This is a genomic window from Mesorhizobium sp. B2-4-15 (genome assembly GCF_006658505.1).
Taxonomy (GTDB): domain Bacteria; phylum Pseudomonadota; class Alphaproteobacteria; order Rhizobiales; family Rhizobiaceae; genus Mesorhizobium.
In genome coordinates this window covers 56705-110788 of the sequence record NZ_VFUZ01000008.1, presented here as the reverse complement: position 1 = coordinate 110788, position 54084 = coordinate 56705, and the positions used below count along the sequence as shown (strand labels likewise).

Sequence of the window (54084 nt, the reverse complement as noted above, 5' to 3'; positions counted from 1 at the left end):
ACATTCGCGATCTTCGATCCGCGATTTTCGACGCGCTGGGATTGCGCTATGATCTGATTCTGGCGCGGCCCGCGCCTCCTCCCTCCGCCGGGAAAGCATCAGTTCATGCAGGGCTATCCGAGCACCGGACCGACTGTTCGAGCACAAGGCATAAGGAGGGGTTGCGAAAACTGCTCGCACCAGGAGGTTTTGCGATGGAGCTATCCCAGCCCGTCTATCATCTGAAGCGTCAGGCCAAGCTGTTGTCCCGGGAAGCAAAAATCCCGCTCCACCAGGCGCTTGACCATATTGCGGCACAGGAAGGTTTTGCGAGCTGGAGCCTGCTTGCGGCCAAAGCCTCTGAAGCCACACCGGCCGGCAGGCTGTTCTCGCGGTTGGCGCCGGGCGACCTGGTTCTGGTCGGCGCGCGGCCAGGCCATGGCAAGACCCTGATGAGCCTTGAACTCGCGGTCGAAGCGATGAAGTCAGGCCATCGCAGCTTCTTCTTCACGCTGGAATATACGCGGCGCGATGTGCTGGAGCAGTTTCGCGCCATCGGCGCCGATCCGGCCCGGTTCGACCACCTGTTCGAGTTCGACAATTCCGATGCCATCAGCGCCGACCATATCGTCAGGGCGCTGGAATCGGCGCCGCGCGGCACGCTGGCGGTCATCGACTATCTGCAACTGCTCGACCAGAAGCGGGAAAACCCGGCCCTGATGGATCAGGTCCGTGCGCTGAAGGCTTTCGCACGCGACAGGGGCGTTATCCTGGTCTTCATCCCGCAGATCGACCGGTCCTACGATCCGTCGACAAAGCCGTTTCCCGATATCAGCGACATCAGGTTGCCGAACCCGCTGGACCTGTCGCTGTTCAGCAAGGCGTGTTTCCTGAACAAGGGCGGGGTCCGCTTCCAGCAGGCTTGAGCGTTCCTCCGGCCAAAGCTATGCCCTGGACCATGATCGAGATCGTCAAACCCGCGCCGGAGCATCTGCCGTCCTACAAGGCGGCGCTCGAGCGCGGCTGGTCGCCGGACAATGTGCGGCTGGAGGTTGCGAGGCGCGAGCAGCTTGCGGCTATAGACGAGGATCCCGTGGCCTTCCTGGCCAGCCTCGACGATCCCGAGGCCAAGGGCCCACCCATCACCTTGCCCGACGGCGGACACGTGCCGCGCCTGCCGAGTTTCAGGCGCTGGATCTGGGACGGCGAGGCATCGGGCTCGATCGGCCTGCGCTGGCAGAAGGGCACGGCGGAACTGCCGTCGCATGTGCTTGGCCATATCGGCTATGCGGTGGTGCCGTGGAAGCGGCGGCGCGGCTATGCCACCGAGGCCTTGCGGCTGATGCTCGAGGAGGCGAGGGCGGTCGGCCTTCCCTATGTCGAGATCACCGCCAAGCCCGCCAATCCAGCCTCACACAGGGTGATCCTGGCCAATGGCGGCCAACTGGTCGACCGCTTCTTCGAGGATGCCGCCTATGGCGGGATGGAGAGCCTGCGGTTCCGGATCGATCTGTAGAGCGCCCTATCGCCCTTCGGCCTGATCGCGCAGCCAGTCGGCCAGCGATGCGCGATGCTTGCCGGCCCTGCCGGTAAGGGCCTCGGCGGACAGCATGGAGTTCAGCACCGCCTCCTGCGTGGCGTCCGCCGCCGCCCGGAAAAGCATGTCGATGCGCGCTTCGTTGAGCGTCAGTTGCGGCACCAGATCGCGGCTTTCGTCGTGGTCAACCAGGTTGCCGGTGCTGAAGGCGATGGCGATGTCACCACTGCCATGGCCCCAGAAGGAACCGAGCCTGGCGATGCCGGCTCCGGCGCGGCGCGCCACCCTCTCGAGCTGGCGGTGTTCCAGCGGCACATCGGTCGCCAGAACGACCATGATCGAGCCGCGTTCGGCCTCGGCCGGCCGCCTCGGGTCGGGCCGGCGCCCGTCAGGCAGCACGAGGTCGCCGGCCCTGCCGAAGTTCGACAGGACGAGGACGCCCAGGTGATGGCCGCCGCCAAGCGCGATCTTCCTCGACGCCGAGCCGATGCCGCCCTTGAAGCCGAAGCAGCTCATTCCCGTTCCGGCGCCGACATTGCCCTGTTCAACCGCCCCCTCCCGCGCGTCCGCAAGCGCGGCAAGCGCGTGCTCCTCCGATATCGCCAGCGCCTGGATGTCGTTCAGCGGGCCGTCATTGCACTCGCCGACCACCGGGTTGACGGTTCCGGTTGTGCGGCCGATGTCCGGGTTCTGGCGGATGGCGTCGCGGATCAGCGCCGTGGCGCAGGTTCCGACCGAGAGCGTGTTGGTCAAGAGAACAGGCGTTTCGATGGTGCCGAGTTCCTGCACCTGCATCAGGCCGACGGTCTTGCCGAAGCCGTTGATGACATGGGCTGCCGCAACCACCTTCTTGCGGAACAGGTTTCCGCCATGCGGCAGGATGGCCGTCACGCCGGTGTTGATGTCGCCGTTGCGCAGCGTGCGGTGGCCGACGCGCACACCGGGCACATCGGTGATCGCATTGTGCGGACCCGCCGGCAAGCTGCCGCAGGTCAGGCCGAAATCGCTCGCTATGCCCATCTCTGCTCCGGTTTCACAAACGGTCCGTGCGGGCCTGTCGTGGTCATGCGGTCCGGCACGGCATGGATGACACGCGGCCAGGGTCGTCGGTTCTGATCTACTCGGCAGCGGCCGGCAGTGGCGGCCTGATATCGCTGCGGCGTTCCCAGACATGCGAGGCAACAGCGACGATGACGGCGATCAGCATGGCAAAGGCGCCGAGCAACGGCAGGCTGCGATAGCCGTAGCCGCCATTGAGCATGGCGGCGCCCAGTGATGCGGCCAATGCGATGCCGATATTGAAGCCGGATGGGATGAGCGAGGCAGCGAGACCGGATGCGTCGGCCGTCCAGGCCAGGATGCGGGTCTGGATCGGCGTGCCGATGGCGAAATTGAGTCCGCCCCAGATGACGATCGCGACGATCATCGGCAAGGGGTAGGGACTGACGGCGTGGATCACCGCCAGCGTCACCGCCTGCAGGACGAGCATGGTGATCAGCGAGGGCATCAGCTTCCAGTCGGAAAGCTTGCCGCCAAGGAAGACGCCCAGCGTGGCGCCGACGCCGTTGAGCAGCAGCACCCAGGGCACCAGCCTCTCGTCGAGGCCGGTGACCTCCAGCAGGGTCGGCGTGATGTAGGTGAACAGGCCGAATTGGCCGATCATCAGCATCAGCATCAGGATCAGCGAAGTCCAGACCTGTTGGCGTGCCAGCACGCGGACCTCGGTGGCGAGACCGGCGGGCTTGGCCTGATATCCGGCGGAGCGCGGCAAAAGGGCGGCCATGGCAAGGGTTGCCGCCACGCCCAGCGCGCCCATCACCCAGAAGGTCGCGCGCCAGCCCCAGATATTGCCGATCGCGGTGCCGGCCGGCACGCCGATGACGTTGGAGACGGTGAGGCCCGACAGGATGACGGCAACGGCCATGCCGCGCTGGTCCTCGCGCACCAGGCCGACCGCGACCACCATGGCGACGCCGAAATAGGCGCCATGCGCGACCGCAACGGCAATGCGCAACAGAAGCATCGAAGTGAAGTCGGGCGCCAGCGCGCAGGCCGCCTGGCCGATGGTGAAGGCAATGGCGAGGCCGAGCAGCAAGGTCTTGCGCGACAGCGACTTGGTGGCGAGCGCCAGCAGCGGGCCGCCAATGGCGATGCCGCAGGCATAGCCGGAGACGAGATAGCCTGCGGAGGGGATCGAAACGCCGAGGCCCTGCGCCACCTGCGGCAGTACGCCGGCGATGACGAACTCGGTGGTGCCGAAGGCGAAGGCGGCGATGAACAGGGCGATCAGCGGAAGCGACATGGCGGGAAATGGGATCCTCGAATGCAGGTCTCAAACCACGGATGGGCGTTGCCAGCAATCCAGAAATTTTTGTCCCCGCTTTAGCTTTTCTTGACCGATTCCCCAGGTCGCCCGCGAGCCAACCGGGCGGCGACGGTGCCGGCCGGCAGCGGGCAGGCGGCTATGCCGTGTTCTTGCGCCCGTAGGGAACCTTCAGCCATGCCCGTTCGTGGAAATAATAGAGCAGCGACTTGGTGAAGACCTCCGTTACGCCGATGGCGGCCGCGAGCTTGACGCTTCCGGTCACCACCAGCGAAATGATTATCGTGTCGATGGTGCCGGTTACCCGCCAGGAAAGCGCCTTGGCGAAACTGCGCGAATGGGTATCCATCGATCTCCTCCCGGTGGCATCAGATGCTTAGCCGACGGATGGCAGGATGAGCAAAGACTAATTTTGCCGTTGGAGCCACGATGACGAAACCTTGTTCCCAAGTTGATGCCTTTGCGGCAAAAACCCTTGCACCTAGCTCGCCTTCAGCCGTGAGCCGAAGAGCAGGCCGCGCTCTTCGAGAACCGGATAGGCCATCGATGCCAGCAGCGAGTTGATCTGCTTGAGGTCGCGGATGGTGTCGAGGTGGATCGAGCTGGTTTCGACGCTTTTGGCGGTGCCTTCGCGCAGCCGCAGGAAATGGCTGGCGCTGGTTTCTTTCTCGCGGTCGCGCAGCTGGTCCTTCTCCAGCACCAGCTGACGGGCCGTTTCGGGATCGCGCGAGACCAGCACGTTGAAGGCGAGCCGCGCATTGGCCAGCACCGAGCTGTGGAAGGCGCACAATTCGCTCCAGCCTTCGTCGGTGAATTCCAGCCTGCGATCGAACTTCTTCTTCACATGCACCAGCATGTTGCGCACGATGATGTCGCCGACCTGCTCGAGCTTGACGCAGGCGCCAATCAGCTCCTGGCAGCGCAGCGACTCGTCCTCGGTCAGCGGGTTCTTGGTGACCTTGGCGAGGTAGAGTTTTATGGCCGCGTGCTTGCGGTCGACGCGGTCGTCGAGGGCGGCAAGCGCCTTGATCTTGTCGGTATCGGCGTCTTCGTAGAGCTCGATGATGCGTTTCAGCATGATCTCGACTGTCTCGCACACCCGCACCACCTCGCGCGTGGCGTTGGCCAGCGCCTGGCTCGGCACGTCGAGCGCGCTCTCGTTGAGCGCCGAGAGCTCGATGACGTCGAGCGAGGCTGACGGCGCCGGCTTGGTGCCGAGCGCCACGATCTTCTCGGAAGCGCGATAGACGAAGCTGGCCAGCGGCAGGCCGGCGACCAGGATGATGACGTTGAACAGGATATGGGCGTTGACGATCTGGCCGGCCGCCGTGGCGCCGAGAAAGCCGACATGCGGCCTGAAGATCATGAACAGCACCAGCATGACCAGCGACCCAAGCCCGCGCATCAGGAGATTGCCGATCGGCACGACGCGCACGGCGGGGCTGGCCGAGCGGGTCAGCATCGGCGCGATGATCGAGGAACCGAGATTGACGCCGAGGATGAGGACGATGCCGAGTTCGGGCGTGATCAGGCCGCGGCCAGCCAGCGTCGCCATCAACAGGACTGCCGCGATGCTCGACTGGAACAGCCAGGTGATCAGCGCCGCCAGCAGATAGGCGGTGACGGAATCGGTGGAGAAGTAGTTGATGATGACAGGCATGAGCTGGCTGTTGCGCAACGGCTCCGAGGCCTGGCCGATCATTTCCAGCGACAGGATCAAAAGGCCGATGCCGACCAGGATGCGGCCGGTCTGGCGCCAGTCGCGCCGCTCGGTGGCCATGAACATCACCGTGCCGGTGATCAGGCAGAGCGGCACCAGCAAGGTGAGATCGAAGGTCAGCAGCTTCACCACCAGCGCCGAGCCGATCTCGGCGCCGCGCACCGCCAATTGGCCGGCGGCGCCCGAGACGATGCCTGAACCGGCGAAGGAGCCGACCAGCAGAGTGACCGCGGTGGAACTTTGCAGCGCGATCGCCAAGCCCGTTCCGGCCAGCACGGCCATGATCGGGTTGCGCATGGTGGCGCGCAGGCGATGGCGCAGCACATCACCATAGGCGCGTTCGACGCCGGTCTTGACCATGCGGGTGGCAAACAGCATCAGCGCCACGGCGCCGGCCAGATGCAGCAGGACGACGGAGCCGCTCATTGCGCTGCCCGCATGCGGACAGCGCGCGCGGTGCGGACGACGCGGCGATCAGGGGAAAAAGCGAGAGTAGGATTCATGGTCATGGCAGCCGTAATGATAGCCGAGATATCTTAGCCGGATAATAAAATTTTGTCGATTTCAAGGGGCTGTCGCGGCGCGACAAGCCACGTCGGGAAATGGACGGGGCGCGCAAGGCCGGCATGCCGTCCACGGTATCAGCCGGATCTGCCGGGCGGCCGGCTGATGCCTTTGCGATAATGTTCAGCTCACCGTCGTAAATGAAGGAATTCATTAAACAATTGTAATGGGGACGTTCAGTTTCAGTTCATCCGCTGGCGGCTACTCCTCGGGCATCGACAACCAAGGAGACTCGTATGAAACGCATTATCCTTTCCGGCCTCGCCTTCTCGATGCTAGCCGCCACGTCGCTCACCGGCCAGGCGGCGCCGATGAACGCGCCGGTCGCGCCGCAATCGACCTACTCAAAGGTCGATTGGCAGAAGCCCGGCAGGCATGTCGAAAAGCGCGTCGTGAAGAAGAAGGTCGTGGTGAAGCGCAACCACTGGCGTAATGGCCAGAAATATTCCAACTGGAAACGTCACCAGCCGATCCGCGACTACGGCCGCTACGGCCTGCACCGTCCCGGCCGCGGCCAGGAATGGATCCGCGTCGGCAATGACTACGTGCTCGTCGGCGTCCTCTCCGGCGTGATCTTCGGCGCCATCGCCGCTCATTGATCTGCGGCATTAGCCAGCATGAAGGAAGGCGGCCCGAAATGGCCGCCTTTTCTCTGTGGAAAGCGGGTATGGCCTCTATTGGGGCTCGTCGGATTTCGCTGGCGTGATTATATGGCGGGGAAACGAGTTTCCCAATGCGCTTTCCGCCCGCCTTCCTCGACGAGATACGCGACCGTGTGCCGATTTCACAGGTTATCGGCCAGCGCGTCGCGTGGGACCGCAAGAAGACCAATGCGTCGCGCGGCGACTACTGGGCCTGTTGTCCGTTCCACGGCGAGAAGAGCCCATCATTCCACTGCGAGGACAAGAAGGGGCGCTATCACTGTTTCGGCTGCTCGGTCTCGGGCGATCATTTCAAGTTCCTGACCGAACTCGAAGGATTGAGCTTTCCCGAGGCGGTCGAGAAGATCGCCGATATGGCCGGCGTGCCGATGCCGGTCCGCGACGCGCAGGAGGAGCGGCGCGAGAAGGAACGTGCCAGTCTGACCGACGTCATGGAAATGGCGACGGCTTTCTTCCAGGAGCGGCTGCAAGGACCGGAAGGCGCGAAGGCGCGCGCGTATCTGCGCGACCGCGGGTTGACGCCGGCGACCCAGCATTCGTTCCGGCTCGGCTTCGCGCCCGACAGCCGCAATGCGCTGAAGGAGCATCTGGCGGCAAAGGGCGTGCCGAAGGCCGATATCGAGGCCTGCGGGCTGGTGCGGCACGGCGACGACATCCCGGTGTCCTATGACTGGTTCCGCGACCGCATCATGTTCCCGATCCCGGATTCGCGCGGCAAGATCATCGCCTTTGGCGGCCGCGCGCTGGCGCCCGATGCGCCGGCCAAATACATGAACTCGCCCGACACCGAGCTCTTCCACAAGGGCAATGTGCTCTACAATTTCGCCCGCGCCCGCAAGGCGCTGGCCAAGGGCGGCACGGTCATCGCGGTCGAAGGCTACATGGACGTGATCGCGCTGGCGCAGGCCGGTTTCGAGAATGTGGTCGCGCCGCTCGGCACCGCGCTCACCGAGAACCAGCTCGAGTTGTTGTGGCGCATGGCCAGCGAACCGGTTCTGTGCTTCGACGGCGACAAGGCCGGGCTGAAGGCGGCGTGGCGGGCCGCCGATCTCGCGCTGCCATCGGTCCAGGCGGGGCGCTCGGCGCGCTTTGCGCTGCTGCCGGAAGGCAAGGACCCCGACGACCTGGTCAAGGCCGAGGGGCCGGACGCATTTCGCGCCGTGCTCTCGGACGCACGGCCGCTGGTCGACCTGTTGTGGATGCGCGAGACGGCGGGCGGCGTCTTCGACACGCCGGAGCGGCGAGCGGAACTTGAAAAGACGCTGCGCGAGCTGACCAGCCGCATCCGCGACGAGAGTCTGCGCTACCACTACCAACAGGAGATGCGCGAGCGGGTGCTGAGCTTCTTCGGCTCCCAGCGCGGCTCCCGCCAGGGCCGCGACAATAGCGGCCGGCCAGGAGCGCGCGGCCAGGGCAAGGCTGCCGCGCCCGGCGGACAGTTCGCCAAGGGCGGCGGCCGCATCGCCATCACCGAAAGTCTCGGCCAGTCGGCGCTGGTCAAGCGCGGCGAGGGGATGTCGGTGCGCGAGGCGACGATCATCGTGGCGCTGGTCAACCATCCGGCGCTGATCGACGAGAATTTCGCGCATGTCGAGTTTCTCGATCTCGCCAATTCCGACCTGAACCGGCTGCACGCGGCCATCCTCGATGCGATGGCGCATGACATGGCCAATGACCGCCATGCCGTTGTGGCGACGATCGAGCGCGCCGGCTGCGCCGAGATCTGGGAACGCGCCGTGGGCCTGATCCGGCGGGCGCGGCAATGGCCGGCACTGGAGACGGCGGCGCTCGAGGATGCTCGCGACGCTCTGAACCAGGCACTGCACTTGCAGCGCAGCGCGCGCACCTTACATAAGGAGCTGAAACAGGCGGAAGCGGCTCTCGAAGCGGATCCATCGGACGAAAACTTTCGCCATCTGATCGAAATTCAGGCGCAATTTCAGGATGTACAAGCGACGGAAGCGCTGATCGAAGGGTTCGGCGTCTCTTCGGGCAGGGCCGGGCGAGCCTAAGTGCAAGCGGGTACGGAATGAGAGCGTGGCCGGGCTTCCCAGAGAGCCGGGCGCGCTAAGTCGGGTAATTGATTCGCTTTTTTCATGCGAATCATGCCAGAGGCGCTTGACCTTCCGGCAGAATGGCGGAATCAGGACGATTCGAAACGTTCACCCGCACCCGTGTCGACGGGAAGTGCAGCGATAAGAGGTCCTGGTCACTGGACAGGCAGACAGCCTGCCACAGATATCAGGGTTAATCTGGACTTAATGCATGTCGCCCAAAAGTGGAAACCGGTTTTGGGGCGACGACATGCACCAAACAAAGAGTGGATGCAGTTCGTGGCCCGGGTGAAGCGCGTTTAGAAAAACGAGCATATCCAATTTGACTGGTCCGACAGCTTATGCGGCCCGATGCCCGGCCGCTAGGAGAAGATAAAGACTATGGCGACAAAGGAAAAGGAAGAGGTCGAGACCGAACGCGAAGGCGCCACCGATGGGCCTCTGCTCGACCTTTCCGATGATGCTGTCAAGAAGATGATCAAGGCCGCCAAGAAGCGCGGCTATGTCACGATGGACGAGCTGAATTCGGTGCTGCCTTCCGAGGAAGTGACCTCCGAGCAGATCGAGGACACGATGGCGATGCTGTCCGACATGGGCATCAATGTCGTCGAGGACGACGAGCAGGGCGAAGAGGCCGAGGCCAGCGACACCGCGGCGGACGCCGAGGAAGACGCCAATGAACTGGCCGAGCAGACCGGCACCGCCGTTGCCGCCACCACCACCAAGAAAGAGCCGACCGACCGCACCGACGACCCGGTGCGCATGTACCTGCGCGAGATGGGCTCGGTCGAGCTTCTGTCGCGCGAGGGCGAAATCGCCATTGCCAAGCGCATCGAGGCCGGCCGCGAGACGATGATCGCGGGCCTGTGCGAAAGCCCGCTGACCTTCCAGGCCATCATCATCTGGCGCGACGAACTCAACGAATCCAAGATCCTGCTGCGCGAGATCATCGATCTCGAAGCCACCTATGCCGGCCCCGAGGCCAAGCAGGCGCCGGTCGTCGAGCGCATCGAGGAAGCGCCCAAGGCTGACGAGAAGTCGCGCCGCGGGCGCGACGAGGAAGACGACATCACCAATGTCGGCGCCGACACACGCGGCATCGGGGACGACGACGAGGAAGACGAGGACGAGGCGAGCCTGTCGCTGGCGGCGATGGAAGCGGAACTCCGTCCGCAGGTGATGGAGACGCTCGACGTCATCGCCGACACCTACAAGAAGCTGCGCAAGCTGCAGGACCAGCAGGTCGAGAACCGTCTGGCCGCCGCCGGCACGCTGTCGCCCAGCCAGGACCGCCGGCTGAAGGAACTGAAGGACCAGCTGATCAAGGCGGTGAAGTCGCTGTCGCTCAACACGGCGCGTATCGAGGCGCTGGTCGAGCAGCTCTACGACATCAACAAGCGCCTGGTGCAGAACGAGGGCAAGCTGCTGCGCCTCGCCGAAAGCTATGGCGTGCGCCGCGAGGAGTTCCTGAAGGAATATCAGGGCTCGGAGCTCGATCCCAACTGGACGCGCTCGATCGCCAATCTGACCTCGCGCGGCTGGAAGGAATTCACCAAGAACGAGAAGGATGCGATCAAGGACCTGCGCGCCGAGATCCAGCATCTGGCCACCGAAACGGCGATCTCGATCCTGGAATTCCGCAAGATCGTCAACCAGGTGCAAAAGGGCGAACGCGAAGCCGCGATCGCCAAGAAGGAAATGGTCGAGGCCAACCTGCGCCTCGTCATCTCCATCGCCAAGAAATACACCAACCGTGGCCTGCAGTTCCTCGACCTGATCCAGGAAGGCAATATCGGCCTGATGAAGGCGGTCGACAAATTCGAATACCGCCGCGGCTACAAGTTCTCGACCTACGCGACATGGTGGATCCGGCAGGCGATCACGCGTTCGATCGCCGACCAGGCGCGCACCATCCGCATCCCGGTGCACATGATCGAGACGATCAACAAGATCGTGCGCACCTCGCGCCAGATGCTGCATGAGATCGGCCGCGAGCCGACGCCGGAGGAACTGGCCGAGAAGCTCGCCATGCCGCTGGAAAAAGTGCGCAAGGTGCTGAAGATCGCCAAGGAGCCGATCTCGCTCGAAACGCCGGTCGGCGACGAGGAGGATTCGCATCTGGGCGATTTCATCGAGGACAAGATGGCGATCCTGCCGATCGACGCGGCGATCCAGGCCAATCTGCGCGAGACCACCACGCGCGTGCTGGCCTCGCTGACGCCGCGCGAGGAACGTGTTCTGCGCATGCGCTTCGGTATCGGCATGAACACCGACCACACGCTGGAAGAAGTCGGCCAGCAGTTCTCGGTCACCCGCGAGCGTATCCGCCAGATCGAAGCCAAGGCGCTGCGCAAGCTCAAGCACCCGAGCCGGAGCCGCAAGCTGAGAAGCTTCCTCGACAGCTAAGGCGGGTTCTATCTGTCACGAGAATCAAGGGCGCCAACTGGTGCCCTTTTCGTTTCAGGCGGGTTGGCTTCTACAAGGGCACGTTCAGCCGCGTGCCCTTGAGGATGATGCCGCCCCGGTCGCCGATGTCGATCGAGCCATAACGCTGCCTGAAACAATCGGGCAGCGGACGGTCGCCGGGCACTGACAGCCACAGGCGCAGCATATGGCGCCGCTTGTCCGGATCCGGCCAATCCCGAAAACCCATGCGGTCGTGAAGCAGCGAATGATTGTAGACAAACTGCATGTCGCCGGGCCGTAACCGCATCGACAGGTTCAGCTTCGGGTCATTGGCAAGGCTGTCGAAGAGATCCAATGCTTCGACATGCGCAGCACTCAGCCGCATGGCATCCGGGAAGCGCTGCGCGCTGTCGATGTACTGGCGCTGATAGATCCCGGTCAGCAGCCCCGCATGCCAGTTGAGGACCGGGATTTCGAAGTAGGGCTTTTGTCCTTCCGGTATCTCGCCGCGCCGGTCGGTGGCAATCGGATCAAACAGCAGGCGGACCAGATCAGGTCGCCTTTTGCGCATCTCGTTGTGGATCGTCACCGTACTTACCAGCAGGGACTCGCCGCCTTGCATGGCATCTTGCAGGCAGAGCAGGCCGACAACATCGGCGGAGTCGGTGTGGAACGTCTGGCGCTCCGAGGTCTGGTAGATGCGTGTCGTGGCGTCCTTCGCGTCGGCGCCTATGTCGCGGACATGGCCAAGTATATGGCCCTGGGCGTTCTGGGACCGAGCGCTTCCCAGATGGGCGCCAATCCCACAGAAGATCGTTGCCGCCATTCGCGCGGAGTATCCTTCGACCGGGAGACCGCGAAGCACCTCGAACCCTATGCCGGCGATTAGTTTTTCGCGAAGGGCGGCAAGATGGCCAGCAAGCCGGGGCAAGGGGAAATCAGCCTTGGTCAGACCGCCGATATCGTGCGAACCGGCAAGAAAGCCGGTTGCGGCGGCTTCCAGCTCTGCGACGTCCTTCGGGTCCAGTTCGACCAGCCATCGTTCAGGATGCTTCGCCATGTCCTCGCCGGTCCACGCGCCGGGAATTTCGATCCGTTCCGGCGGCAGGTCTGTTGTTTCGCGCATGAAGCTCTCCTGCGGCTGGACTGGGCCTCGGACGTTGGCCGGTATCTGCCGTGTCGGACGGCCACGACGGAGACTGCCGCAATCAGGCGGGTTTTTAAACCGGCTTTGCCTGATCGCCGCCGATTGATTTGCGGCCGTCGCCATGCCAGCGCCTTGTGTCGGCTGGCACGAGGATCGCGCCCGCTCGGCAATACGGCGCCGGCGCGGTAGTGCTTGCGGGACGCTGGCAGCGGGAGGATAATCTGACGACGGATGCATTTTCTGGGCGACAACCCCGGAAGCCCGCCCCGGTCGAGGCCGTCGTTTTAGCGGTCTCAATGCCGTGTTCCGTGGCCCGGAGAGAGGTGTGCCATGACGACTTACATCGTGCTGATGAACTGGACCGAGCAGGGCGCGAAAAATGTGCGCGACTCGCCCAAGCGGCTGGACGCGGCCAAGAAGCAGCTCGGCGAGATGGGTGGATCGTTCAAGTCGTTCTACCTGACCATGGGCGAATTCGACATGGTGTCGGTGGTCGAAGCGCCTGATGATGCGGTGCTCGCCCGTTTCGCGCTGATGCTGGGCTCGGGCGGCAGCGTCAAGACGCACACGCTCAAGGCCTTCCCGGAATTTGCTTACCGCGAGATCATCTCCTCGCTCGGATGAATCCATCGGCAGGTTTCTCGAAGTCGATGGTCGTTGGCGACGCCTTGCCGCAAGGCAAGGCGCTTCGCCGTGGCAGGGGGCGGCCAGGGGGGATCGCGATGAAGATGTTGGCTGCCGGCCTGGCCGCACTGTCCTTAATGCCGATCGACGCCGGCGCTGCCGTGCAAAAACCGGTCGGCATGGCCAATCCGGTATCCGTCCATTGCGGCGAGGTCGGCGGGCGCCTGGCGATGAGGAAGGACAAGGCCGGCAATGAATATGGATTTTGCCGCCTGCCCAACGCACGCCTGTGTGAAGAGTGGGCGCTGTTTCGCGACAACAAATGCGTCGGGCCGAAGACGGCGATGCGCGGCAAGTGAGCCTTGACAGGATCACGCCTTTGCTGACTGTCTGGTACAACACACATTGTCCGGTCTGCGATGCCGGCATCGGCAGGCAGAAGCGGCGGCTGATCGAAGTGGTCAAGGCCGGACGGGTCGAGTTTCGCGACATCAACCTGGAGCCGGCGGCCCTTGCCGGACATGGCGCCTCGCTGGAGGATATCCGCCGCCGGCTGCATGCCACCGATGCGGACGGCCGGCTGCTGGTCGGCGCCGACGTTGCGATTGCAGTGTGGGCGATGACACCTGGCGAGGGCTGGCTGGCGGGATTGCTCGGCAATCCGATCGCCTTGCCGCTGACCCGCTTTGCCTATGATCGCTTCGCAGACCTGCTCTATGCCTGGAACCGCCGCAAGGGGCGGTGGTAGCGCCTGTGAAATCGGGTGAAATCAATGATGGCGGTGCGGACGCATCTGGTTCGGGATGACGCGTTCAAACAGTCCGCCCGCCTCTATCCATGCCCGGGTCGATTTTTCGGCGTCATCGATCAGCGCGCCCGTGCGGGTGAAGTCGTAGGGCGAGCCCACCAGCGGGCAGAGCGAGGGGACAATCGCGTAGTCGATCTCGGCCGGCATGGTGTCGAGTTCGCGCACCAATTGCCGGGCGATCAACAGTGTCAAGGCATGCAGGCCGTTGGCAACCGCGCCTTGCGGCGGCGCGCGCAGATTGCAGGCGAAGCCGGTCGGCAGCACGATCAGCCGGCGCGCGCCGAGGCTGATCGCGACACCGACCGGTGTATTCGAGGTCACGGCGCCGTCGATCAAGAACCGCTCGCCGACCCGCACCGGCGCGAACGCAACCGGAATGGCGCTTGAGGCGGCGATCGCCTCGGCCGCGTTGCCTTTCGAGATCACCACCGCGTCACCGGAGAAGAGATCCGTCGCGATGATGTGGATCGGGATCGGCGCCTCCTCGAGGTCGCGATAGGGCAGGTTGCGCTCGATCAGATTGCGGATGCCGTGCGAGGCGGATAGAAAATCGCGCCGGGCCGCAAAGCCAAGCATCGACCGCCAACTGACGGGAAACACGTCGTTGCGGGTGATGCCCCGCCACAGGGCATCCAGCCGCGCGACGGTCTCCATTGTGCCGGCGGCGGCGTAGTAGGCGCCGTTGATGGCGCCGACGCTGGATCCGACGACGAAATCGGCTGTCACGCCCGCGGCGACCAGCGCCTTCAGCATGCCGACCTGTACCGCGCCGAAACTGCCGCCGCCCGCGAGCACCAGCGCGACCTTGTCTGTTCCTGATGGCATGGCACGACCTCGTTGCATGGCCCGCTCAAGGGTTCGCCGGCGTCGGATTGTTTGTTTCGTGGAATTCTCCCCATGCCAGCACGTCTTCGTGAAGCGCCGCTCGCGCCGGAAGCCAATTGGCGGCCAGCGCCAGACGAGTGAACCGGCCGCCACGAGGCCCGCAGCAAAACTTCTCTGGCACGACATTCAGATACATCGTAAGATATATCTTGACTCCGGGGAAGAGCGCGCCTAATTAAGATATATCGTAAGATAGAACTCAAGGAGCAATCAATGCACAAAGATTTCGGGCGCGGCCATTTCGGCGAGCGCATGTTCATGCACATGGCCGGCAAATTCGGCGGACGCGGCGGCGGTTTCGGTCCGTTCGGGGGCAGGGGCGGCGGCGGTCGCGGCGGCGCGGGCGACATGTTCCGCGCCGGGCGCATGCTGGCCGACGGCGATCTCAAGCTGATCACGCTGTCGCTGCTGGCCGAAGCGCCTCGCCACGGCTACGACATCATCAAGGCGCTGGAAGAGCGCACCAGCGGCATCTACAGCCCGAGCCCGGGCGTGGTCTACCCGACACTGACCTTCCTGGAAGAGGCCGGCTATGCCGTCTCGTCAAGCGAGGGCAACAAGAAGGTGTTTTCCATCACCGAGGCCGGGCAGGCGCATCTTGCCGACAATCGCGAGATGATCGACAGCGTGCTCGAACACCTCGAACGCTTCGGCCGCAAGATGGCCAAGGCGCGTGAATGGTTCGGCTGGAATGATGACAGCGAGGACCGTCGCGGGGGCCGAGGCGGGCGTGGCGACCGTTCGGAGGCGCGCGACGAGTTCCGCGCTATCCGTCACCGGCTGCGCGCCGCGCTGAGCGACATCGTCGATGCCCCGGCCGAAAAACAGGCCGAGGCCATGAGCATCCTCGAAGCCGCGGCCGAGGCGCTGGAAGCCTTGTCGCGCAAATAAGGCGAGGGCGCCTGGCATGGGAACGCTTGGTTTCCTCGCCCCGAGGAAACGAGGGCGAGGAACCTACGTTCTGCTAAGCCGGCGCCAGTACCCCCACCCGGACCTGCGGTCCGACCTCCCCACAAGGGGGAGGTTGAAGCGGCGGATACCAAAAGCCGGGGAGGCCCGGGCTTTTCTGCGTCGGGGCATGCCGGCCTCACTCCTTGCCGACATATTCGCTGATCAGCTTTTCGTTGCGCGCCTTCTCGATCTTGGCGGTGGTCTCGGCCGAGATGCGCTCGTCGGTGCGGTACTTCACAAGGTTCACAAGGCTGCCGGTGAGCAGCAGGATGCCCATGGCCCAGTAGCCCTTGGTCGACAGGTCGACGGGCGCCAGCCACAGCGACAGGCCGAGCATGAAATAGGCGGCACCGACCGAGATGGTGTTGAACATGATGTAGGTCTGATTGGCGTTCATTGGAGTTCTCCGTGCTTTGACGAGAGTTGGATTGGAAGTCAGGTCCGGGAAAGCGGTTTCAGTTGATGGTCTTCAGCCGTTCGAGCACATCCTTGGCGCGCACCTTCACCGCCGGACCGTGTCCTGCCTCGGCAAGGCGGTCGCGGATTGCCTCGTGACGCAATTCGCCGTCGATCTCGTCGAGGATGCCGGCCTCCTCGAACGGGTCGCTGGCTCCCTTGATGCGAGCCAGAAGTTCCTCCGCTTCGTTGAGGTTTGCCGAATGGCCGATCGACCTGACGAGGCGTGACTGCGCCTTGCGTTCGGCATCGATGGCGCGGGCCGAGATCATGCCCTGGTTGAGGTCGATGATACGGCGATGCGCCCGCTCCACCGAAACGCGCATCCGCAAGGTCTTTTCGCCAAGGCTCTGCACGGTGGCGCGGCGGACTTCGCGTTCGTTCTCCAACTCGGCGATGGCCGCGGCACCGCTTTCGGCGAGCCCGTTGTTGCCGGCGGCCAGCGCGCTCAGCGTGCGGGTTTCCAGATCGGCGTGGCGGCGGTCGAGCTGGTCGAGGCCGGCCTGCTCGGCGCGCTGGCGCACGATCAGGGTGGCAAGCGTCTGCTTGGCGGCGGCAAGTCCCGCCTCGGCGTCGCGGATGCGCTGCGCCAGAAGGTCGATGGCAAAGCGATCCTTCAGGCCGTCCTCGGCACGCGCGCTGGCGCCGTCGAGCAATGTTCTGATCAGGCTAAGCATGTTCTTCTCCCTTCGAATTTTCCCGGGAACAATGTTCACAAAGCCAAATATAACAGGAAATGAACATTGTTCAAGCTATTTTTGAACGCTGTTCACGACGCTCGGGGTATGGTAAACGAGCAGTCTGGGTGGTTCCTGACAGCGTTCCGTCCGGCAAGGATGCGCATTCACAGGGAAAAGCATGGCACTGGACAAGGAAGAGACCGGCGAGCGCGTGCTGGCCATTGCCGAGACGCTCATCAACGAGGGCGGCATGGACAATCTGAAGGCGAGGACCATTGCCGAGCAGGCGGGCATCTCCGTCGGTTCGGTCTACAATCTTTTTTCCGATCTCGACGGCGTGCATCGTGCCGTCAACATGCGGCTGCTGGACCGGCTGGGGGCCGCGGGGGCGGCGGCGATGGCCGACCTCACCAAGCGCGGCATCACCGACGTGCGGCAGCGCCTGCTGGCATTGGCCGGCGCCTATATGCGCTTTGTCGAGGCGCATCCCGGCAGCTGGCCGGCACTGCTCGCCTTCAACAGGCGCCGTCCGACGCTGGCCGAGCCGGATGCCTATGAAGCGCGGCTCGACCAGCTGTTCGACATTATCGCCGCGGTGCTCGCCGGCGGCGACTTCGATCTCGACGACGAAACGCGCCGGGTGGCGGCGCGCACATTGTGGTCAAGCGTGCACGGCATCGTCACCAGCGGCTATGCGGCGAGATCCGTACGCCGGCAGGCGGACGAGATCGAGCGGCAGGTGGAACTCCTTGTGACCGTCTTCATCAGGGGGCTGGAACGCGGCGGCACATTCGCGCATGCTGGGCCAACAGCGTCGTGAATCGCCGACAAGAAGCGGTTTGCAGGGGCGAACAAGGAGATTTGAGCCATGTCTTTTCTGAAGCGTCTTTTCGGCGGCGGCGGTGAAGCGGCCGAGCCCAAGGGTGCGGCACCCGCCAAGCAGGTCGAGCACAAGGGTTTCCTGATCAGCGCCACGCCCTACAAGGCCGAGGGCCAGTACCAGACCTGCGGCGTGGTCTCCAAGGAGATCGACGGCGTGATGAAGGAACACAGATTCATCCGCGCCGACCGTTTCGCCGGCCTCGACGACGCCATCGACATCTCCATCAAGAAGGGTATCCAGCTGGTGGATGAACAGGGCGATCGGATGTTCGGGTAGGCGGGGCGGGCTGAGGCGGCGATCATCGGTATTGCGCCGCAAGGGCAATGCCTGACGGCAGTTCTTGCTGGAAGGCGCGCAAAGGCATCTCGGGCAATGGCTGGATTTCCGAGCCACCGAATCCGCCATCCAGGTCGTCGGCATCTTCCGCGACAGATGCGGCGGCCGATGCCCAGACAACCGAAAAGACGATGCAGAAATTTCGCGCAGTGCTGAAAGCCCAGTTCACGCCAAGCACATGATCCCGGGCGGGGCCCCGGGATTTGCTGTCTTGAAGTCGGTGCGGGGCGCCTAGTGCCCGGCAAGCCTTATCCGCGCTTTTTTATGACGCCGTACAGCACGTTGCGGTTCTCGCCAAAGTAGACCTGCGCATCGACCGTGTTGCGGTCGACGCTGGCGTTGATGATGTTCCACATATCGGTTTCCGTGCGCAGCAGCAGAACCCAGTCCATGAATGTCTCCCAATACCCCGCGCCGGAATTACTTTCGGCGTAGTTCGCGAACAGGAATATCCCATTCGGCTTCAGCATCTGCAGGCAAGTCTTGGTGAGCTTCACCGCGACGTTGTGCTGGAGATAGTCGTAAAGGCCGGAGGCGTAGATGAAGTCGAACTTGCCCAGTCTGTGGCCCCTGGTGAGCAGGGTTCGCACCGAACCGTCGATGGCCTCGACGGCGGTGCCCTGGAAGTCGCGCGCTATCAGTCCGACGCTCTGGGGGTCCTGATCGAGCGCGACCCAGCGCTTGAGGCGGCCTTCGGCCAGGGCGGTGGAACGATTGGCTTCCCGCAAATGGCCGGCCGCGATCGCGAGAACCTCGGTTTGCGGCCCATTTTTGTCCGCAATCTCATCGACATAGCGCGTCAAGAGATCGCGCCGTTCCCGCGCTGCGATGGACGAGGGCACGTCCTTGGTATAGTTATAGAGTGCCTTGCCGACCTCCGAGGCGTTCGCCACGCTCTCGGCCACATGCGGGTCGCAATAGATGTAGTCGAGCAACTGCGCGTCGCCGGAATAACCTCTGGGCTTGGTGAAGGACCAGCGCGTAAGCGGATCCTCGAGAAAATATTTCACGACCGGGTGGTTCTGCACCACCGGTATCAAGGCTTGCCAAACGTCGCGATGAACCTTGGAGCGTGTCGCGCTGAGGTACGACGTCAGACGACGAATGATCTCGGCGGGGTCCTTATGTTGCTCGATCTGCTGCTGTGTCGCGTGGAGTATGAGTGCAAGCTCGGCGCGAGCGGTTTCGAAAGCTTCGCCGTAATGCTCGATCTTTCCTCGAGGTAGCCCGTCGGCAATCAGCTCGGCAGTAATCAGGCTTTTGCCGTCAAAGAGAGTTTGCACACGGATGCTCCATAGTTAACAGTTAGTTAACTTATTGCGTAGAATGCTCCATTTGCCAATGTCGGCTCATGAGCATTCTATCGATATGATTAATTTCCCGCTAACCATATCAATTCTTTGGGGTTTTTAAGGAGCGATTCCGGGTTCGAGTTAACGAAAACTTGTCCTGCATCATTGCATTTGGCTGCGCGGGCAAGACATGTCGCACCCAAGGAGTCGGTCTGCGTTGGGGGCAGAAGCTGCAAAAGAATTCGGATCGCGAAATCCCCTTCAGCCGGGATTTGTGAACGAGCGCGTGTCATCCCGAGTGGCCGATGCGGTGGATTCGGAACCGCACGATCCGCGCCAGGAGTTGGAGGCGACCGAACTTCGTATCCTTTACCGCAAGGAAGCTGAAGCAACGCGAAGAGTGGAAGCCAGGCCAGGGCTTTGGATCGCCGTTGCCATCTATCTGCTGTTTTCGGCAATGGATCTGCTGCTCATTCCAGACGTGGCGGCCTACACGATCGAGGCGCGCTTTGCGGTCGGATTGGCAGCGCTTTTGACCTTGGAGGCGCAGCTTCGCCGGGGAGTCGGAGCAGAATGGCTTGATGTCACCTGCGCTGCGGCCATTATATTTGGCTACCTTGGTTGGTTATGTCCAACGATCTTGTCTGCGGAGAAAGAGAGCGTTTCTTATTATATGGTCTTCGGCACCATTTTTATGATGGGTGCAAATCTCTTCTTTACATTTCGATTTAAGCTGTCTATTGTAACATCCGCTATAATATTATTTTTACTGTTCATTGTTAATTATTTCGTTCCTTCTACTCCGACGTACAAGCTAGTATTAGCTATTTTCTATATTTCATGCTTCACGTTCACCTCATATGTGAACTGGAAGCTGAACGAAGAGCGTTACAACGTCTTCCTGAATGCCCTGGAAGCCAAAATTCAGCACAGGGAGGCCACCGAGCGCGGCAAGGCGCTGCTCAGGCTGTCGCGGACGGATCCGCTTACAGGTCTGGAGAACCGGCGGGCGATCGACGAGAAGCTGCGGGACTACTGGAGCGACTGGCAGAAGCTTGGCGCAGGTTTTGCCGCGATCCTGATCGACGTGGACTTCTTCAAAAAGTTCAACGACTGCTACGGCCATCAGGAGGGCGACCGTTGCCTGATCCATGTCGCCAACGCCCTCAGCGATCTGATCAAGGGCTATGATGGTTCGATCGGGCGCTACGGCGGTGAAGAATTCATCGTCCTGGCGCGCATGGACAAGAAGGACCAGGTCGCGGATCTCGCGGAAGCCATTTGCCGCACGGTGGAGAACCTGGCGCTTACCCACGAACTGCGACGGGACGGTATTTCGATCGTGACGGCGAGTGTTGGCGCTGCCTTCACCAGGAAGCAGTCCGGCGCCAAGCTGGAGAAGATCATCCACGAGGCGGATCGCGCGCTCTATCTGGCAAAGGCCAGCGGCCGAAACTGTGCCCGGCTGTTCGATCCGACCGATCCCCAGAGCAGCGACGAGAGCGAGAATCTTGCGGCCTTGCTGAAGATCGCGATCGGCCAGGATCTGGTTTCGCTCGTCTATCAACCCATCCAGGATGTCAAATCGGGCAGGCTAGAGGCCGTGGAGGCGCTGATGCGCCTCAAAATGCTGGACGGCACCTTGGTTCCGCCGAGCCTGTTCATTCCCGTTGCCGAACGCACTGGCGCGATCCTGGAACTCGGGCGCTGGGCAATAAGGACCGTGTGCACCGAGCTTCTGGCTGGCGATCACGTCCGCGTTGTCAGCGTCAACGTCTCGCCGATCCAGCTCAAGACGCCCGGCTTCGCTGCATCCGTCGCGACCATCCTGGGCGAGACCGGCGTGACCGGCAACAGGCTGGCCTTCGAAATCACCGAAGGGCTGGAAATGGAGATGCACTCGGACATCCTGCGGTGCATCAGCGACCTGAAGCTGTTGGGCATCAAGATATGGCTTGATGATTTCGGGACCGGCTTCGCCGGCCTTTCGTGGCTTCGTCTGATCGATTTCGATACGGTGAAGATCGATCGCTCGTTCCTTCATGACTGCGCCACGCCCAAGGGCATGGCCATGCTGCAGGACATCATCGCCCTGGTCCGCAATCGCGGCCACAAGATCCTCGTCGAAGGGGTGGAAACCGAGCAGCAGATGGGCCTCATGCGCGAATACCGTATAGACAAGGTCCAGGGCTTTCATGTCGGTCGCCCGCTTCCGGCAGCGAATTTCCAGGCAAAGCGGGCCATCCAGAAACGCTCATTTCCGGTTCTCAAATCCGCGTAGCGACAGGCCAGGCGGTAGCGTCATGCCACCGCCTCGCTCAAGCTGGCACTCGAGCCGATCCTACAATCCGGTTGCATTTTTATCCAGTCTGAAACGACGCTGTTCTTGGCCGCTCGGGCCGCTCTTGCAAGCGCTTGTCAGATCGGCAGTTCCAGCGTGTATTTGATCGTCTGGCTGGGGACGTCGGTCTTGACGTTCTGGACGCCCCTGATGCGGCTCAGATGCTCCGACTGGAAGCGGCGGTAGTCGTCGATGCTGGCGGCCACCACGCGCACCATGGCGTCGCAGTCGCCCAGCATCAGATAGCATTCCATGACCTGGGGCAGCCTGGCCACCTCAGTGGCGAAATGCTCGATCGTGTCCTCGTCCTGCGCCTTCAGCCAGATGCGGGTGAAGAAGGTGAGGCCCTTGCCGATGCTCGCCGGGTTGAGCACGGCGACATAGCGATCGATGATGCCGGCTTCCTCCAGGAGTTTTACGCGGCGCAGGCAAGGCGAGGGCGACAGGCCGACCTCATTGGCCAGGTCGTTGTTGGCCATGCGGCCGTCGCGCTGCAACGCGCGCAGGATGCGTTTGTCGATGTCATCGAGTTTCATGGCGTTGAATTCCATTTTCTTTTTAGTTTGCGGCATTCAATGCCAAAATCAGGTGAGACACAACAATCTTCGCGACCAAATTGCGCAGAAATGTGGGTATGTTTGCCGCCGGTATCACGAGAATTCAAACCCAGGGAAGCGGCGGCCGCGAGGCCGGCCGGTGGCAAGGCATGAGCATTTCACAGACAGCCCAAACAGCGGGCGATGGCTCGGGATCGGAACTCCGCCGAGGCGTGGCGTCCTGTGCGCCGGTGCTGTTGGGCACCATCCCCTATGCGCTGGTGCTTGGCGCCCAGGCCTCCCAGAAAGGATTGAGCACGGTCGAGTTGTCTATGATGACGGGGCTGAATTTCGCCGGGGGATCGGAATTCGCGGCAATCCAGTTGTGGACGTCGCCGCCGCATGTCCTGCTCATCGTCGCCATTACCTTCCTGGTCAACAGCCGTCATCTGCTGATGGGAGCGGCGCTGGCGCCGTTCCTGCGCGACCTGCCGCGGCGCGAGGTGTTCCCGGCGTTGTTCTTCATGTGCGACGAAAGCTGGGCGCTGGGCCTGGCCGACGCCAAGCAGCGTGCCGCCGACGGGATCAGGCCGGCCTTCAGCCCGCGCTACTATATGGGCGCGGCGCTGGCGATGTATGTGACCTGGGTGGCCTTCACCACGCTCGGCGCCTTGCTCGGTCCGATGCTTGGCCATGTCGAGACCTACGGCTTCGACATGGCTTTCCCGGCCGTCTTCCTGGTGCTGATGCGCGGCATGTGGAAGGATATGAAAGCGGCGCTGCCCTGGCTGGTGAGCCTCATAGTGGCCGCACTTGTCTATCTCTTCGTTCCCGGCGCCTGGTATGTCGCGGCGGGCGCGGTGTCCGGGCTGCTTGCCGCCTGGCTGATGGCGGGTGAGGCATGATCGACATGGCGACCTTTTTCACCATCGTGCTGATGGCCGGCGTCACCTATCTGACGCGGATCGGCGGCTATGTCGTGCTGCGCAACCGCGTGCTCGGCGCCCGTGCCACGGCGGTGATGGAAGCCGCACCCGGCTGCGTGCTGATCTCGGTCATCGCACCAGCCTTCGTGTCGCGCAATCCGGCCGACCTCCTGGCGCTGGCCATCACCTTGGTCGCCGCGACGCGGCTCTCCATGCTGCCGACCGTGTTGATCGGAGTGGTGGCGGCGGGGCTGCTGAGGCATTTCATTGGATAGAAAGGCAGCTGCCGGTTGGAGCAGAATCTGATCACTCAGGCTCGTAACCTGCGGCGCTGAAGTAGTTTGTGCATTCCTCGGCGGTGAAGCGGGGCAGCGCGTCGCGGATAGTGTCGCAGAGCTCGGGGATGTTGCGGGCGGCGGCTTGACGACCCCGCACCTCTCGCGGTCGAGGTTAGTGGTGGCCCTTTCTCAATGGCTGGCCGATCAAGGTGAGCGGTGAAACGGATCCGACGCGCCCGCATCTCTCTCGGCCTATCCACCAAGTTCGCGAGAAACGGGAACAATTAATGAAAAACGCACGGAATTTTAGCCGGAACGCACACGGTTCTTCCTCGTTTTGGCTCTGAGGGAACCATGAAACGGAGAGAGAACGATGAAAAGGCTTTTGTTACCCGTTATAACAGGCGCGCTTGTTGCCCTGTCTGGCGCAGCTTTTGCCGACACTCCCGTATCCGCCGCTACCAACCTTAACGTTCGAGCCGGGCCGGGCTCGCAGTATCCGGTCATCGGCGTGCTGCGGGCGGGCCAGACGGCCACACTGAACGGCTGCCTGCAAAACTCGAAATGGTGCACCATCGCCGAGGCCGGTGGTCAAGGCTGGGTCTATTCCGACTACGTCACCGCAGAATTCGGCGGCAATCGGGTGGTCTTAACCGAGCGGCCGGCCGATTCCGGCATCGCGGTTGTGAAACCTCCTCGCGATCAAGGCGGTAATGCCGGAGCCATCGCCGGCGGCGCTACCGGAGCAATCGCCGGCGCTATCATTGGAGGACCAGTTGGCGCTGCTGTGGGCGGCGCGGCTGGGGTCGTCGGCGGCGGTGCAGCCGGCACCGTGATCAATCCGCCGGAACAGGTGCGCACTTACATCAGCGCGCATCGGGTCAAGCCTGTTTACCTTCAAGGCAAGGTTGTGACCGGCGCGACCCTGCCTGACACGGTGGCCCTACAGAAGATCCCGAACTACCGGTACCGATATGTCTATGTGAACAACCGCCCGGTGCTGGTTGAGCCATCGACGCGCCGCATCGTCTATGTGGTACACTGAAGCGCCGATCGGTAATGGATACCGACCGTCGGGCGAGCTGCCCGGCGGTCAAGCCGAGGCGGGCTGTTGACCACAACACAATTGGCGCGGCTGTAGATAGCAATCGTCCGTTCACCGTAATAAACCAATCTGATTGACGGCACTGGAGGCAGCGCTCAGCGAGGAGCCGCGCTCCGGGGGGCGCGCAGCTTTCCGGCGAGGAGGAGGCCTTGCTGGTGGCCACCGCCTGCTCCAGCCCGCCGCCGGGCCGCGGTCGCTGGACGGTGGACGACGACAGTTCGCCGAAGTGATGACGGCCTCGCGCGACTCACGCGAGGCCGTCATCGCCCAGATTTCAGGTCCCTCGGCCAGCATTAGCTAGTTCACAGGGTCTGCGGCCCCTGTTGAGCGGCATGTAGGACGGTCAGTATCTCGACGGTATCTCTGCCTACGCGACAAGGGACGATACAGGGAGTCGATTTGATACGCCCAACGCGCCCCATGACCGGCTGCTCGGTGAAGCCGAGGTACGGACCGCTTGGTCCAGCGGATTGTCCTGCGGCTCATTGTCAGCCGGTTGATTTGACGTATTTCCCGATCACGGCGGCCAACTCTAGCTCACTGGCAAATTCACCGCGCTCGGCCTCGGCCAATCCCGCCTGTATCTCCGCGAGCTGCCATTCCTGGCGGGCTACAAAGTCCTCAATGGCTTGGGCTGCCATATAAGAGCGCGAGCGGTCGAGCTTTTCGGCAAGCTGGTCGAGCCTGTTTGTCAAGGTTGCCCTGTTCCAGGGGCGCGGTCGCATACCGGTTCGCGTTGCCCGCACTTCGGGAAGCGCGCGAGAAGGGCTGTTATTGAACGGCAAAAGGCAGGCGCGAATGCCTGCCTTTCGAGTTCAGATTCGAGGTGCCTTAGGCAGCCGCGGCCACCTGCTGGCTGGCAGCCACCACCGCGTCGACCTTGGCGGTCGCCTTGGCGAGAGCAGCGGTCACCGCGTCAGGGCCCATGCCGACACCTTCGATGCGGATGACGTCGACATCGGTCATGCCGATGAAGCCGAGCACGGAGCGCAGGTAAGGGATCGCGTGGTCCATCTGCACGGCCGCACCTTCGGAATAGATGCCGCCGGAAGCCAGCACGATATAGACCTTCTTGCCGGTGACGAGGCCCTTGGGGCCATTCTCGCCATAGGCAAAGCTCTTGCCGGAACGGGCGACGTGGTCGACCCAGGACTTCAGCGTCGAGGAGATGTTGAAGTTGATGAAGCCGGTGGCCAGGATCACCGTGTCGGCGGCGAACAGTTCGTCCAGCACCGCGTCGGAAACACCGACCACTTCAGCCTGGCGCGGTGTGCGGTCTTCGGCCGGCGTGTAGATGCCGGTCGAATAGTCGGCATCGATGTGCGGCAGCGGGTTGGCGACGAGGTCGCGCACGACGAGCGTGTTCGACGGATCCGCGGCAAGCAGCTTTTCCGCGAATTCGGTGGCGATGCGGGTTGAGTGCGAGGCGGCGCCGCGCGGGCTCGAGGTAACAAGAAGAATGGACATAGCGGGTTTCTCCAGCGGGATGAATTGTCCCGCCAGATATGGGGCTATCAACCAATCAAATAAACTGGTATATTTCCTATACGATCCATCCATAAAATAGATACGATGATGCAGCCCAACCCGACCCTCGACCAGCTTCAGATCCTTGTCGCCGTTGCCGAGACCGGGAGTTTCTCGGCTGCCGGCCGCAAGCTCAACCGGGCGCAATCCGTCATCAGCTACGGTATCGCCAATCTCGAAGCGCAGCTTGGGCTGAAGCTGTTCGAACGCGAGGGCACGCGCGAGCCGCAACTGACCGAGATCGGCCGGGCGACGCTGGAGGATGCAAGGCGCATGATCGGCATGCTGCAGCGCATTCGCTCCCGGGTAGACGGGCACCATCACGGGCTGGAGGCCGAGGTGGCGTTGTCGGTCGACGTGGCGTTGCCGTCTCCGGTGCTGGTCAGGGTGCTCAAGGCATTCGAGGCGCAGTTTCCCGCGGTGATGCTGCGTCTGCATATCGGCTCGCTCGGCCTTATTCCCGACTACGTCGTCAGTGGACAGGCCGATCTCGGCATAGGCGGTCTTCTGGGCGACGTCGACGTGCATCTCGTGCGCATCGGCTTCATGTCCATGGTGCCGGCCGCGGCGCCCAACCACCCGCTGGCGCTGCTGCCGAAGCCGGTCGCGCTCGAGGATGTGCGCGAACACACGCAACTCGTCGTCATCGACCAGTCCGAGCGCACCAAGGGACGCGACTACGGTGTCTTCGCCTACCGCACCTGGCGGCTGACGGACATGCGCACCAAGCACACACTGATGCGCGCGGGGCTGGGCTGGGGCGGTCTGCCGCGATGGCTCATCGCCGAGGATCTGGCCAATGGCCGGCTGGTTGAGCTCGATCTCGAACCCTACAAGGAGGTGAGTTCGCCGCTTTATGCCATGCATCGCGTCGACCGCAGCCCGAAGCCGGCGGCGGCCTGGCTGATCGACCAGTTCAAGCGTCAGCTTGGCTGCTTCAACGAATTCGAGCCGGGCGAGGTGCCGGAGGATGAGCCCGAGATCGGCAATGCGCAGAGTTGAGGTTCGTCTTCCTTGACGGAAGCGCGACATCTCGCCGTGTCGGCGCCAGCACCCACCCGGACCCGCGACTTCCCACGGGAAAGTTGTTTCCCGTCAGGCCCGGGACAGACCGTCGATCAGCGCCAAAAGGACGACCCGGTAGTCTTTGTCGGATCCTCCCGCCTCGATGGCGAGAGCCGCCCGGTCAAAGGCCGAGGCGAGCAGGGCGGTAAGCGCCTCCACCGGCAGCGTCTTCATGGATCGCTCGCGCATTGCCGCGACCAGGCCTTCGCGCAGCGAACGGCTGCCGTGTCGGTTGTCGATCGCATCCATGTCGGCACGGCCGAGCACGGCCGGCCCGTCAAGCAGCAAGAGCCGTGTGCGGCCGGACACGCGCATGGCGGCGAGATAGGCATCCGAACCTGCGATCAACGCATCGCGGGCGCTGAGCGAGGACGGTGACGCCCGGTCGATCTCCTCGGCCACCGCCTGCGCCTCCTGCTCGACCACGGCGGCAAACAGCGCCTGTTTGTCGGCGAAGTGATGATAGAGCGCGCCGCGCGTCACGCCGGCGGCGGCGACGATCTCCGGCGTGCCGGTCTCGGCATAGGATTTTTCCGTAAACAGCTTTCGCGCCGCCGCGATGAGATCGCCGCGTGTCGCTTCGGTGCGGTCGCGGTTGGAGCGGCGTCCGGATTCCTGTTGCATACATACAGCCTGTATGTTATTTGCGTTTACCTGCAGACTGTATGTTAATCGACAGGAGAGCGAAAGATGAAGATATCAAGCTATTACCCTGTGCTGATGACCGGCGATGTCGCCGGTACAGCCGCCTTCTATGTCGAGCACTTTGATTTCCAGCCGCTGTTTACGAGCGACTGGTACGTGCATCTGCAATCGGTCGACAGCAAGCGCGTCAACCTCGGCATCGTCCAGGGCGACCATGAAACGATCCCGCAGGAGGGACGGGGCCGCACCTCGGGCCTGCTGATCAATTTCGAGGTCGCGGATCCCGACGCCGTCTATGCGCGCGCCACCGCCGCCGGACTGCCGATCCTGCGTTCCCTGCGCGACGAGCCCTTCGGCCAACGCCATTTCATCACCAGGGACCCCAATGGGGTGCTGATCGATGTCATCAGGCCCATCCCGCCCAGCGAGGAATTTCTGGCGCGGTATGCGCAGGGAGCGGCCGGGGGTTGAGCGACAGCCTCAGCTTGCCCGCGCCACCGGCGTCACCATCACCTGACTGACGCCGGTGCGGCGCACCACCGTGCACAGCGTCTCGCGGCCGATGCGCTCGGCGTCGAGCATGCGCACGAGATCGTCGACGCCGGTGACCGGGCGCCCGTCAATGGCGGCGATGATGTCGCCTTCCTTGAGACCCGCTTCGGCCGCCGGGCCGTTCTTCTCGACGGTGCGAAGCCGCACCGCCGTGCTGGTCGAGACTTGCGACAGAAGGGCCGCCCGGCGCGGCAAATTGGTGGTGTCGGCCGAGATTCCGATGAAGGCGCGCCGCACCCGGCCGAAGCGGATGATCTCCGAGATGACGAAGTTGGCTGTGTTGGAGGCGACCGCGAAGGCGATGCCTTGCGCGCCATGGATCATGGCGGTGTTGACGCCGATGACCTCGCCGGCCGACGATACCAGCGGCCCGCCGGAATTGCCGGGGTTGAGCGCGGCGTCGGTCTGGATCACGTCGTCGATCAGCCGGCCGGTCGAGGCGCGCATCGAGCGGCCGAGCGCCGAGACGACGCCCGAGGTGACGGTCCATTCGAAACCCAGCGGATTGCCGATGGCAATGGCGATCTGGCCGCGCCGCAGCCGCTTGGAATCGCCGAGCGGCGCCACATCGGCGAAGCTGCCGTCGGCACGCACCAGCGCGATGTCTGTGTCAGGATCGCGGCCGAGCACGCGGCCTTCCCTGGAGGCGCCGTCGGGCATCGAGACGCGCACCGTTTTGGCATCGCCGACGACATGGAAATTGGTGACGACCAGCCCGTCCGGCGCAATGACGAAGCCCGATCCATGGCCGCCCTGGCCGCCGATGCGCTCGATGCGGCAGACGGCCGGGCCGATGCGGTCGACTGCGTCGGCCACCGTCATCGAATAGGCATCGAGCAGTGTTTCATCGGTTTCGAATATCCGGGCGGCGAGGGCCATAAAGCGGGCTCCATGTTTTCAGGTTTTTTCGTAACTATATGTGCGGAGCAGCCCGACCGGCCGCGACCTGACCAGATGGCCAGTCGAACCGGCAACTAGCCGTCAGGCGAGTATCTCCGGACGCAGCGCCGAGCGATATCTGGGGCATGAGAGAACCCAGGAGATCATTATGAGCGACTTCAATCTGAATGCATTTTCCGAGGCCATCGCCGATCTCGCCGCCAAGGCGGCGCCCGCTACGGCAAGCTTCGCCACGCATCATCACCGCACGGCAAGCGCCTTCCACTGGGGCGACGGTTATTTCGTCACCGCCGAGGAGGCCGTCGAGGCCGGCGAGGAGATCGAACTGACATTGGCCTCGGGCGAAGCGGTGAAGGCCGAACTCGTCGGCCGCGATCCCTCCACAGGGGTTGCCCTGCTGAAGCCCGCGGATGCGGTCAGCGCGCCTGTCCTTGCCAAGGCGGATCTCGTCCGGCCGGGCAACGTCGCCCTTGCCATCGGCAGCAGCCGGGGCTCGGCGCTGGCCGTTTCCGGCTCGGTCGGCGAAGTCGGCCCTGCCTGGCGCTCGATGCGCGGCGGCACCATCGACCGGCGCATCCACCTGGCCGTCGGCGCCGGCGGCCGCTTCGAGGGTGGCCCGGTGCTGGACGCCAAGGGGGCGCTCATCGGCATGCTTCTGTTCGGGCCACGCGGCCGTGCGTTGGTCATGCCTTACGAGACGATCGAACGAGCAGTGGCGACGCTGCGCGAGAAGGGCCATGTCGCGCGCGGCTATCTCGGGGCCGGCCTGCATCCGGTGCGCGACCGCGATGCGCGCGGCGCGATGGTGATGAGCCTCGACGACCATGGCCCGGCCAAGGCCGCCGGCCTGTCGCTGGGCGACATTATCGTGGCCTGGAACGGCGAGGCCGTGCATGGCCCGCGCGACCTGATCCGCAGGCTCGGGCCCGACAGCGCCGGCGCATCGGTGACGCTCGGCGTGGTGCGTGGCGGCGAACAGCGCGACGTCCAGCTCACCATCGGCGAAAAGCCACTTTCCTGAGAGGCCAGATGGATATGCTCGCCAGCGAACGGATCATGACCGACAGCGCCGCCTCGCGGCGGCTGGTGGTGCTGATTGCGCTTGGCGATGCGGCCCGCGCCGAGCGCCTGGCGGCCTCGCTTGCCGCCAGCGATGACCTGTTGCCGGTCGTGGCCGGCGGCGGCAGGGCCGACGTTGCCATCGTCGATGACAGGAGCGGTGATACCGTGCCGGCTTCAATTCCACGGGTGCTGCTGTCGGGACATGCCGGCAGCGAGCGGCCGGCCGGAGAGGTGTTTGCCGTCATGCCCGCGGGCGCGGACGATCTGCTGATTGCCGCGGCGGCGCGGCTGACGACAGCCGGGTATCGCGTCTCGGGCGATGGCGGCGGCGGGCGCCATGAGGATTTCCATACCAGCGAGGGCGAGTCTTTCGAGGACGAAACCTCCGACGAGCATGCCGTACGCCCAACGCTGTCGCCGCGCGAGGCGGAAGTGCTGGCGCTGCTGGCCGAAGGCGCGCCCAACAAGGTGATTGCTCGGCGGCTCAACATTTCCGTGCATACGGCGAAATTCCATGTCGCCGCGATCCTGATCAAGCTCGGCGCCGCCAACCGCACCGACGCCATCGCCATCGCCATGCGGCAGGGGCTGGTGCTGGTTTAGCGCCTCAGTCAGATGGCGGGTTCGATATCGGTTAGTCGAAAATCATTGCCCTTGAATAATAACGGCATGACCTCGAGCCGAGCCGCGGCATAGGCGATGCAGTCGCCGAAATTAAGCGCGGCCGGATGTCTGCCCTTGCCATAGCGCAGGAAGGCTTGACGGGCTACCGCCGCATGGTCGGCCGTGAACGGGATCGTATCGATCGAAGCCGCGCTCAGGAAGGCGTCAAGACGATCGGCTATCTCGTCCTGCCAGCCGCCGACCAGCACCATCGTCGTCTCAAGCAGCGTTGGCGCCGCGATCAGCCGTCTCCCGGCGTTGGCGATGGCGCGCACAAATTGATCATGGCCAGGTTCGGCGCGCAGAACCGCGACGAGGGCCGATGAATCGACGATCATCGCGTCGGAATTCCAAGTTCATCGTAACCGAGGATCTCATCTTCGGTCATCGCATTCTCGCGTCTTGGAATCTTGCCGGCCTTGTCGGCGATCGCCATCAGGCGCTGGAAGAGACTATCGGGTTCGTCACGCGGCACCAGCCGCTCGCGGGCAATCTCGCGCTCGAGACTCTGGCGGATCGCCTCAGTGACGGACACCCGACGCCGGCGCGCCAACTCGCGCGCCAGTTGTTCGACTTCCACATTCTTGATCGACATTGCCATTCTATAATCTACCTCATTGTATAGAATATATACCATAAAGCCACGGCATCCAACAGGCGTTGGGCGATACCGGCCTCCGTTGCGTCATCGTCCTTGGGACGCCAAGCCCTTGTATCCGGAGCCGCCGCGGGCAAGGATCGTGCAAAGAGGCAACGGAAGCGGAGGAAAAATGTCGCTCAAGGGAAAGACGCTGTTCATCTCCGGCGGGTCGCGCGGCATCGGGCTGGCGATCGCGCTGCGCGCCGCGCGCGACGGCGCCAATGTGACGATCGCCGCCAAGACCGCCGAGCCGCACCCGAAGCTGCCGGGCACCATCTATACCGCCGCTGAAGAAATCGAGCAGGCCGGCGGCAGGGCGCTGCCGGTGCTGTGCGACATCCGCGAGGAGGCGCAGGTGGCCGAGGCGGTTGCCAGGACAGTGGAGAAATTCGGCGGCATCGATATCTGCGTCAACAATGCCAGCGCCATCCAGCTTACGGGCACGCTGGAAACCGACATGAAGCGCTATGACCTGATGCATCAGATCAACACGCGCGGCACGTTCCTGGTCTCCAAAATGTGCATTCCGCACCTGAAGTTGGCTGAAAATCCTCACATCCTGAATCTGGCGCCGCCGCTCGACATGAAGGCCAAGTGGTTCAGGAACCATGTCGCCTACACCATGGCCAAGTTCGGCATGTCGATGTGCACGCTGGGCATGAGCGCCGAGTTCGCCAGGGACGGCATCGCGGTGAATTCGCTGTGGCCGATCTCGACCATCGACACGGCGGCGGTGCGCAATCTCCTGGGTGGCGCCACGGTGGCGGCGATGAGCCGTTCGCCCGACATCATGGCCGATGCCGCGCATGCGATCTTCCTGCGGCCGTCACGCGAGACATCGGGCAATTTCTACATCGATGAAGAGGTGCTGCGCGCCGAAGGCGTGACGGATTTTTCCGCCTACGCGCCGGGCGCGACCGGGCCGCTGGCCGGCGACTTCTTCGTGCCGGACGAGGTGTTCGCCAATTCGGCTACGAAGGTGAAAAGCATTTATTGAGGGAAATCGCGCGCCGGCAGCGCCGCCTCTCATCCAACTCCGTCACCTTCTCCCGTATAGGAGCGGTGAGAACGGCTTGGCTCACTCGGTCAAAGCAAAAACCCCGCCGGAGAGGGCCGGCGGGGCTCAATGCGTCCCGCTGGAGTCGGGACGGGGCAGGGAACGCCCAGCCCAGAATCTGGGGTCTGCACGGCGCCGATTCAATGAGCCGGCTCTAATGCCGCTAGAATTCTTCCGTGCCGGAATAAGTCTGAACTCGGGCCCACCCCGGTTTTGCCGGGGTGGGATATTTCTTGCCAGTCTGATTCCAGATGCTGTCTCAAGCCTTGGAAACAGCTCGACTATTGATTGTTGCTCGCCACCGGCGCCACCAGCGAGGTGATCCGGCGGATGGCGACGCGTCGGTTCTCGCGGTTCGGCGCCGAGGTGTTGACCTTCAGATACTCCTCGCCATAGCCCTGTGTCGTCAGGTTCTCCGGAGGAATGCCGAAGGCATTGGTCAGCGCTTCGGCGACCGCTTCGGCGCGGCGGTCCGACAGGGCGAGGTTCGCCTCGGGCGTGCCGACCGCGTCGGTGTGGCCTTCGATCAGGAAGGTCTCGGCCGGGTTCTTCTTCAACAGCTTCTCCATCGCGTCGGCGACGCCCTGGAGTTTCTGCACCTCGGTGTCGGAGATCGAGGACGAGCCGAATTCGAAGTTCAGCGTGTCGAGGTCGATGCGCCGGGCAATATCACGCACGCGGGCCGACCGCTTGACCTCGTTGATCGAATAGAGGCGCTGCACCTTTTCCACCGGCGGCTGTTCGAGGAAGGTGTAGTAGTCGTCCGGGCTCTGGACATCCTCGGAATCGAGGATGTAGTCCCGGCGCGGGATGGTCAGCCGCATCGGCGGCAGGTCGTCGCCTGGATCGCGCCAGTCGTTTTCGTCCTGATAGCTCCTCTCGTCGACATAGCTCAGCACATATTCGTGGCCGTCGGGCGCGATGCGCGACCGCTGCAGAATGTCGCCGTAGCGGTTGCGGATGGTGACGATCCGGATGCCATTGTCGCGCTCTACGGTCTCGCGGGTGCGGCCTTGCGGCAGGTCCTCGTAATAGACATCCCTGGCGCCGCGGGTCAGGCGCGGGCGGTCGTTGCTCTGGACGAACGTCTGGTCGTTGAGCTGGATGATGACCCGGTCGCCGATCTCCTTGAGCACATCGACGCCCTTGGGACGGCGGCGGTCGCGGATGTTCTCGTCGGGTGCGCGATCGAGGCGCTTGCCCTTCTCTTGCGTCACCGGGACGATCTTTTCGGTCCTGATCTCCTGCTGGGCGGCCTTGTCGTCGGTTGGAGGCGGTCCCTGGTCGACCGGAGCGACCGCAGGCTTCTGCTCTTGCTCGGTGCCTTGCTGGGCGTTCCGGCCACCATTCTGCTGCCCGCCATTCTGGTTGGCGGGCTTTCTGCCACCCCTGCGCTCGGCATCCTTCTGGCTGTCGAGAATGGGAGCGGCGTTCTTGTTGGCGGGCGCCTCGCCCTGCACTGGGTTCTCGCCCTGTGCGGGCACGGCCTTGCCGTTCGTGGCCGGCTGTTCGCCCGTGGCGGGCTGCTTGCCGGTCTGCGGCTGCTCGCCGGTCGCGGGCTGCTCACCCGTCGCCGGTTGCTCGCCTGCCGGTTTCCTGACGGTCCTCTTCGTCTTGTCCTGCGGCTGTTCGCCTTGGGCGGGAGCCTGTCCGCCGGCAGGAGCCTGCTCGGTCTTCGGCGCCGGCTGTTCGGCCGGGGCTTCCTTCTTGGTCGGAACAGGTGTGGCCTCCGGCGCCGGTTCGTTCGTCCCAGCCGGCTTCTTGTGCTTTTCCGGCTTCTGTCCGGGCTCGGCGGCGGGCGCCTGCTCGGTAGGTGCTGTCTCGATCTGCTGGTCCTGCTTGCGCTTCTTACGCGGGTTCTCGACCGGCTGGTTGTCATTGGCGGGTGCTGTCTGGCCGGCCGGCGCCTGCTCGGTCTGTTGTTGCTGCTGTTGGTCGCGCTTCTTCCTGCGCGGCTGCTGCTCGTCGGTCGCGGGAGCGGCTTCAGCGGCGGGCGCCTGCTGGGTCTGCTGCTGTTGCTGGTCGCGCTTCTTCCTGCGCGGCTGCTGCTCCTCGGTTGCGGGAGCGGTTTCAGCGGCGGGAGCCTGCTGGGTCTGCTGCTGCTGCTGCTGGTCGCGCTTCTTCCTGCGCGGCTGCTGTTCATCGGTTGCGGGAGCGGCCTGGCCGGCGGGCGCCTGCTCGGTCTGCTGCTGCTGTTGGTCGCGCTTCTTCCTGCGCGGTTGCTGCTCCTCGGTCGCGGGAGCGGCCTCAGCGGCGGGAGCTTGCTGGGTCTGTTGCTGGTCGCGCTTCCTGCGCGGCTGTTGTTCCCCGGCGGCGGGAGCGGCCTCGCCGGCTGGCGCCTGTTCGGTCTGTTGCTGCTCGCGCTTCTTGCGCTCGGGCTTCTGCTCTCCCTGCTGCTTCTGGGCGCAGGCTTCGGCTGATTCGCCCTCGGCGCAAGCCGCCTGAGCGAGGATCATTGGTACGGGGCCGCGTTGCAGGGAGCCGAACGCGGCGCTTCCCTGAAGCGGGGATGCGCCTAACGGCGCGGATGCCATCAGCAGGCCAAGTGCGGTGCCTGCCAGAATCCGTGGTTGGCGTTTCATTGAAAATTCTCCTTGTGGGGTCCCATCCTTGCCGAAAACCGATTTTAACGAAATTGGTTCCAGCTGCCCATGGGTAGGGGCCGTACAGGGCGATTGGCCGGCCTTTTGAAGGCAACTTCGTGTCATTCGGCTGGGGTGTGGCCCCATTGCGGCCATTGCGATGCTTGACCTTGGCGATTGCTGGGGCCACATCCCCGGGATGGAAACACCGTTCTGGAAAACAAAGACGCTGGAGGCGATGAGTCCGGCCGAGTGGGAATCGCTCTGCGATGGTTGCGGCAAATGCTGCCTGTCGAAGCTCGAGGACGAGGATACGGGCGAAATCTACTGGACCAGCGTCGGCTGCCGGCTGTTCGATGCGCGGACTTGCCGTTGCGCCGACTACGCCAACCGGCTGGCGCGCGTTCCCGATTGCGTCGGCCTGACGCCGCAGAACGTGCGTACCATCAGCTGGCTGCCCAGCACATGCGCCTACAGGCTGGTTGCCGAGGGCCGCGATCTCTACTGGTGGCACCGTCTGGTGTCGGGCAGTGCCGAGACCGTGCATGAGGCCGGCATCTCGATGCGCGGCCGGGTCAAGGCGAGCGAAACCGACCTCGCCGAGCCGGAGGATTATTTTGACTATATGCTCAACGACGAGCCCTGAGGCGGTGTCGGCAAGGCGCGCCGGAACCACGCAGGGCAGGGCGTTTGAGGCGCATCGTTCGAAAAACCGGCTGAGATTTCCTTTTCCCGCCACATGAACCGCAGATGAACGGCGGGTTCGTAAATAGTTCAGACAGGCGAGTGCATTCTCCCACCATCGGTTTCACGAGGACGGGCACAAGCCCGCAACAAGGAGAGAGAACCATGTACACCATGATCAAGACGGCGGCCCTTTCGGCGCTGGTCGGCCTCGGCACGCTGGCCGCCATCCCCGCCCATGCCGACAGCCTCTATCTGGGCTTCGGCAACAACCAGGATCCGCGCTTCGGCGTCTATGCCGGTGATGATGGGTATCGCTACCGTCGCGACGAGCGCCGCGACGACTGGCGCCGGGGCTGTTCGCCAGAGCGTGCCCTCGACAAGGCCGACCGCATGGGGCTGCGCCGTGCCCGCATCGTCGACGTCAGCCGCCGCACGGTCAAGGTCATGGGCCGCCAGTATGGCGACCGCGTCGTCATCGTGTTCGCCAATGAGCGCGGCTGCCCGATCATCAACCGCTGAAGCCTTTTGATAGCAGAGCCCCCGTCGGACGGGTGCGGCTCGAAAAAACCCCGCGGAAGCGATTCCGCGGGGTTTTCTGTTCGCGATGGGGGTGTCTCCGTCGCCGGCAGGGCCGGCGACAGAGACACCGCCCTCGTTCGCGCGTTACTTCAGTTCAAACGTGACGGTGACCTGGACGTTGTAGGAATTCTCGCCGGCCTGCACCGGAGCCGCGCCGGCCGCGGCGTCGAAAGCCTTGGCGTTGATCGGCATCGGCATCGGCCTGATGTTCTGATCGGTGATTTCGAGCACCCGGCCGAGGCTGACGCCGGCGGCCTCGGCAAGCGTCTTGGCCTTGGCCATGGCATCGGCGACCGCTTTCTTGCGGGCTTCGCTGACGGTGGCCGACGGATTGTCGTTGGTGAAGGCGATGCCGCCGCCCTGGTTGACGCCGAGCGAAACCGCCTTGTCGATGATCTCGCCTGTCTTGTCGACGTCGCGCACGCGCACCGAGAGCGTGTTGGTGACCTGATAGGCGACGAGCTCGGCCTCCTGGCTGCCGTCCGGCTTGTTGGTGTAATTGTAGCGTGGATTGATCTGGATGCCGGCGGTCTGCAGGTCGCGGTCCTTGATACCGGCCGCCTTCATCGCGGCGATCACCGCGGCCATCGCGTCGTTGTTGGCGTCGAGCGCCGCACGTGCGGTCTTGGCTTCGCGCATCACGCTGAGCGTCAGCACCGCCAGATCGGGAGCGACGGTTGCCTCGCCTTCGCCGGACACGATGATGCGGGGCGGCGTCGGCAAATCGGTGGCTCCAGCCATCGCCGGAAAAGCGATTGCAGCGGCGAGCGCGAGAGGCAAAAGGTGTCTGGTCATGAAAATCTCCTTGGTCCGCGATCCTGTCGCGGATGCTCAACTAGGGCGCGAATATGGGCTGATTTGGGCGATCTGTGAAAGCCCGCAGGGAAAGCCTTGTGCCGTCGAAGGAAAAACATTAATCCAGCCCGCGTGGGGCCTGTAGCTCAATGGTTAGAGCCGGCGGCTCATAACCGCTTGGTTGGGGGTTCGAGTCCCTCCGGGCCCACCATTATCCTTATTTATCAATGGCTTACGGGGAGGTTCGCCAACAGGTTCGCCAAGCAGCGGCCTGCGGGTCACGAGCCGCACCACGCGATCCATGCCCTGAACCGCCAGGCGGACCTGCGATGCCTCGCGTGAATAGAGTTCAGCGTGATCGATGTCGTCGTGCCCCAGCACATCCATGAGCTGCCTGGTCGAGACCTCTGCCTCGGCGAGATAGACGCCAAGTGACTTTCTCAGTCCGTGCAGCGTCAGCCCTTTCGCAAGCCCTGCAAGCTTGCACCAGTGTGCCATGGTCCCGGTCAGGATTTGGCGGAGAAGGGCTGGCCATAAGCGGTCACCAAGACGGTTTCGCCGCGCTTGTCCGTGGCATCAAGGATCTCGGCAAGCATGGGGGTAATCGGTACGAAAAGCCGCTTGCCACCGGTCCTGCTCCTGTTCTTTGCCTGGACGATGTCGAAGCCGTCGAAATGACGCTCCTGGCCATCGATCATGACCTTGCGCGTCACCCTCTGGTCCCACCGCAAATCGGCAACATCGCCGCGACGATTGCCTAGCCAAAGCGCCAACCCATAACAGGTGCGCGCAGCCGTCCCCAGCGGCCAGCGCTGCTCAAACTTCTGCATCGCTTCGTGAGGCCAAGCCTTCCAGCCGTATAGGCAGGCCGCCACTCGACCGCTGCGGTAGGTGTTTAGTCTCAGGCGCACAGGCCGTTCGCCACTCGACGGGCAAGGCAAGCCTTATCCGCTCATCCACCTGGAATATGGTCGCTAACCATCAATCCTGATAACTCATAACGCCGAATTTTATGGGTTCACGCCCTAAAACGCTGCCCTTCAATTCTCGTCCCAGGTCGGGTGGCAGTTTTTATGGGATAGTTGTCATTGCGGCGAACCTCCGTGAAGCCGGATATTCCATCATGAGATGACAGAGCGGCGCTTTCGCACCCAATCCGATCGCCGGCTCCAGTTTTCCGCCTGCCATTCAATACGGGAGGGAGCCATGAACGATATTTCCAATGCGTCGAACTCTGTCCGGCTTGCTCTGCTGGAAGGCCAACTGGTCACGGGACAAATCGATCGTCGGGTTTTCCTGGACGGCGCGACGCAACTGGGCCTGTCGGGCCCGGACGCCGACGAGGCGGCGCAGAAGTTCATGGCCATCGGAGCCAACCAGACCGCGCTCCGATCGCGGTTGAGGAAGAGTTACGAATACATCGTGGTTGGGGCCGGCGCGGCGGGCGCTGCGGTGGCTCGCCGCTTGGCCGAGGATACTCTCAACAACGTGCTGCTTCTCGAGGCAGGCGGCGATGACCTCAGGCCAGGAATTCTCATGACCGAATCCTGGTATCTCAACCAGGGCACCGACGTTGATTGGGCGTACGAAGCCGCGCCGAGCGCTGGCGTCAACCAGCGCTCGATCAAGCACGCCTCCGGCAAGGCGCTCGGCGGCGGAACAAGCATCAATGGCATGGTGTGGGCACGCGGCCACAAACACGATTTCGACTCCTGGGCCAAGGCAGCAGGCGATGAGGACTGGGGCTATCGACATGTGCTGGAAATCTACAAGCGCATCGAGGACTGGCATGGTGCCCCGGACCCGGAGCGCCGTGGCCGGGGTGGAGAAGTATTCGTCCAACCGGCACCGGACCCCAACCCGCTCGCGCCGGCCTTCCTCAAGGCGGCCGAATCTTTGGGGATACCTGTCTTTGAGGATCAGAACGGCATCATGCAGGAAGGTTCCGGAGGCGCCGCCATCTCGAACGTCCGCATCCGTGAGGGCCGCCGCCTGAATGCCGCTGCTTCCTATCTTTACCCGGTGATGGACCGACCGAACCTTACAGTGTTGACGAACGCGTTCGTCAATCGCTTGTTGGTCGACGGCAACGTGGTCACCGGGATCGAATTCGAATGGCAGGGTGAAATTCACCGAATAGCGACTTCACGGGAAGTGGTTCTTTCGGCGGGCGCCATTCAAACACCGAAGATCCTGTTGCTTTCCGGTATCGGCGATCGTGCCGAACTTGACCGGTTTGGAATTCCATTGGTTTCGCACTTGCCTGGCGTTGGACGGAACCTTCAAGACCATCCCATCATCGGGTCAGCGCTATGGGAACCGCACGAGCCTATGGTGGTCCGTAACAATGCCGCCGAAGCCAATCTGTTCGTCAAAAGCAGCGCCGACTTGGCCACTCCCGATCTTCATATATTCCAGATCGAAGTTCCCTATGTCTCCGAAGTCACTGCGAAATATGCCGTAAACGGCGCCTGGACGATTGCACCTGGCCTGGTTCGCCCAGCGAGCCGTGGCTTTATTGAACTTAAATCGACCGATCCACGCGTGGCGCCGGAAATACACTCGAACTTCCTGTCGGACCCGCGTGATCTTGCGGCCTTGCGACGTGGCATGCAACTAGCCCGCGATCTCGGGAATTCCGAAGCGATGAAGCCATTTGCCAAGCGCGAGCTTCTGCCCGGCGATCGTGCTGGGGAGGAATTGGACCATCTCATTCGCGACGGCGCGACCTCCATGCATCACCCCACGAGCACCGCCAAGATGGGGCAAGACGATGCTTCTGTCGTTGACTCAAAGCTGAAGGTTTATGGCGTCGACAATCTTCGCATCGCCGACGCGTCGATCATGCCCGACATCATTACCGGCAATACCCAGGCGCCCAGCATAATGATTGGTGAACGCTTGGCCGAAATCCTTATCAGGTGACGCCGCAGTGATTTCGGAAGGATCGAAGAAGATGAGCACAGTCACAAATCTCGCATTCTTCCGCGCTCGCCCAGGGCGGACGCATGAGCTGGGGATGGCGCTGGTGGCTCTTGTCGAGCCTACACGGAGTGAAGCGGAGTGTCTGAGCTACAACCTGCACCAGTCCGTCGAGGATCCCGACGTTTGGTTCGTTTACGAAAACTGGAAAACAGCCAGCGGATTGGAGGCCCACATGCATGCGAAACATATCCGAAAGTTTCTGGCAGCGGCACCGACACTGATCACCGGCGACATCGAGTTGCGCAGATTTTCCATGATTTCGGCGTCCACGATGCGAGCTTAGGGCGCATGACGGACAGAGATCGACAACCAATCACAGGGGACAAGATGCGCTTCACGGGAAAGAACATCGTCATTACAGGGGCCGGTGGCGACCTTGGTCTAGCAATCTCCGAGCGGCTGATATCGGAGGGAGCAAACGTGCTCGCCGTGGTGGAGCGCGAGGAAGAACGCACCAAGCTGGACAAGATTTCGCCGCAGGGCGTATTGGAGTCCTTTGTCGCCGACGTCACAAACACCGAGCAGGTAAAAGCGTACGCCGAAAAGGCGTTCTCGCTGTGGGGTGCGATCGACGGGTTCGTCAACAATGCCGGCATCCAGACCCGTGTTCGTCCGATTGTCGACTTTCCCGAAGCGGATTTCGACCGGGTCATGGCTGTCAACGTTCGCGGCGTCTTTCTCGGGATGAAGTACGTTTTCCCGCGAATGCGCGACGGAGGCTCAGTGGTGAACATGTCAAGCGCACTTGGCGTCGTCGGGGGCGCCGGCATCGTCGCCTATGTCGGTTCAAAACACGCAATTGTTGGCATGACGAAGACCGCTGCCCTCGAAGTTGGAAACCGCGGCATTCGGGTCAATGCGTGCGCTCCGGGTCCAATAGCGGGATCCATGACATTCAAGCTTGCCGAGGAAGTGTTCGCTGGATCCGACAAGACGTTCGGCGAGACCGTGCCGCTCGGTCGCCACGGCACGCCGGAAGACGTAGCCGGGCTGGTGGCTTTCTTGCTGTCCGATGATTCCCGCTACGCGACAGGCACTGTTCATGCCGTGGATGGAGGTTTCACTACCCCATAATCGACACCTGTTGAGCCCGCCCCATCAGCTTTCGGAACATGCCACAGGCGGCGCAGGAAAATAGGCGACAAAGTCGCTTGGCCGGTGTCGCGGCGACGGCTTGAACCGACCAGCTACGCAAAAGACAGCCGGATCATTGCGAATTGAGTTGGCAGCCGTCGCCGGCTTTGTTTGATCTCTCCAACGAACTGTTTCTGGTGGCAAAACGGCGGCGATACTCACGAGGCGGAATGTTAAGGACGCGCACAAACGCGGCCCGCATTTGCTCCTCGCCCCGATATCCGCACGTCTCGGCTATCCCTTCGATCCGATCGTCGCTTTCTTCAAGAAGACGTCGCGCGGCGTCGAGGCGTATTGCTTCAACCGCCTTGGCGGGAGTCCGCCCGCGTTTTTGGGTGTAAACACGGGTAAAATTCCTCAAGCTCATGTGCATACGCTCCGCCAGGGCCTCGACATTCAGCGAGGTGGTGAGATTCTCGGCGATCCAACGGTCGAGTTCGATGAACGCATCAGAATCCGCTTCTCCTTGAGTCGCGAGAAGCGCGCTGTACTGCGATTGACCGCCAGCGCGTTTGAGATAGACAACAAGCATACGCGCCACGCTCATTGCCGCCTCACGACCGCAATCGTCCTCGATCAAAGCCAAGGCCAGATCAATCCCGGTAGTTACTCCGGCGGACGACCAAACACGTCCGTCGCGGACAAAAATGGCGTCGGGTTCCACGGTTATTTCGGGATACCGTTGGGCAAGCAATTTCGCGTGCATCCAATGAGTGGCGGCGCGTCGACCCTTCAACAGGCCTGCCGCGGCGAGCAAGAAACTGCCGACGCAGACGGAACATACGCGGCGGCATCGCGGGCCCGTTTTTGCCACCCACTTGACGAGATCGACATCACGCGTGACGTCATCGACCAGAAACGCCCCGGGCACAATCAGCGTATCGATCTTCACACGATAGAGGGATTTGATCGATTGCGCGACAAGCGGCACTCCGTCGGCCGTGGCTACCTGGCCGCCTTGCGAAGAAACAACGGTGCATTTGTAGCGGATGCGGTGGTCGCCTCCGAACTCCGAGAATACGCGGAACGCCTCCAGCGGTCCGCCCAGATCCAACAGCGATACACCCGGATAAACAGCAAGGACGACGTGCCTTTCCTCAGTCAAGCGTGTGGCCACGTTTTGTTTCCTTGCATCTGGGGCATCGTATCGGCGTGATTGATCGGGGCGGACACTGCGGCCGTGTCTATGGCGGACAGCCCGTGCCGCTCGATGTGAGCTTCACCTAGGTTTCCAGCCATACCTCTTCGAAGATCGTTTCCTGCATGGGATGGGTGCTATAGTTCTTCACCGCCTGTGCAGAGTGATTGAAGATCTTGCGCCAGTAAGCCTGAACGAGGACACCGGAGTCCTGAAGGATCTTCTCGACATCCTTCATGATCGCGCGCCGCTTCTCTACGTCGGGGGTAGCCATCGCCTGAGATAGTTTCTCGTCAAATTCCTTGTTCGAGAAACCGGACTCGTTCCAAGCTTCGCCAGAGCGGTAGGCAACCGCCAGCACCTGCACGCCGAGCGGCCGCATCGACCAGACGGTGAGCGAGAAGGGATATTTCGTCCAATCGTTCCAGAAGGTCGAGCCTGGCAGAACAGTCCGCTTCACTTTGAAGCCGGCCTCGCGCATCTGCGCCGCGATAGCATCGCCGGTGTTCTTCTGCCAATCCTCGTCGACCGTGATGATCTCGTGCTCGAAGTTCGCCTGACCGGCCTCGGCCATCATCGCTTTCGCCTTCTCGATGTTCCTCTCCATCTTGGGAAGCGGCGCGTATTCGGGATGGATGCCGCACACATGGTGGTTTTCCGCCACCTCGCCAAGATTGTTGTAGCCCAGGCTAAGCACCGCTCCATTGTCGACCGCGAGTTGGACGGCATTGCGCACCCTCTGGTCGTCATATGGCTTGTTGTTGACGTTCATGCGCGCCGTCAGAGTGCCGGCGGTCAGAATCCCGCTGCGCACTAGCCCCATCTTGTCCAGGATCGCCACATAGTCGCCGGTGGTCTCATAGTTGGTATGGACTTCACCCGCCTCGAAGGCGCTGATCATGGCGTTGGGGTCGTTGCCGTAGTCGATGAATTCGATGCCGTCGAGATGAACCTCGCCGCCCCACCAGGGCCCGCCGTTCTCGCGCCGCTTGTAGAGCGCGTGCACCGCGGTTTCGTAGGAGACGAGTTCGAACGGTCCGGTGCCGATCGGGCTCTTCACGAAATCCGAACCCATCTTCTCGAAGTCGCGATGCACGATGAGGGCCGGATAGTCCGAAAAGGCGGGGATGATGGAAATGTCCGGCACCGACGGTTTCAGCTTCACCGTATGGTCGTCGACCCTGGCGATGGCGCCGGCCCGGGCCCTGCCCGTCGCCGGGTCGATCAGGCTGGCCATGCGCGCGGCCATGGAATTGCCTTGCGCAGATTTTTCGCACCAGCGTTCGAGGTTGAAGATAACGTCGTCGGCGTTGAAATCGTCGCCGTTGTTCCATTTCACGCCCTTGCGCAGATGCAGCACGTACTCGGTCGCATCGTCGTTCACGTCCCATCTTTCGAGAAGCATGGGCTTGAAGATGAAATCCTTCGTGTATCTGACCAGCGGCTCCAGGACCTGGCGGGCGATGTTGCCCATTTCGCCCCAGTCGAAGCTGCGTATATCCTTCATCTCCTTGACCAGCATGGCCACCTTGATGACGCCGCCTTTCTTCGGCTGCGCCGCCGCCGTCGTCGGGACCGCGAGACCGATCATGCCGTAGGCGACGGCTGTCGACAGCCCGAAGACGCTGGCGAGCGCCAGGAATTCGCGGCGATCCATGCGTCCCTCAGCGGCCTCCACCGCCATCCGCTGGACAGTTTCGGGAACAGGTTTGTCGTTGCGTCTCAGAAAGCCCATCTCTTCCTCCCATTGGCCGTCAGGCCCGTTTCATCAGCCATTGCCCGTCAGGAGACGGGCGTCGCGCCACCCTCTTCGGTGCGGCGCGCGATAAATTCGTCGAGGATTTCGGCCGAGGCCGCAGCCGCAGGAAACGCTCGAACGTCCGCTCCAGATGCCGTTGGCGCGTACGGTTGCCGGGCGCGAACTGGTCTCCGGCGAAGTGCCGAAATTCGAAATGTCGAGAACTGGCGGCTCGTCGAAAGCGGCGGGGTTCGGATCGGCATTTCAAAACGCGGAAGCCTGCGGCCGCATGGCAATGTTGAGCCGGCGGCGAATTCATCCCGACCGATCCGGACCACATCCGTCCAACCGGGTTCGGCGGGGTGATACGACACCAAAGCGCCGGCGACCCTGCCTCCGATAGCGACTGCTCGATAATGTGACGTCAATCCTGCCTCCCAAGATCAGGACGATCACTATTGGACATATATGTACAATGATTGGACAGCTATGTCTAGTCCTCCTTGCGTCGTGTTTTGGGCTGTGTCATTCGTCAGTCATGATCAAGCTGATGCCGCAGAAAGAGACCGCCCCCGGCAATATCAAGGTGACGCGCTGGGACTGGATCAATCTGGCTCTGGAGGTGCTGGTCACCGAGGGCGTGGAAAGCGTACGCGTCCTGCAGATGAGCGAGCGGCTCGGCGTGTCGCGATCGAGTTTCTACAATTATTTCGAGAACCGCCAGGATCTGCTGAATCGCCTGCTGGAGCACTGGCGTGACACGAACACCAGGGCGATAGTCGAACGGGCAGCAAGGCCTGCCCAGACCATCATACGTGGTGTGATGAACGTCTTTGAGTGCTGGGCGGACGAGAGTCTGTTCGACCCGCGCTTCGATTTCGCTGTGCGCGAGTGGGCACGCCGCTCCGCCGAAGTGCGCAGGATCATTGACACGGCGGATGATGAGAGACTGGGCGCCATACGCGACCTTTATCTGCGTCATGGCTACAGTGAAGAAGACGCTCTCATTCGCGCCCGCGTGCTCTACTACATGCAAATAGGCTACTATGTGCTGGACGTGAAAGAGCTGGCGGAGACTCGCCTTGGCCACCTTGCGGCCTATCTGCGCAGCTTCACGGGTCAGGAACCAAGCGACGCCGACGTGGCCCATTTTTCGGCCTTTGTCATGCAGGCGCGTAATCACAATCGGATGTGAGACCCGCCACGGAGTCAAGGCGGCGTCGCACCACTGCAAGCGCCAGCTCTTCGCGGATCCCGCTGGCGCGGTGTTCAGCGTGCTCTCCCCAATAGCGGCGCATTGGACCGTCTCGACAAGCTTCATCGAAATGGAGAACTGCAATGTCGTTTGAGGAAAAGGTTGGACTTGTGACCGGCGGCGGCTCCGGGATGGCATTCAACTGTCGAAGACCGCCATGGGTCGGCAAGGAAGACCGGAAGAGGTGGCTGGCGTGGTGACCTTCCTGCTTTCCGACGAGGCATCGTTCGTCACGGGCTCGGTTTACGAAATCAATAGCGGCCAGACTCAGCAGGAGCGGACCAGGTTCGACTGGAGATGGCAAGGGCGAGCGCGCACCTCGGTCCGGGTTCAGAACGCAACGACTCCAGCAGAGCGAGGGCTGCGACTTGGTGATGGCGCCTGACGGCAGCGACAATGCTGTCGGTTCAGACAAGGTGCTTTATGAGTGCTTTTACGGCAATGGATGGTGTAACCGAGCGCGCCTGCAGTGCCGTCGCTTCAATCTGATCCAGGCGACTTTCAGGAAGGATTCGGACAAGATTTCCCTCCGCGATCGGGACGTCGGCCAGATACCCGGGCAACAGGGCTATACCCAGACCTGCGCATGCCGCATCGCGGGTTACATGCATGTTGCTGGTACTGATTTTCCATGGGATGCGTATCGACTGACTGTCGATCGTCCAGTGATCGAGATCCGTACGCGTAAGGATGCCACGGTGACTGGCAAGCTCCGCCACCGTCCGAGGTGTTCCGGCGCGATCGAGATAGTCGGGCGAGGCGACCAGCTTCCTGTCGACATGCCCGAGCCGACGCCTTAGCAGATCGCTGTCGCCAAGCTGGCCAATTCGTATCACAAGGTCGAAGCCGCCGGCGACTACGTTCACGCGCTCGTCGCTAAGGTGCAGGTCGATGCGTACCTCCGGATAGCGCTGCAGAAACGTGAAGAGTTTCGGCGCCAGGACATGCTGGCCGTAAGCAACAGGGGCTGCGATCTTTAGCGTTCCACTTGGGACCGCATGTTCCGCAAGCGCTTCGACCTGGGCCTGCTCGGCATCGTGAACGATCGGACGGATCCGCTCAAAGTAACGCCGGCCGGTATCGGTGAGACTGAGCGCGCGCGTCGAGCGCAGGAGCAGCGGCGCCCCCATGCGCTGCTCCATCAGCGCAAGCTGGCGACTGATCGTCGCCTTGGGAAGACCGAGCAAACGGCCGGCGGCGCTCAAGGAGCCGCACTCCACGATTTTTACGAAGAGGGCCATGCCGGAGAGGTCAACAGCGTCAGTCATCGTTCCAAATGTAAGACGCTGGAGTTCCAAATGCCAGTCTACTGTTCCACGCGGTGCGGATCCAAATTCCGTTCACCGTAAACATCTATCCACAGGAGCAAAACAGCAATGACTACGAATAGCTATACAAAGTCCCGGTTCACTAAAGACAACGCGGCACTTCTGCTGATCGACCATCAGTCGGGAATCTTGCAGCTGGTGCATGACTATTCACCCGCCGAATACCGCAACAATGTTCTGGGGCTCGCGAAGCTCGGCAAAGCCTTCAAGCTGCCTACCATCCTGACCACGAGCCTTGACCAAGGTCCAAACGGCCCGTTTATCCCAGAGGTGCTGAGCATGTTCCCCGATGCCCCGCTGATTCGGCGGCAAGGGATCATCAGTGCGTGGGATGATCCTGAATTCCTGGCCGCGGTCGAGAAAACCGGCCGCAAGAACCTGATCATGGCCGGTGTCACCATCGATGTATGCCTTGCCTTCCCCGCCATGCAGGCGGTCGAGGCGGGCTACAATGTGTATGGCGTGGTCGACGCCTCTGGCGGGAGTGACGAGACCCTTCGCGACCTCGCCATTGCCAGAATGCAGGATCACGGGGTCACCCCCATCAACTGGACAACCGTTGGATTCGAGCTGCAGCGCGACTGGAGGCTGCCGACCGCCCAGGAATTCGGGCCGGTCGTCCGCGATCACTATCATAGCTACAGCCTGTTGATGGACAGCTTCGAGGCCCAGACCGCAAACGCTGCCAGGAAGGCTTCCTAGCTCCTCCCGCACTGTTCCTGACAGTCGACTGCGCCCGATCCCACGCTCAAGATCGGGCGCAACGCCAGGAACCAAAGAGGGATTCCGGCATGAACGCTCGTCGACTGTTTTCCAGTGTCTCGCTGCGACTGCTCTGCATACTCGTCAGTTCGCCGTTTTGGATAAGCGGGCTGAGCAAGCTAGGCGATTGGAATAGCGCGATTTCGGAGATGACACACTTCCATCTGTCGCCGCCAGCACCCTATGCAGCAGCGACGATCCTGATCCAACTCCTCGGAAGCGCCAAGTTGATCGTTGGTCCATATAAATGGCTTGGCGCCATCGCGCTGAGTGGCTTCGTCGCGCTGACAATTCCGGTCGCTCACGACTTTTGGAATCAGGTGGGCGCCGACCGCGCGACCTCTTTGGATTTCGCCATCGAACATATGGCGGTCATCGGTGGACTGCTGGCCGTGGCGAGGCTGGCGGCGGAGAGCAGGTCTCCCTAGCGGTCAATAAGAACCGCAACGAGTGCCCGCAAGGACCACCGCTCGTCGTGAGCGGCTCGCATGCGATTCGCTTGCCCCTTCCGATGGCGCATCGACACGAACTGACCCCGCTTTATGAATCTCGATCCAGAAGGCAGTCGATGAAGGCCCGCAATGCCGGCGTTGGTGAGTGGCGATTCGAATAGTAGAGGAAGAGGCCGGGAAAGGTCGGCGACCAATCCACCAGGACTCGTTGGAGGCGTCCTTCCTCGATTGAACGCACAATGCGATGATCATTGAAGGTGTAGAGGATGCCGAGACCCTGAAGCGCGCCATCCAGCACCACCTCCTGCCTTCGAGGTCAACGGTCCGTCGACCGACATCTCGAACGCCTTTCCATCCTTCTCGAACTCCCAACGATAGACTGCGCCGCTGCCGGGGTAGCGCCAGTTGATACAAGCATGGGCGTGCAGGTCCGCCGGTGTGTTCGGAATCCCTCGCGTACTCAGATAGTCGGGCGACGCGACGGCCATCATCTCCATGTCCGGCGTCAGCCGAACGGCCACGACGTCCTTCTCGAGCCGCTCGCCGGCGCGGATGCCGGCGTCGAAGCGCCCGGCGACGATGTCGCTGAGGCTGTCATCGGAGACGACGTCCAGCACCACGTCCGGATAGCCCCTGTGAAAATGCCCGAGCCTGGGCGCGATCAGCATCGTCGCAGCGTAGCCAGGCGCATTGATGCGCAGCAGGCCGGCCACGCGGCCGGTCGCGTCGACCGCTTCGGTCACCGCCGACTCCAGTTCCAGCATGACTGGCGTAAGCCGCTCGTAGAGTTGCTGGCCGACCGCGGTCGGCGCCACGCTTCGTGTCGTGCGGTTAAGAAGCCTTGCGCCGAGACGGCTTTCGAGCAGGCGTATGGTCTGGCTGAGAGCGGACGAGGACATGCCGAGATGGCTGGCTGCGCGGGCAAAGCTTCCATGCTCGACGATGGCGGCAAATGCCTTCAACTCGGCGAAGTCGGATCCTCTCATTATGCATCAATCTCTAACTAGCCTATCAGGATTATAGCGGATTAACTTATTGGCGGCGACGGTTCATTTTTACTCCGGACAACTTCACCCGTTCCTGGAGATTAACCCATGACCCAATCACTTGACCTTGTTACCTATCGCCTGCTCGGCCGCTCCGGCCTGCGCGTCTCCCCGCTTGCGCTGGGAACCATGACCTTCGGCTCCGATTGGGGCTGGGGGGCAGAACAGGACGAGGCTCAGCGCATATTCGACGCGTATGTCGACCGGGGCGGCAACTTCGTCGATACCGCCAACGCCTACACCAACGGTTCCTCCGAGCGCCTTGTCGGTGAATTCGCCGCAGGCAAGCGCGACCGGCTGGTGATCTCGACCAAATATACGATGGCGACGCGTCCCGGCGATCCGAACTCGGGCGGCAACCATCGCAAGAGCATGATCGCTTCGGTCGAGGAAAGCCTGCGCCGGCTGAAGAGCGACTATATCGACCTGCTTTATGTCCATCAGTGGGAAGGGCTGACCCCGGTCGAAGAGATCCTGCGCGGGCTCGACGATCTCGTCCGCCAAGGCAAAGTGCTCTATCTCGGCCTCTCGGATATTCCCGCCTGGCAGGCGTCAAGGATGCAGGCAATCGCCGACCTGCGCGGCTGGACGCCGTTCGTCGCGTTGCAGAGCGAATACAGTCTGGCCGAACGCACCTCGGAACGCGACCTGATCCCGATGGCCAACGAGATGGGTATGGGCTTCATGCCCTGGGCGCCACTTGCCAATGGCGTGCTGTCGGGCAAATACAGCCGCGCCGATCTCGGCGCTTCGCAGACCGGCATCGCGGGGTCGCGCAAGGCGGTTGCCGGCGCCCACGGCTCCCTGTCGGAGCGCAGCCTTGCGATCGCCGATGTCGTCGGCGAGATCGCGCGGGAAGTCGATCGCTCATCAGCGCAGATTGCGCTCGCCTGGGTCATGGCCAATCCCGGGGTGACGGCTCTGCTGCTCGGCGCTCGGACGCTGCAGCAACTGGAAAACAATCTCGGCGCCCTCGACGTCACCTTGAGCGCCGAACAGATAACACGGCTGGATGCGGTGAGCGCCATCGAGCTCGGTTTTCCGTACAACCTGCTGCACGGCCCATTCCTTCGCGCGGCGGTCAGCGGAGGGGCACATTTCCCGGAGCGAAGCTGGTAGCGAACGGTGCTTCGCAAGCCGACCACTCCGGCAACTCGCCTGCCGCTGGTTGCCGCGTGGTCGGGTGCCGAATGATTGTCGGTATCCAGCGCCCGGCGACGGTGCCCGATGCTTCATTCGCAACGGCGGCGTCAGCGTGGGCGTGATTGGGCGAGGCCAAGCTCACGGAGTTGGCGGCAGTTTTTCTGGGATCTATGTCGTTTCGATCGTCGGATCGTCCCCTTAGGCTGCGAATGCCTCAAGCCGTCAAGGTTCGGCGCCAACCCTCGATGTCACACGGAGAACCTCGATGGCGACCTATTCAGACAGCTTGTGTGCGTCATGATCGGGAGGGCAAGAATCCGTCCGCGGACGATCGCCGTCGTCGTCGCCATGATGGCGGCCGCTTCACCGTCTCTTGCGGAAGGGAACGCCGATCGCGGCAAGACGATCTTCAACAGATGCACCGCCTGCCACTCCGTGACGGGTCAGGACAAGGTTGGCCCGCATCTCAACGGAATCGTGGGCCGCAAAGCCGGATCGGTCGCCGGCGCCCATTATTCCAAGGCTTTGGTGAACGCGGCCATCACCTGGGACGACGCTTCTCTGGATGCTTTCCTCACTGCTCCGGCAAAATTCGTACCCGGCACTTCCATGACCGTCTCAGTGCCGAACAAAACGGACCGCGACGATCTCATCGCATACTTGAAATCGCTGCAGTGACCGATTGTTCTGCGGGGCGTTGGCGGCGATCGTAACGATGATCGTTAGCCGTGCGGTCACCCAGCCTTCATCCCACACGACCTCCACCGCAACATTGATGCGCTCCGGCGAAGTGCAAAGCAGTGCCACGGCAGCGGCTGCGCCAGCGGCAATCGGCAGAGCCGTCGAACGGCAACCGCGCCAATGGCGGTTTTTCTGGGATTTATGTCATTTCGATCGTCGGCATCGCCTCGTAAGCTCCAAATGCTTCAAGCCGTCAAGGCTCGGCGCCAACCCTCGACGTCACACGACGGAGAACCTCGATGGCGACATACAAGATCACGGTGAACGGGCAGCGCCGGGACGTAACCGTTGATCCGTCGACCCCTCTGCTCTGGGTTCTGCGCGAAGACCTGAAGCTGACAGGCACCAAATACGGTTGCGGCATCGGCTTGTGCGGCGCCTGCACCGTGCACCTTGCCGGCGAAGCGACCCGCTCCTGCGGCTTGCCGGTCTCGGAAGTGGGAGACCAGGAGGTGGTGACGATCGAAGGCATCGGCGTCGATCGTGTCGGTCGCACTGTGCAGGAGGCCTGGGTGAAGAAGGATGTCGTGCAGTGCGGCTATTGCCAGAGCGGCCAGATCATGGCCGCCGTGGCGCTCCTCAAGGCAACGCCCCGGCCGTCGCAAGCCGACATCGAGGGATCGATGACGAATCTATGCCGCTGCGCCACTTACGTGCGCATCCGCGCTGCCATCCAGGACGCCTCAACACGGTTGATCTAGCAAGGAGCCGGACCATGCGGTTCGCATACCAGCCTGACAAGGGTCATTTGAGCCGCCGCACCTTCCTGCGCGCATCGGCAGTTGCCGCGGGCGGACTATTGGTTTCGCTGCACTTCGATTTTCCCGCGCTCGCGCAGAACGCCGAGGCGCTACCAGCCCCACCCGACGCATATATTCACATCAAGCCCGACGGGCGGATCGTGATCGCTGTGCGGCACATCGAGATGGGGCAGGGCGTGCTCACATCACTGCCGATGATCGTCGCCGAAGAGCTCGATGCGGACTGGTCCCAAGTAAGCGCCGAGCTTGCCCCGGCGGGAGATGCCTACAAGGCGCCGCCGCTCGGGATACAGAGCACGAGCGGTTCGTGGTCCGTGCGCTATGGCTATCAGCAGCACCGCGAGTTCGGCGCTCGGATCCGCGCGATGCTGGTGGGCGCCGCCGCCGATCGATGGAAGGTGCGCCCAGACGAGTGCCGCACGGAGGCGGGCGTGGTCCGTGGTCCAGGCGGCCAGTCGGCAGGCTATGGCGAACTCGCGGACGATGCTGCGCGCAGGCCCATGCCGGAGCAAGTTGTCTTGAAGAACCCTGGCGACTTCCGGATTATCGGGAAGTCGACGCGTCGCATGGACAGCCGCCCGAAGACGGACGGGTCGCAAAAATTCGCGCTCGACATCGACCTTCCGGGCATGAAGATCGCCCTCATCGCACGGCCACCGGTATTCGGGGCGAGGGTCAAGGCGTTCGACGCGCAGGCGGTCCGCTCGATGGAGGGTGTGCGGGACGTGTTCGAAATTCCCCTCGTCAAAGGGAGCGCCGTGGCCGTGGTCGCGGATCGGTTCTGGAGCGCGAAACAGGCGCGGGACCAGCTCAAGATCGACTGGGATTTCTCCAGCGTAGAGCGCGCCGACAGCCAGGAACTGCGCGCCAGGTATCAGGCCCTCGCCAAAACGCGGGGAACCGTCGCTCTCAGCCGAGGCGACAAGACCGCGCTTTCCAAGACCACGCCTTCCCAACACCTTGTGGCGGAATACGAACTTCCATATCTGGCCGCTGCCGCGCTCGAATGCCTGAACATGACGCTTCGCTACGACGGCGACCGTGCGGAGGCATGGATTCCGTCTCAGTTTGCCACGCTTGACCAGGGCGTGCTCGCCCAGGCGCTGGGACTGGATCCCAGCCAAGTCACGCTGCATGTGGTCTTTGCCGGCGGCGGATTCGGCCGGCGCAGCCCGCTCGACGGCAATGTGCCCTTCGAGGCCGCGGCCATCGCGAAGCGTGTGCGCGGCACGCCGATCAAGCTCATCTACACGCGCGAGGACGACATGCGGAGCGGCTACTACCGACCAATGACGACCCATCGCGTCGAAATCGCCATCGGGGGCGATGGGATGCCGTGGGCCTGGCAACACGTGGCCGTTGGCCAATCGTTCATCATCGGAACGGCGATGGAAAAGACTTTCATCAAGGATGGCGTTGATCCGCTCGTCATCGAGGGAGCGGTGAACAACAAATACCGCATCCCGAACTTTGAGGTGTCGGTACACCATCCGGCGGTGAGCGTGCCTGTCTATACCCTGCGCTCTGTCGGGCATTCACAGAACACCTTTGTCATGGAGACCCTGATCGATGAGCTCGCCGTTCGCGCCAAGGCCGATCCCTTCGCCTACAGGCTGAAGCTTCTCGATCCCGAGGCCACAAAGGTCCGCGATGCGTTAACCCTGCTCGAGGAGAAGAGTCGTTGGCGAAATAACCTTGCCTCCGGCCGTGCCGCCGGCATCGCTTGCGCGGATTATTGGGACACGGGTATCGCCTGCGCGGCCGAGGTCTCGGTCGTCGACAACCGCCCACGGGTCCACCGCGTCACCGTTGCCATCGCCTGCGGGCTGCCGGTGAATCCGCTTTCCATCGAAGCGCAGTGCCAAGGCGCGATCGGCTTCGGTCTCACTCAGCTCATGTCCGCCATCACCCTCAAGGACGGCGAGGTTGAGCAGTCGAACTTCGATGGATTTCGGCCGCCTTACATGTCCGATGCTCCGGCGGCGATCGATGTGTATATCGTGCCAAGCAACGACGCTCCTCTGGGTGTAGGCGAACCCGCCACCCCCGTCATTTCGCCGGCGGTGGTTAATGGGTTGGCGCGCCTCACCGGAAAGCGATACCGTATCCTCCCGATCGATGCTGTCTGAAGCGTCAGTTTTGCTCCACGCGCGAGACAACTGACGGCAAACAACGCCATAGTGTCATGGCTGGGCAAGTCTTGTCGGCAGTCGGAATGAAGAGTGGCGGGAGGAGATTTAATCGTGGTGGCCTTTTCGGATTTGCCGAAAGGCCATTGGGACTGCCATGCGGGATGGCATCAATGGTTCTTGCGCTGCCTAACTGGGTTTTCTCGATTTGAAAACATCATTCAA

Annotated in this window: 58 protein-coding genes, 1 tRNA gene and 2 pseudogenes (1 of these 61 running past the window's edge); 36 read left to right on the top strand and 25 right to left on the bottom strand. The window is 62.7% G+C overall.

All coding sequences use genetic code 11. The features are described 5' to 3' along the window. Positions 1–194: 194 nt before the first annotated feature. A complete protein-coding gene (locus tag FJ930_RS12150; RefSeq protein ID WP_141837834.1) occupies positions 195–905 on the top strand; it encodes a DNA helicase in 711 nt (236 codons plus the stop codon). A gap of 32 nt (positions 906–937) precedes the next feature. Continuing rightward, positions 938–1495 carry a GNAT family N-acetyltransferase gene (locus FJ930_RS12145; protein ID WP_141837995.1) on the top strand — a complete coding sequence of 186 codons (558 nt, stop codon included), beginning with the start codon at positions 938–940 and terminating at the stop codon, positions 1493–1495. Positions 1496–1501: 6 nt separating this feature from the next. Here the strand turns inward: FJ930_RS12145 and FJ930_RS12140 are convergent, their stop codons facing one another. The 4 genes from FJ930_RS12140 to FJ930_RS12125 all read right to left on the bottom strand — a co-directional run bounded on the left by FJ930_RS12140 (position 1502) and on the right by FJ930_RS12125 (position 5985). Beyond that, entirely contained in the window at positions 1502–2536 is a 1035-nt protein-coding gene (locus tag FJ930_RS12140) for a P1 family peptidase (protein WP_141837832.1), read from the bottom strand. Positions 2537–2633: 97 nt separating this feature from the next. Further along, the gene (locus tag FJ930_RS12135) at positions 2634–3818 is read right to left on the bottom strand and encodes an MFS transporter (protein ID WP_141837830.1); all 1185 of its coding nucleotides are present in this window, start codon (positions 3816–3818) and stop codon (positions 2634–2636) included. 160 nt (positions 3819–3978) lie between these two features. Then, a complete protein-coding gene (locus FJ930_RS12130) occupies positions 3979–4188 on the bottom strand; it encodes a DUF2061 domain-containing protein (protein ID WP_140744497.1) in 210 nt (69 codons plus the stop codon). Positions 4189–4320: 132 nt separating this feature from the next. Next, positions 4321–5985, bottom strand: a complete 1665-nt coding sequence (locus tag FJ930_RS12125) for a Na/Pi cotransporter family protein (RefSeq protein WP_141837828.1) — start codon at positions 5983–5985, stop codon at positions 4321–4323. A gap of 374 nt (positions 5986–6359) precedes the next feature. Between FJ930_RS12125 and FJ930_RS12120 the strand changes: the two genes are divergently transcribed. From FJ930_RS12120 to rpoD, 3 genes are all read left to right on the top strand, one after another. Beyond that, the gene (locus tag FJ930_RS12120) at positions 6360–6722 is read left to right on the top strand and encodes an RcnB family protein (protein ID WP_141837826.1); all 363 of its coding nucleotides are present in this window, start codon (positions 6360–6362) and stop codon (positions 6720–6722) included. Positions 6723–6856: 134 nt separating this feature from the next. Continuing rightward, positions 6857–8797 (top strand): DNA primase, encoded by a 1941-nt coding sequence (dnaG, locus tag FJ930_RS12115; RefSeq protein WP_141837825.1) that lies wholly within the window; start codon positions 6857–6859, stop codon positions 8795–8797. A 423-nt stretch (positions 8798–9220) separates the two neighbouring features. Next, on the top strand, positions 9221–11245 hold the full coding sequence (gene rpoD, locus FJ930_RS12110; protein ID WP_140744502.1) for an RNA polymerase sigma factor RpoD: 2025 nt from the start codon (positions 9221–9223) through the stop codon (positions 11243–11245). 70 nt (positions 11246–11315) lie between these two features. On the opposite strand, the gene FJ930_RS12105 is transcribed toward rpoD, so the two are convergent. Next, on the bottom strand, positions 11316–12371 hold the full coding sequence (locus FJ930_RS12105) for a TauD/TfdA family dioxygenase (protein WP_141837823.1): 1056 nt from the start codon (positions 12369–12371) through the stop codon (positions 11316–11318). Between the two features lie 351 nt (positions 12372–12722). Here FJ930_RS12105 and FJ930_RS12100 point away from each other — a divergent pair, with 351 nt between their 5' ends. From FJ930_RS12100 to FJ930_RS12090, 3 genes are all read left to right on the top strand, one after another. Continuing rightward, entirely contained in the window at positions 12723–13016 is a 294-nt protein-coding gene (locus tag FJ930_RS12100) for a GYD domain-containing protein (protein ID WP_140744504.1), read from the top strand. A 98-nt stretch (positions 13017–13114) separates the two neighbouring features. Beyond that, positions 13115–13375: a DUF333 domain-containing protein gene (locus tag FJ930_RS12095; protein ID WP_141837821.1), complete on the top strand. Its 261-nt coding sequence runs from the start codon at positions 13115–13117 to the stop codon at positions 13373–13375. A gap of 20 nt (positions 13376–13395) precedes the next feature. Beyond that, entirely contained in the window at positions 13396–13764 is a 369-nt protein-coding gene (locus tag FJ930_RS12090) for a DCC1-like thiol-disulfide oxidoreductase family protein (RefSeq protein WP_141837992.1), read from the top strand. Positions 13765–13785: 21 nt separating this feature from the next. Here FJ930_RS12090 and FJ930_RS12085 read toward each other — a convergent pair whose 3' ends face one another. Continuing rightward, entirely contained in the window at positions 13786–14649 is an 864-nt protein-coding gene (locus FJ930_RS12085; RefSeq protein ID WP_141837819.1) for a patatin-like phospholipase family protein, read from the bottom strand. A gap of 273 nt (positions 14650–14922) precedes the next feature. Between FJ930_RS12085 and FJ930_RS12080 the strand changes: the two genes are divergently transcribed. After that, complete coding sequence (locus FJ930_RS12080; protein WP_140744506.1) at positions 14923–15600, top strand: PadR family transcriptional regulator; 678 nt, start codon at positions 14923–14925, stop codon at positions 15598–15600. A 196-nt stretch (positions 15601–15796) separates the two neighbouring features. Here FJ930_RS12080 and FJ930_RS12075 read toward each other — a convergent pair whose 3' ends face one another. Beyond that, entirely contained in the window at positions 15797–16057 is a 261-nt protein-coding gene (locus FJ930_RS12075; protein WP_023770145.1) for a YiaA/YiaB family inner membrane protein, read from the bottom strand. A gap of 58 nt (positions 16058–16115) precedes the next feature. Then, positions 16116–16793 carry a PspA/IM30 family protein gene (locus tag FJ930_RS12070; RefSeq protein WP_141837817.1) on the bottom strand — a complete coding sequence of 226 codons (678 nt, stop codon included), beginning with the start codon at positions 16791–16793 and terminating at the stop codon, positions 16116–16118. Positions 16794–16974: 181 nt separating this feature from the next. On the opposite strand from FJ930_RS12070, the gene FJ930_RS12065 reads away from it, so the two are divergent. Then, positions 16975–17616, top strand: a complete 642-nt coding sequence (locus FJ930_RS12065) for a TetR/AcrR family transcriptional regulator (protein WP_140744508.1) — start codon at positions 16975–16977, stop codon at positions 17614–17616. Positions 17617–17664: 48 nt separating this feature from the next. Then, on the top strand, positions 17665–17955 hold the full coding sequence (locus FJ930_RS12060) for an HlyU family transcriptional regulator (protein ID WP_141837815.1): 291 nt from the start codon (positions 17665–17667) through the stop codon (positions 17953–17955). A gap of 22 nt (positions 17956–17977) precedes the next feature. On the opposite strand, the gene FJ930_RS30075 is transcribed toward FJ930_RS12060, so the two are convergent. Both FJ930_RS30075 and FJ930_RS12050 read right to left on the bottom strand, forming a co-directional pair. Continuing rightward, complete coding sequence (locus tag FJ930_RS30075) at positions 17978–18184, bottom strand: hypothetical protein (RefSeq protein ID WP_181763357.1); 207 nt, start codon at positions 18182–18184, stop codon at positions 17978–17980. Positions 18185–18263: 79 nt separating this feature from the next. Further along, positions 18264–19298, bottom strand: a complete 1035-nt coding sequence (locus FJ930_RS12050) for a class I SAM-dependent methyltransferase (RefSeq protein ID WP_141837813.1) — start codon at positions 19296–19298, stop codon at positions 18264–18266. 226 nt (positions 19299–19524) lie between these two features. Between FJ930_RS12050 and FJ930_RS12045 the strand changes: the two genes are divergently transcribed. Beyond that, positions 19525–21588 (top strand): EAL domain-containing protein, encoded by a 2064-nt coding sequence (locus FJ930_RS12045; protein ID WP_246676882.1) that lies wholly within the window; start codon positions 19525–19527, stop codon positions 21586–21588. Between the two features lie 137 nt (positions 21589–21725). Here the strand turns inward: FJ930_RS12045 and FJ930_RS12040 are convergent, their stop codons facing one another. Further along, positions 21726–22184 (bottom strand): Lrp/AsnC family transcriptional regulator, encoded by a 459-nt coding sequence (locus FJ930_RS12040; RefSeq protein WP_140744511.1) that lies wholly within the window; start codon positions 22182–22184, stop codon positions 21726–21728. A gap of 170 nt (positions 22185–22354) precedes the next feature. Between FJ930_RS12040 and FJ930_RS12035 the strand changes: the two genes are divergently transcribed. The 4 genes and pseudogenes from FJ930_RS12035 to FJ930_RS30410 form a co-directional block, all read left to right on the top strand. Then, positions 22355–23089, top strand: coding sequence for an AzlC family ABC transporter permease (locus FJ930_RS12035; RefSeq protein WP_141837811.1), 735 nt, complete (start codon positions 22355–22357; stop codon positions 23087–23089). Further along, a complete protein-coding gene (locus tag FJ930_RS12030; RefSeq protein ID WP_140744513.1) occupies positions 23086–23385 on the top strand; it encodes an AzlD family protein in 300 nt (99 codons plus the stop codon). Before FJ930_RS12035 ends, FJ930_RS12030 begins: the two co-directional genes overlap by 4 nt. 376 nt (positions 23386–23761) lie before the next feature. Further along, positions 23762–24433 carry a DUF1236 domain-containing protein gene (locus tag FJ930_RS12025; protein ID WP_141837809.1) on the top strand — a complete coding sequence of 224 codons (672 nt, stop codon included), beginning with the start codon at positions 23762–23764 and terminating at the stop codon, positions 24431–24433. 142 nt (positions 24434–24575) lie between these two features. Continuing rightward, a pseudogene (locus tag FJ930_RS30410) lies at positions 24576–24702 on the top strand (IS630 family transposase); the annotation flags it as partial. Between the two features lie 279 nt (positions 24703–24981). Here the strand turns inward: FJ930_RS30410 and FJ930_RS12015 are convergent. Beyond that, positions 24982–25188 carry a CopG family ribbon-helix-helix protein gene (locus FJ930_RS12015; RefSeq protein ID WP_246676894.1) on the bottom strand — a complete coding sequence of 69 codons (207 nt, stop codon included), beginning with the start codon at positions 25186–25188 and terminating at the stop codon, positions 24982–24984. Between the two features lie 136 nt (positions 25189–25324). Next, positions 25325–25960 carry an FMN-dependent NADH-azoreductase gene (locus FJ930_RS12010; RefSeq protein ID WP_141837805.1) on the bottom strand — a complete coding sequence of 212 codons (636 nt, stop codon included), beginning with the start codon at positions 25958–25960 and terminating at the stop codon, positions 25325–25327. Positions 25961–26068: 108 nt separating this feature from the next. Between FJ930_RS12010 and FJ930_RS12005 the strand changes: the two genes are divergently transcribed. Then, entirely contained in the window at positions 26069–27022 is a 954-nt protein-coding gene (locus FJ930_RS12005; protein ID WP_141837988.1) for a LysR family transcriptional regulator, read from the top strand. A 93-nt stretch (positions 27023–27115) separates the two neighbouring features. Here FJ930_RS12005 and FJ930_RS12000 read toward each other — a convergent pair whose 3' ends face one another. Next, complete coding sequence (locus tag FJ930_RS12000; RefSeq protein ID WP_141837803.1) at positions 27116–27709, bottom strand: TetR/AcrR family transcriptional regulator; 594 nt, start codon at positions 27707–27709, stop codon at positions 27116–27118. Positions 27710–27775: 66 nt separating this feature from the next. Here FJ930_RS12000 and FJ930_RS11995 point away from each other — a divergent pair, with 66 nt between their 5' ends. After that, the gene (locus FJ930_RS11995) at positions 27776–28201 is read left to right on the top strand and encodes a VOC family protein (RefSeq protein ID WP_141837801.1); all 426 of its coding nucleotides are present in this window, start codon (positions 27776–27778) and stop codon (positions 28199–28201) included. Positions 28202–28210: 9 nt separating this feature from the next. Here the strand turns inward: FJ930_RS11995 and FJ930_RS11990 are convergent, their stop codons facing one another. Beyond that, on the bottom strand, positions 28211–29161 hold the full coding sequence (locus FJ930_RS11990) for a trypsin-like peptidase domain-containing protein (RefSeq protein WP_141837799.1): 951 nt from the start codon (positions 29159–29161) through the stop codon (positions 28211–28213). A gap of 169 nt (positions 29162–29330) precedes the next feature. On the opposite strand from FJ930_RS11990, the gene FJ930_RS11985 reads away from it, so the two are divergent. Together FJ930_RS11985 and FJ930_RS11980 are read left to right on the top strand one after the other, a co-directional pair. Then, positions 29331–30203: a S1C family serine protease gene (locus FJ930_RS11985; RefSeq protein ID WP_141837797.1), complete on the top strand. Its 873-nt coding sequence runs from the start codon at positions 29331–29333 to the stop codon at positions 30201–30203. Positions 30204–30211: 8 nt separating this feature from the next. Beyond that, a complete protein-coding gene (locus tag FJ930_RS11980; protein WP_141837795.1) occupies positions 30212–30847 on the top strand; it encodes a helix-turn-helix transcriptional regulator in 636 nt (211 codons plus the stop codon). Positions 30848–30855: 8 nt separating this feature from the next. On the opposite strand, the gene FJ930_RS11975 is transcribed toward FJ930_RS11980, so the two are convergent. Then, positions 30856–31245: a type II toxin-antitoxin system VapC family toxin gene (locus FJ930_RS11975; RefSeq protein WP_141837793.1), complete on the bottom strand. Its 390-nt coding sequence runs from the start codon at positions 31243–31245 to the stop codon at positions 30856–30858. Next, on the bottom strand, positions 31242–31508 hold the full coding sequence (locus tag FJ930_RS11970) for a type II toxin-antitoxin system VapB family antitoxin (RefSeq protein WP_141837791.1): 267 nt from the start codon (positions 31506–31508) through the stop codon (positions 31242–31244). The genes FJ930_RS11975 and FJ930_RS11970 overlap by 4 nt, the downstream gene beginning before the upstream one ends. 169 nt (positions 31509–31677) lie before the next feature. Between FJ930_RS11970 and FJ930_RS11965 the strand changes: the two genes are divergently transcribed. Then, positions 31678–32544 (top strand): NAD(P)-dependent oxidoreductase, encoded by an 867-nt coding sequence (locus FJ930_RS11965; protein WP_140746721.1) that lies wholly within the window; start codon positions 31678–31680, stop codon positions 32542–32544. A 341-nt stretch (positions 32545–32885) separates the two neighbouring features. On the opposite strand, the gene FJ930_RS11960 is transcribed toward FJ930_RS11965, so the two are convergent. Next, positions 32886–35186, bottom strand: a complete 2301-nt coding sequence (locus FJ930_RS11960; RefSeq protein WP_141837789.1) for an OmpA family protein — start codon at positions 35184–35186, stop codon at positions 32886–32888. Positions 35187–35385: 199 nt separating this feature from the next. On the opposite strand from FJ930_RS11960, the gene FJ930_RS11955 reads away from it, so the two are divergent. Both FJ930_RS11955 and FJ930_RS11950 read left to right on the top strand, forming a co-directional pair. After that, positions 35386–35832, top strand: a complete 447-nt coding sequence (locus FJ930_RS11955) for a YcgN family cysteine cluster protein (RefSeq protein ID WP_141837986.1) — start codon at positions 35386–35388, stop codon at positions 35830–35832. A gap of 203 nt (positions 35833–36035) precedes the next feature. Beyond that, positions 36036–36392: a hypothetical protein gene (locus tag FJ930_RS11950; RefSeq protein ID WP_140746715.1), complete on the top strand. Its 357-nt coding sequence runs from the start codon at positions 36036–36038 to the stop codon at positions 36390–36392. 144 nt (positions 36393–36536) lie between these two features. On the opposite strand, the gene FJ930_RS11945 is transcribed toward FJ930_RS11950, so the two are convergent. Further along, positions 36537–37247 (bottom strand): SIMPL domain-containing protein, encoded by a 711-nt coding sequence (locus FJ930_RS11945; RefSeq protein WP_141837787.1) that lies wholly within the window; start codon positions 37245–37247, stop codon positions 36537–36539. A gap of 135 nt (positions 37248–37382) precedes the next feature. Here FJ930_RS11945 and FJ930_RS11940 point away from each other — a divergent pair. Beyond that, positions 37383–37458, top strand: a tRNA-Ile gene (locus FJ930_RS11940). 71 nt (positions 37459–37529) lie between these two features. On the opposite strand, the pseudogene FJ930_RS11935 reads toward FJ930_RS11940, so the two are convergent. Further along, a pseudogene (locus tag FJ930_RS11935) lies at positions 37530–38020 on the bottom strand (tyrosine-type recombinase/integrase); the annotation flags it as partial. 433 nt (positions 38021–38453) lie between these two features. Between FJ930_RS11935 and FJ930_RS11925 the strand changes: the two are divergent. The 3 genes from FJ930_RS11925 to FJ930_RS11915 are packed head-to-tail and all read left to right on the top strand — an operon-like array spanning position 38454 to position 41306. After that, the gene (locus FJ930_RS11925; RefSeq protein WP_246676881.1) at positions 38454–40172 is read left to right on the top strand and encodes an FAD-dependent oxidoreductase; all 1719 of its coding nucleotides are present in this window, start codon (positions 38454–38456) and stop codon (positions 40170–40172) included. Between the two features lie 31 nt (positions 40173–40203). Next, entirely contained in the window at positions 40204–40515 is a 312-nt protein-coding gene (locus FJ930_RS11920) for a putative quinol monooxygenase (RefSeq protein ID WP_141837785.1), read from the top strand. Positions 40516–40559: 44 nt separating this feature from the next. Beyond that, the gene (locus FJ930_RS11915) at positions 40560–41306 is read left to right on the top strand and encodes an SDR family oxidoreductase (RefSeq protein WP_181763355.1); all 747 of its coding nucleotides are present in this window, start codon (positions 40560–40562) and stop codon (positions 41304–41306) included. A 133-nt stretch (positions 41307–41439) separates the two neighbouring features. Here FJ930_RS11915 and FJ930_RS11910 read toward each other — a convergent pair whose 3' ends face one another. Together FJ930_RS11910 and FJ930_RS11905 are read right to left on the bottom strand one after the other, a co-directional pair. Next, positions 41440–42483 (bottom strand): GlxA family transcriptional regulator, encoded by a 1044-nt coding sequence (locus FJ930_RS11910; protein ID WP_210245355.1) that lies wholly within the window; start codon positions 42481–42483, stop codon positions 41440–41442. Between the two features lie 106 nt (positions 42484–42589). Then, positions 42590–44239 carry an ABC transporter substrate-binding protein gene (locus FJ930_RS11905; RefSeq protein ID WP_141837781.1) on the bottom strand — a complete coding sequence of 550 codons (1650 nt, stop codon included), beginning with the start codon at positions 44237–44239 and terminating at the stop codon, positions 42590–42592. Positions 44240–44780: 541 nt separating this feature from the next. Between FJ930_RS11905 and FJ930_RS11900 the strand changes: the two genes are divergently transcribed. Continuing rightward, a complete protein-coding gene (locus FJ930_RS11900; protein WP_141837779.1) occupies positions 44781–45437 on the top strand; it encodes a TetR/AcrR family transcriptional regulator in 657 nt (218 codons plus the stop codon). Between the two features lie 217 nt (positions 45438–45654). Further along, a complete protein-coding gene (locus tag FJ930_RS30720) occupies positions 45655–45882 on the top strand; it encodes an SDR family oxidoreductase (RefSeq protein WP_141837777.1) in 228 nt (75 codons plus the stop codon). 22 nt (positions 45883–45904) lie between these two features. Here FJ930_RS30720 and FJ930_RS11890 read toward each other — a convergent pair whose 3' ends face one another. After that, entirely contained in the window at positions 45905–46765 is an 861-nt protein-coding gene (locus tag FJ930_RS11890; protein ID WP_141837775.1) for a LysR family transcriptional regulator, read from the bottom strand. A 108-nt stretch (positions 46766–46873) separates the two neighbouring features. Here FJ930_RS11890 and FJ930_RS11885 point away from each other — a divergent pair, with 108 nt between their 5' ends. Continuing rightward, the gene (locus FJ930_RS11885) at positions 46874–47527 is read left to right on the top strand and encodes an isochorismatase family protein (RefSeq protein WP_141837773.1); all 654 of its coding nucleotides are present in this window, start codon (positions 46874–46876) and stop codon (positions 47525–47527) included. Positions 47528–47616: 89 nt separating this feature from the next. Next, the gene (locus FJ930_RS11880; protein ID WP_141837771.1) at positions 47617–48015 is read left to right on the top strand and encodes a DoxX family protein; all 399 of its coding nucleotides are present in this window, start codon (positions 47617–47619) and stop codon (positions 48013–48015) included. A 112-nt stretch (positions 48016–48127) separates the two neighbouring features. Here the strand turns inward: FJ930_RS11880 and FJ930_RS30715 are convergent, their stop codons facing one another. Both FJ930_RS30715 and FJ930_RS11875 read right to left on the bottom strand, forming a co-directional pair. Then, a complete protein-coding gene (locus FJ930_RS30715) occupies positions 48128–48337 on the bottom strand; it encodes a LysR substrate-binding domain-containing protein (protein WP_281408904.1) in 210 nt (69 codons plus the stop codon). Then, positions 48288–49025 (bottom strand): LysR family transcriptional regulator, encoded by a 738-nt coding sequence (locus tag FJ930_RS11875; RefSeq protein WP_281408903.1) that lies wholly within the window; start codon positions 49023–49025, stop codon positions 48288–48290. The genes FJ930_RS30715 and FJ930_RS11875 overlap by 50 nt, the downstream gene beginning before the upstream one ends. A 108-nt stretch (positions 49026–49133) precedes the next feature. Between FJ930_RS11875 and FJ930_RS11870 the strand changes: the two genes are divergently transcribed. The 5 genes from FJ930_RS11870 to FJ930_RS11850 all read left to right on the top strand — a co-directional run. Next, positions 49134–50204 (top strand): aldo/keto reductase, encoded by a 1071-nt coding sequence (locus FJ930_RS11870; RefSeq protein WP_141837769.1) that lies wholly within the window; start codon positions 49134–49136, stop codon positions 50202–50204. Positions 50205–50525: 321 nt separating this feature from the next. Next, positions 50526–50906 (top strand): cytochrome c family protein, encoded by a 381-nt coding sequence (locus FJ930_RS11865; protein ID WP_181763354.1) that lies wholly within the window; start codon positions 50526–50528, stop codon positions 50904–50906. A 302-nt stretch (positions 50907–51208) separates the two neighbouring features. Further along, complete coding sequence (locus FJ930_RS11860) at positions 51209–51670, top strand: (2Fe-2S)-binding protein (RefSeq protein ID WP_140746650.1); 462 nt, start codon at positions 51209–51211, stop codon at positions 51668–51670. Between the two features lie 14 nt (positions 51671–51684). Next, on the top strand, positions 51685–53859 hold the full coding sequence (locus tag FJ930_RS11855) for a molybdopterin cofactor-binding domain-containing protein (protein WP_181763353.1): 2175 nt from the start codon (positions 51685–51687) through the stop codon (positions 53857–53859). A 114-nt stretch (positions 53860–53973) separates the two neighbouring features. Continuing rightward, on the top strand, positions 53974–54084 hold the 5' portion of the coding sequence (locus FJ930_RS11850) for a hypothetical protein (RefSeq protein WP_141837765.1). It continues 126 nt past the right edge of the window; 111 of the gene's 237 nt are visible here — the first part of the coding sequence; its start codon is at positions 53974–53976; its stop codon lies off the right edge, out of view.

Excerpts from the sequence above, each read along its gene's own strand:
- FJ930_RS12075 (WP_023770145.1), bottom strand. The coding sequence starts at position 16,057 with ATGAACGCCAATCAGACCTACATCATGTTCAACACCATCTCGGTCGGT.
- FJ930_RS11970 (WP_141837791.1), bottom strand. The coding sequence starts at position 31,508 with ATGGCAATGTCGATCAAGAATGTGGAAGTCGAACAACTGGCGCGCGAG.
- FJ930_RS11960 (WP_141837789.1), bottom strand. The coding sequence starts at position 35,186 with ATGAAACGCCAACCACGGATTCTGGCAGGCACCGCACTTGGCCTGCTG.
- FJ930_RS11965 (WP_140746721.1), top strand. The coding sequence starts at position 31,678 with ATGTCGCTCAAGGGAAAGACGCTGTTCATCTCCGGCGGGTCGCGCGGC.
- FJ930_RS12010 (WP_141837805.1), bottom strand. The coding sequence starts at position 25,960 with ATGTCCATTCTTCTTGTTACCTCGAGCCCGCGCGGCGCCGCCTCGCAC.
- FJ930_RS12035 (WP_141837811.1), top strand. The coding sequence starts at position 22,355 with ATGAGCATTTCACAGACAGCCCAAACAGCGGGCGATGGCTCGGGATCG.
- FJ930_RS11890 (WP_141837775.1), bottom strand. The coding sequence starts at position 46,765 with ATGACTGACGCTGTTGACCTCTCCGGCATGGCCCTCTTCGTAAAAATC.
- FJ930_RS11900 (WP_141837779.1), top strand. The coding sequence starts at position 44,781 with ATGATCAAGCTGATGCCGCAGAAAGAGACCGCCCCCGGCAATATCAAG.
- FJ930_RS11885 (WP_141837773.1), top strand. The coding sequence starts at position 46,874 with ATGACTACGAATAGCTATACAAAGTCCCGGTTCACTAAAGACAACGCG.
- FJ930_RS11950 (WP_140746715.1), top strand. The coding sequence starts at position 36,036 with ATGTACACCATGATCAAGACGGCGGCCCTTTCGGCGCTGGTCGGCCTC.
- FJ930_RS12145 (WP_141837995.1), top strand. The coding sequence starts at position 938 with ATGATCGAGATCGTCAAACCCGCGCCGGAGCATCTGCCGTCCTACAAG.
- FJ930_RS12105 (WP_141837823.1), bottom strand. The coding sequence starts at position 12,371 with ATGCGCGAAACAACAGACCTGCCGCCGGAACGGATCGAAATTCCCGGC.
- FJ930_RS12140 (WP_141837832.1), bottom strand. The coding sequence starts at position 2,536 with ATGGGCATAGCGAGCGATTTCGGCCTGACCTGCGGCAGCTTGCCGGCG.
- FJ930_RS11855 (WP_181763353.1), top strand. The coding sequence starts at position 51,685 with ATGCGGTTCGCATACCAGCCTGACAAGGGTCATTTGAGCCGCCGCACC.
- FJ930_RS11915 (WP_181763355.1), top strand. The coding sequence starts at position 40,560 with ATGCGCTTCACGGGAAAGAACATCGTCATTACAGGGGCCGGTGGCGAC.
- FJ930_RS12095 (WP_141837821.1), top strand. The coding sequence starts at position 13,115 with ATGAAGATGTTGGCTGCCGGCCTGGCCGCACTGTCCTTAATGCCGATC.
- FJ930_RS12085 (WP_141837819.1), bottom strand. The coding sequence starts at position 14,649 with ATGCCATCAGGAACAGACAAGGTCGCGCTGGTGCTCGCGGGCGGCGGC.
- FJ930_RS11880 (WP_141837771.1), top strand. The coding sequence starts at position 47,617 with ATGAACGCTCGTCGACTGTTTTCCAGTGTCTCGCTGCGACTGCTCTGC.
- FJ930_RS11925 (WP_246676881.1), top strand. The coding sequence starts at position 38,454 with ATGAACGATATTTCCAATGCGTCGAACTCTGTCCGGCTTGCTCTGCTG.
- FJ930_RS11995 (WP_141837801.1), top strand. The coding sequence starts at position 27,776 with ATGAAGATATCAAGCTATTACCCTGTGCTGATGACCGGCGATGTCGCC.
- FJ930_RS12005 (WP_141837988.1), top strand. The coding sequence starts at position 26,069 with ATGCAGCCCAACCCGACCCTCGACCAGCTTCAGATCCTTGTCGCCGTT.
- FJ930_RS12125 (WP_141837828.1), bottom strand. The coding sequence starts at position 5,985 with ATGAGCGGCTCCGTCGTCCTGCTGCATCTGGCCGGCGCCGTGGCGCTG.
- FJ930_RS11980 (WP_141837795.1), top strand. The coding sequence starts at position 30,212 with ATGGATATGCTCGCCAGCGAACGGATCATGACCGACAGCGCCGCCTCG.
- FJ930_RS11870 (WP_141837769.1), top strand. The coding sequence starts at position 49,134 with ATGACCCAATCACTTGACCTTGTTACCTATCGCCTGCTCGGCCGCTCC.
- FJ930_RS12025 (WP_141837809.1), top strand. The coding sequence starts at position 23,762 with ATGAAAAGGCTTTTGTTACCCGTTATAACAGGCGCGCTTGTTGCCCTG.
- FJ930_RS11990 (WP_141837799.1), bottom strand. The coding sequence starts at position 29,161 with ATGGCCCTCGCCGCCCGGATATTCGAAACCGATGAAACACTGCTCGAT.
- FJ930_RS11865 (WP_181763354.1), top strand. The coding sequence starts at position 50,526 with ATGATCGGGAGGGCAAGAATCCGTCCGCGGACGATCGCCGTCGTCGTC.
- FJ930_RS11955 (WP_141837986.1), top strand. The coding sequence starts at position 35,386 with ATGGAAACACCGTTCTGGAAAACAAAGACGCTGGAGGCGATGAGTCCG.
- dnaG (WP_141837825.1), top strand. The coding sequence starts at position 6,857 with ATGCGCTTTCCGCCCGCCTTCCTCGACGAGATACGCGACCGTGTGCCG.
- FJ930_RS12030 (WP_140744513.1), top strand. The coding sequence starts at position 23,086 with ATGATCGACATGGCGACCTTTTTCACCATCGTGCTGATGGCCGGCGTC.
- FJ930_RS11945 (WP_141837787.1), bottom strand. The coding sequence starts at position 37,247 with ATGACCAGACACCTTTTGCCTCTCGCGCTCGCCGCTGCAATCGCTTTT.
- FJ930_RS12130 (WP_140744497.1), bottom strand. The coding sequence starts at position 4,188 with ATGGATACCCATTCGCGCAGTTTCGCCAAGGCGCTTTCCTGGCGGGTA.
- FJ930_RS12000 (WP_141837803.1), bottom strand. The coding sequence starts at position 27,709 with ATGCAACAGGAATCCGGACGCCGCTCCAACCGCGACCGCACCGAAGCG.
- FJ930_RS12100 (WP_140744504.1), top strand. The coding sequence starts at position 12,723 with ATGACGACTTACATCGTGCTGATGAACTGGACCGAGCAGGGCGCGAAA.
- FJ930_RS11975 (WP_141837793.1), bottom strand. The coding sequence starts at position 31,245 with ATGATCGTCGATTCATCGGCCCTCGTCGCGGTTCTGCGCGCCGAACCT.
- FJ930_RS11905 (WP_141837781.1), bottom strand. The coding sequence starts at position 44,239 with ATGGGCTTTCTGAGACGCAACGACAAACCTGTTCCCGAAACTGTCCAG.
- FJ930_RS12120 (WP_141837826.1), top strand. The coding sequence starts at position 6,360 with ATGAAACGCATTATCCTTTCCGGCCTCGCCTTCTCGATGCTAGCCGCC.
- FJ930_RS11920 (WP_141837785.1), top strand. The coding sequence starts at position 40,204 with ATGAGCACAGTCACAAATCTCGCATTCTTCCGCGCTCGCCCAGGGCGG.
- FJ930_RS12040 (WP_140744511.1), bottom strand. The coding sequence starts at position 22,184 with ATGAAACTCGATGACATCGACAAACGCATCCTGCGCGCGTTGCAGCGC.
- FJ930_RS11985 (WP_141837797.1), top strand. The coding sequence starts at position 29,331 with ATGAGCGACTTCAATCTGAATGCATTTTCCGAGGCCATCGCCGATCTC.
- FJ930_RS12065 (WP_140744508.1), top strand. The coding sequence starts at position 16,975 with ATGGCACTGGACAAGGAAGAGACCGGCGAGCGCGTGCTGGCCATTGCC.
- rpoD (WP_140744502.1), top strand. The coding sequence starts at position 9,221 with ATGGCGACAAAGGAAAAGGAAGAGGTCGAGACCGAACGCGAAGGCGCC.
- FJ930_RS12150 (WP_141837834.1), top strand. The coding sequence starts at position 195 with ATGGAGCTATCCCAGCCCGTCTATCATCTGAAGCGTCAGGCCAAGCTG.
- FJ930_RS11875 (WP_281408903.1), bottom strand. The coding sequence starts at position 49,025 with ATGAGAGGATCCGACTTCGCCGAGTTGAAGGCATTTGCCGCCATCGTC.
- FJ930_RS12135 (WP_141837830.1), bottom strand. The coding sequence starts at position 3,818 with ATGTCGCTTCCGCTGATCGCCCTGTTCATCGCCGCCTTCGCCTTCGGC.
- FJ930_RS30720 (WP_141837777.1), top strand. The coding sequence starts at position 45,655 with ATGGGTCGGCAAGGAAGACCGGAAGAGGTGGCTGGCGTGGTGACCTTC.
- FJ930_RS12080 (WP_140744506.1), top strand. The coding sequence starts at position 14,923 with ATGCACAAAGATTTCGGGCGCGGCCATTTCGGCGAGCGCATGTTCATG.
- FJ930_RS11860 (WP_140746650.1), top strand. The coding sequence starts at position 51,209 with ATGGCGACATACAAGATCACGGTGAACGGGCAGCGCCGGGACGTAACC.
- FJ930_RS12060 (WP_141837815.1), top strand. The coding sequence starts at position 17,665 with ATGTCTTTTCTGAAGCGTCTTTTCGGCGGCGGCGGTGAAGCGGCCGAG.
- FJ930_RS12070 (WP_141837817.1), bottom strand. The coding sequence starts at position 16,793 with ATGCTTAGCCTGATCAGAACATTGCTCGACGGCGCCAGCGCGCGTGCC.